54 protein-coding genes and 2 pseudogenes (1 of these 56 running past the window's edge) are annotated in these 57,671 nt (G+C 55.5%); 38 read left to right on the top strand and 18 right to left on the bottom strand.

The window, feature by feature from the left end:
• The 4 genes in view from spoVK to CLV97_RS03770 are tightly spaced (at most 38 nt apart) and all read left to right on the top strand, a layout consistent with a single transcriptional unit that may run on beyond the window.
• A protein-coding gene (gene spoVK / locus CLV97_RS03785; RefSeq protein ID WP_106344202.1) for a stage V sporulation protein K crosses the window boundary here: on the top strand, nucleotides 1-499 show its 3' portion. 491 nt of this gene lie to the left of the window's left edge; the window shows 499 of its 990 coding nt (coding positions 492-990); its start codon lies off the left edge, out of view; the stop codon is at nucleotides 497-499.
• A 38-nt stretch (nucleotides 500-537) separates the two neighbouring features.
• A complete protein-coding gene (hflX, locus tag CLV97_RS03780; RefSeq protein WP_106344201.1) occupies nucleotides 538-1,800 on the top strand; it encodes a GTPase HflX in 1,263 nt (420 codons plus the stop codon).
• Nucleotides 1,801-1,824: 24 nt separating this feature from the next.
• Nucleotides 1,825-3,114, top strand: coding sequence for a methionine gamma-lyase family protein (locus tag CLV97_RS03775; RefSeq protein WP_106344200.1), 1,290 nt, complete (start codon nucleotides 1,825-1,827; stop codon nucleotides 3,112-3,114).
• Nucleotides 3,115-3,117: 3 nt separating this feature from the next.
• A complete protein-coding gene (locus CLV97_RS03770) occupies nucleotides 3,118-3,597 on the top strand; it encodes a DUF456 domain-containing protein (protein WP_106344199.1) in 480 nt (159 codons plus the stop codon).
• Nucleotides 3,598-3,649: 52 nt separating this feature from the next.
• On the opposite strand, the gene CLV97_RS03765 is transcribed toward CLV97_RS03770, so the two are convergent.
• The gene (locus CLV97_RS03765; protein WP_425440543.1) at nucleotides 3,650-4,648 is read right to left on the bottom strand and encodes an inorganic phosphate transporter; all 999 of its coding nucleotides are present in this window, start codon (nucleotides 4,646-4,648) and stop codon (nucleotides 3,650-3,652) included.
• A gap of 70 nt (nucleotides 4,649-4,718) precedes the next feature.
• Entirely contained in the window at nucleotides 4,719-4,871 is a 153-nt protein-coding gene (locus CLV97_RS03760) for a hypothetical protein (RefSeq protein WP_245891354.1), read from the bottom strand.
• 359 nt (nucleotides 4,872-5,230) lie between these two features.
• Here CLV97_RS03760 and CLV97_RS03755 point away from each other — a divergent pair, with 359 nt between their 5' ends.
• From CLV97_RS03755 to abc-f, 15 genes are all read left to right on the top strand, one after another.
• Nucleotides 5,231-5,638, top strand: a complete 408-nt coding sequence (locus CLV97_RS03755) for a MerR family transcriptional regulator (RefSeq protein ID WP_106344301.1) — start codon at nucleotides 5,231-5,233, stop codon at nucleotides 5,636-5,638.
• 42 nt (nucleotides 5,639-5,680) lie between these two features.
• Nucleotides 5,681-7,021, top strand: a complete 1,341-nt coding sequence (gene glnA, locus CLV97_RS03750; RefSeq protein WP_106344197.1) for a type I glutamate--ammonia ligase — start codon at nucleotides 5,681-5,683, stop codon at nucleotides 7,019-7,021.
• A gap of 185 nt (nucleotides 7,022-7,206) precedes the next feature.
• Complete coding sequence (asnS, locus tag CLV97_RS03745) at nucleotides 7,207-8,496, top strand: asparagine--tRNA ligase (RefSeq protein ID WP_106344196.1); 1,290 nt, start codon at nucleotides 7,207-7,209, stop codon at nucleotides 8,494-8,496.
• A 101-nt stretch (nucleotides 8,497-8,597) separates the two neighbouring features.
• Nucleotides 8,598-9,323, top strand: coding sequence for a DnaD domain-containing protein (locus CLV97_RS03740; protein ID WP_245891353.1), 726 nt, complete (start codon nucleotides 8,598-8,600; stop codon nucleotides 9,321-9,323).
• 180 nt (nucleotides 9,324-9,503) lie between these two features.
• Nucleotides 9,504-10,802 carry an ammonium transporter gene (locus CLV97_RS03735; protein WP_106344194.1) on the top strand — a complete coding sequence of 433 codons (1,299 nt, stop codon included), beginning with the start codon at nucleotides 9,504-9,506 and terminating at the stop codon, nucleotides 10,800-10,802.
• Between the two features lie 193 nt (nucleotides 10,803-10,995).
• Complete coding sequence (locus tag CLV97_RS03730; protein ID WP_106344193.1) at nucleotides 10,996-11,982, top strand: ABC transporter ATP-binding protein; 987 nt, start codon at nucleotides 10,996-10,998, stop codon at nucleotides 11,980-11,982.
• Nucleotides 11,979-12,965 carry an ABC transporter ATP-binding protein gene (locus CLV97_RS03725; protein WP_106344192.1) on the top strand — a complete coding sequence of 329 codons (987 nt, stop codon included), beginning with the start codon at nucleotides 11,979-11,981 and terminating at the stop codon, nucleotides 12,963-12,965. The genes CLV97_RS03730 and CLV97_RS03725 overlap by 4 nt, the downstream gene beginning before the upstream one ends.
• Before the next feature lie 96 nt (nucleotides 12,966-13,061).
• Complete coding sequence (locus CLV97_RS03720; protein WP_170070348.1) at nucleotides 13,062-14,747, top strand: peptide-binding protein; 1,686 nt, start codon at nucleotides 13,062-13,064, stop codon at nucleotides 14,745-14,747.
• Nucleotides 14,748-14,825: 78 nt separating this feature from the next.
• Nucleotides 14,826-15,788: an ABC transporter permease gene (locus CLV97_RS03715; protein WP_106344300.1), complete on the top strand. Its 963-nt coding sequence runs from the start codon at nucleotides 14,826-14,828 to the stop codon at nucleotides 15,786-15,788.
• A gap of 13 nt (nucleotides 15,789-15,801) precedes the next feature.
• Nucleotides 15,802-16,734 carry an oligopeptide ABC transporter permease gene (gene opp4C, locus CLV97_RS03710; RefSeq protein ID WP_106344190.1) on the top strand — a complete coding sequence of 311 codons (933 nt, stop codon included), beginning with the start codon at nucleotides 15,802-15,804 and terminating at the stop codon, nucleotides 16,732-16,734.
• 211 nt (nucleotides 16,735-16,945) lie between these two features.
• Nucleotides 16,946-17,791, top strand: coding sequence for a YitT family protein (locus tag CLV97_RS03705; protein WP_106344189.1), 846 nt, complete (start codon nucleotides 16,946-16,948; stop codon nucleotides 17,789-17,791).
• 177 nt (nucleotides 17,792-17,968) lie between these two features.
• A complete protein-coding gene (locus CLV97_RS03700; RefSeq protein ID WP_106344299.1) occupies nucleotides 17,969-18,601 on the top strand; it encodes a LysE family translocator in 633 nt (210 codons plus the stop codon).
• A 52-nt stretch (nucleotides 18,602-18,653) separates the two neighbouring features.
• On the top strand, nucleotides 18,654-19,583 hold the full coding sequence (locus CLV97_RS03695) for a hypothetical protein (RefSeq protein ID WP_106344188.1): 930 nt from the start codon (nucleotides 18,654-18,656) through the stop codon (nucleotides 19,581-19,583).
• A gap of 24 nt (nucleotides 19,584-19,607) precedes the next feature.
• The gene (locus tag CLV97_RS18735; protein WP_281257577.1) at nucleotides 19,608-19,730 is read left to right on the top strand and encodes a hypothetical protein; all 123 of its coding nucleotides are present in this window, start codon (nucleotides 19,608-19,610) and stop codon (nucleotides 19,728-19,730) included.
• Nucleotides 19,731-20,048: 318 nt separating this feature from the next.
• Complete coding sequence (abc-f, locus tag CLV97_RS03690) at nucleotides 20,049-21,896, top strand: ribosomal protection-like ABC-F family protein (RefSeq protein ID WP_106344187.1); 1,848 nt, start codon at nucleotides 20,049-20,051, stop codon at nucleotides 21,894-21,896.
• Between the two features lie 65 nt (nucleotides 21,897-21,961).
• On the opposite strand, the gene CLV97_RS03685 is transcribed toward abc-f, so the two are convergent.
• Entirely contained in the window at nucleotides 21,962-22,438 is a 477-nt protein-coding gene (locus CLV97_RS03685) for a hypothetical protein (RefSeq protein WP_106344186.1), read from the bottom strand.
• A gap of 192 nt (nucleotides 22,439-22,630) precedes the next feature.
• Complete coding sequence (locus CLV97_RS03680) at nucleotides 22,631-23,767, bottom strand: UDP-N-acetylmuramoyl-tripeptide--D-alanyl-D-alanine ligase (RefSeq protein WP_245891365.1); 1,137 nt, start codon at nucleotides 23,765-23,767, stop codon at nucleotides 22,631-22,633.
• A 24-nt stretch (nucleotides 23,768-23,791) separates the two neighbouring features.
• Here CLV97_RS03680 and CLV97_RS18490 point away from each other — a divergent pair, with 24 nt between their 5' ends.
• Complete coding sequence (locus CLV97_RS18490) at nucleotides 23,792-24,121, top strand: hypothetical protein (RefSeq protein ID WP_245891370.1); 330 nt, start codon at nucleotides 23,792-23,794, stop codon at nucleotides 24,119-24,121.
• Nucleotides 24,122-24,496: 375 nt separating this feature from the next.
• Here the strand turns inward: CLV97_RS18490 and CLV97_RS03675 are convergent, their stop codons facing one another.
• Nucleotides 24,497-24,814: a transcriptional regulator gene (locus CLV97_RS03675; protein WP_106344184.1), complete on the bottom strand. Its 318-nt coding sequence runs from the start codon at nucleotides 24,812-24,814 to the stop codon at nucleotides 24,497-24,499.
• Between the two features lie 237 nt (nucleotides 24,815-25,051).
• Between CLV97_RS03675 and CLV97_RS03670 the strand changes: the two genes are divergently transcribed.
• Genes CLV97_RS03670 through CLV97_RS03645 form a run of 6 tightly spaced genes read left to right on the top strand, consistent with a single transcriptional unit; the run spans nucleotide 25,052 to nucleotide 31,125 of the window.
• The gene (locus CLV97_RS03670) at nucleotides 25,052-26,113 is read left to right on the top strand and encodes a M42 family metallopeptidase (protein WP_106344298.1); all 1,062 of its coding nucleotides are present in this window, start codon (nucleotides 25,052-25,054) and stop codon (nucleotides 26,111-26,113) included.
• Nucleotides 26,114-26,139: 26 nt separating this feature from the next.
• A complete protein-coding gene (locus tag CLV97_RS03665) occupies nucleotides 26,140-27,069 on the top strand; it encodes a hypothetical protein (RefSeq protein ID WP_106344183.1) in 930 nt (309 codons plus the stop codon).
• A gap of 17 nt (nucleotides 27,070-27,086) precedes the next feature.
• Complete coding sequence (locus tag CLV97_RS03660; protein ID WP_146130400.1) at nucleotides 27,087-27,704, top strand: DUF4129 domain-containing protein; 618 nt, start codon at nucleotides 27,087-27,089, stop codon at nucleotides 27,702-27,704.
• Nucleotides 27,688-28,869, top strand: a complete 1,182-nt coding sequence (locus CLV97_RS03655; protein WP_106344181.1) for a DUF4350 domain-containing protein — start codon at nucleotides 27,688-27,690, stop codon at nucleotides 28,867-28,869. The genes CLV97_RS03660 and CLV97_RS03655 overlap by 17 nt, the downstream gene beginning before the upstream one ends.
• Entirely contained in the window at nucleotides 28,851-29,810 is a 960-nt protein-coding gene (locus CLV97_RS03650; protein WP_106344180.1) for an AAA family ATPase, read from the top strand. The genes CLV97_RS03655 and CLV97_RS03650 overlap by 19 nt, the downstream gene beginning before the upstream one ends.
• Nucleotides 29,764-31,125, top strand: coding sequence for a DUF58 domain-containing protein (locus tag CLV97_RS03645; protein ID WP_106344179.1), 1,362 nt, complete (start codon nucleotides 29,764-29,766; stop codon nucleotides 31,123-31,125). Before CLV97_RS03650 ends, CLV97_RS03645 begins: the two co-directional genes overlap by 47 nt.
• A 43-nt stretch (nucleotides 31,126-31,168) precedes the next feature.
• On the opposite strand, the gene CLV97_RS03640 is transcribed toward CLV97_RS03645, so the two are convergent.
• Nucleotides 31,169-32,164, bottom strand: a complete 996-nt coding sequence (locus tag CLV97_RS03640) for a stage II sporulation protein M (RefSeq protein ID WP_170070346.1) — start codon at nucleotides 32,162-32,164, stop codon at nucleotides 31,169-31,171.
• 64 nt (nucleotides 32,165-32,228) lie between these two features.
• Here CLV97_RS03640 and CLV97_RS03635 point away from each other — a divergent pair, with 64 nt between their 5' ends.
• A complete protein-coding gene (locus CLV97_RS03635; RefSeq protein ID WP_106344177.1) occupies nucleotides 32,229-32,963 on the top strand; it encodes an RDD family protein in 735 nt (244 codons plus the stop codon).
• 4 nt (nucleotides 32,964-32,967) lie between these two features.
• Here CLV97_RS03635 and CLV97_RS03630 read toward each other — a convergent pair whose 3' ends face one another.
• The 3 genes from CLV97_RS03630 to CLV97_RS03620 are packed head-to-tail and all read right to left on the bottom strand — an operon-like array spanning nucleotide 32,968 to nucleotide 36,712.
• Entirely contained in the window at nucleotides 32,968-34,572 is a 1,605-nt protein-coding gene (locus CLV97_RS03630; RefSeq protein ID WP_106344176.1) for a CgeB family protein, read from the bottom strand.
• 14 nt (nucleotides 34,573-34,586) lie between these two features.
• Nucleotides 34,587-35,735, bottom strand: coding sequence for an NAD-dependent epimerase/dehydratase family protein (locus tag CLV97_RS03625; RefSeq protein WP_106344175.1), 1,149 nt, complete (start codon nucleotides 35,733-35,735; stop codon nucleotides 34,587-34,589).
• Nucleotides 35,732-36,712 carry a Gfo/Idh/MocA family protein gene (locus tag CLV97_RS03620; RefSeq protein WP_106344174.1) on the bottom strand — a complete coding sequence of 327 codons (981 nt, stop codon included), beginning with the start codon at nucleotides 36,710-36,712 and terminating at the stop codon, nucleotides 35,732-35,734. The genes CLV97_RS03625 and CLV97_RS03620 overlap by 4 nt, the downstream gene beginning before the upstream one ends.
• 63 nt (nucleotides 36,713-36,775) lie before the next feature.
• Between CLV97_RS03620 and CLV97_RS03615 the strand changes: the two genes are divergently transcribed.
• Nucleotides 36,776-37,885, top strand: coding sequence for a DegT/DnrJ/EryC1/StrS family aminotransferase (locus CLV97_RS03615; RefSeq protein ID WP_106344173.1), 1,110 nt, complete (start codon nucleotides 36,776-36,778; stop codon nucleotides 37,883-37,885).
• On the top strand, nucleotides 37,882-38,616 hold the full coding sequence (locus CLV97_RS18730) for an acyltransferase (protein WP_106344172.1): 735 nt from the start codon (nucleotides 37,882-37,884) through the stop codon (nucleotides 38,614-38,616). The genes CLV97_RS03615 and CLV97_RS18730 overlap by 4 nt, the downstream gene beginning before the upstream one ends.
• 6 nt (nucleotides 38,617-38,622) lie before the next feature.
• Here the strand turns inward: CLV97_RS18730 and CLV97_RS03605 are convergent, their stop codons facing one another.
• The 4 genes from CLV97_RS03605 to CLV97_RS03590 all read right to left on the bottom strand — a co-directional run bounded on the left by CLV97_RS03605 (nucleotide 38,623) and on the right by CLV97_RS03590 (nucleotide 40,870).
• The gene (locus tag CLV97_RS03605) at nucleotides 38,623-39,534 is read right to left on the bottom strand and encodes an NAD-dependent epimerase/dehydratase family protein (protein ID WP_106344171.1); all 912 of its coding nucleotides are present in this window, start codon (nucleotides 39,532-39,534) and stop codon (nucleotides 38,623-38,625) included.
• Nucleotides 39,535-39,741 carry a hypothetical protein gene (locus tag CLV97_RS03600; protein WP_092038679.1) on the bottom strand — a complete coding sequence of 69 codons (207 nt, stop codon included), beginning with the start codon at nucleotides 39,739-39,741 and terminating at the stop codon, nucleotides 39,535-39,537.
• 1 nt (nucleotide 39,742) lies between these two features.
• Nucleotides 39,743-40,018, bottom strand: a complete 276-nt coding sequence (locus tag CLV97_RS03595; RefSeq protein WP_106344170.1) for a DUF2642 domain-containing protein — start codon at nucleotides 40,016-40,018, stop codon at nucleotides 39,743-39,745.
• 165 nt (nucleotides 40,019-40,183) lie between these two features.
• Complete coding sequence (locus CLV97_RS03590) at nucleotides 40,184-40,870, bottom strand: cadherin-like domain-containing protein (RefSeq protein WP_106344169.1); 687 nt, start codon at nucleotides 40,868-40,870, stop codon at nucleotides 40,184-40,186.
• A gap of 317 nt (nucleotides 40,871-41,187) precedes the next feature.
• Here CLV97_RS03590 and CLV97_RS03585 point away from each other — a divergent pair, with 317 nt between their 5' ends.
• The 3 genes from CLV97_RS03585 (at nucleotide 41,188) to CLV97_RS03575 (ending at nucleotide 46,530) form a co-directional block, all read left to right on the top strand.
• Complete coding sequence (locus CLV97_RS03585) at nucleotides 41,188-45,465, top strand: S8 family peptidase (RefSeq protein ID WP_106344168.1); 4,278 nt, start codon at nucleotides 41,188-41,190, stop codon at nucleotides 45,463-45,465.
• Nucleotides 45,466-45,638: 173 nt separating this feature from the next.
• The gene (locus tag CLV97_RS03580) at nucleotides 45,639-45,980 is read left to right on the top strand and encodes an ArsR/SmtB family transcription factor (protein WP_106344167.1); all 342 of its coding nucleotides are present in this window, start codon (nucleotides 45,639-45,641) and stop codon (nucleotides 45,978-45,980) included.
• A 55-nt stretch (nucleotides 45,981-46,035) separates the two neighbouring features.
• Nucleotides 46,036-46,530, top strand: a complete 495-nt coding sequence (locus CLV97_RS03575) for an SRPBCC domain-containing protein (RefSeq protein ID WP_106344166.1) — start codon at nucleotides 46,036-46,038, stop codon at nucleotides 46,528-46,530.
• 120 nt (nucleotides 46,531-46,650) lie between these two features.
• On the opposite strand, the pseudogene CLV97_RS03570 reads toward CLV97_RS03575, so the two are convergent.
• A pseudogene (locus CLV97_RS03570) lies at nucleotides 46,651-47,049 on the bottom strand (substrate-binding domain-containing protein); the annotation flags it as partial.
• 15 nt (nucleotides 47,050-47,064) lie between these two features.
• A complete protein-coding gene (locus CLV97_RS03565) occupies nucleotides 47,065-47,646 on the bottom strand; it encodes a LacI family DNA-binding transcriptional regulator (RefSeq protein ID WP_106344164.1) in 582 nt (193 codons plus the stop codon).
• A gap of 608 nt (nucleotides 47,647-48,254) precedes the next feature.
• Here CLV97_RS03565 and CLV97_RS03560 point away from each other — a divergent pair.
• The 6 genes and pseudogenes from CLV97_RS03560 to CLV97_RS03535 form a co-directional block, all read left to right on the top strand.
• Nucleotides 48,255-49,196: pseudogene (locus CLV97_RS03560) on the top strand (endo-1,4-beta-xylanase); the annotation flags it as partial.
• Nucleotides 49,197-49,700 carry a hypothetical protein gene (locus CLV97_RS18835; protein WP_342749764.1) on the top strand — a complete coding sequence of 168 codons (504 nt, stop codon included), beginning with the start codon at nucleotides 49,197-49,199 and terminating at the stop codon, nucleotides 49,698-49,700.
• A gap of 402 nt (nucleotides 49,701-50,102) precedes the next feature.
• Nucleotides 50,103-51,926 (top strand): asparagine synthase (glutamine-hydrolyzing), encoded by a 1,824-nt coding sequence (asnB, locus tag CLV97_RS03550; RefSeq protein WP_106344161.1) that lies wholly within the window; start codon nucleotides 50,103-50,105, stop codon nucleotides 51,924-51,926.
• A 244-nt stretch (nucleotides 51,927-52,170) separates the two neighbouring features.
• A complete protein-coding gene (locus CLV97_RS03545; RefSeq protein ID WP_106344160.1) occupies nucleotides 52,171-52,623 on the top strand; it encodes a hypothetical protein in 453 nt (150 codons plus the stop codon).
• A gap of 469 nt (nucleotides 52,624-53,092) precedes the next feature.
• A complete protein-coding gene (locus tag CLV97_RS03540) occupies nucleotides 53,093-54,196 on the top strand; it encodes a tyrosine-type recombinase/integrase (RefSeq protein ID WP_170070344.1) in 1,104 nt (367 codons plus the stop codon).
• 296 nt (nucleotides 54,197-54,492) lie between these two features.
• A complete protein-coding gene (locus CLV97_RS03535; RefSeq protein WP_106344297.1) occupies nucleotides 54,493-55,446 on the top strand; it encodes a GNAT family N-acetyltransferase in 954 nt (317 codons plus the stop codon).
• 56 nt (nucleotides 55,447-55,502) lie between these two features.
• Here the strand turns inward: CLV97_RS03535 and CLV97_RS03530 are convergent, their stop codons facing one another.
• The 3 genes from CLV97_RS03530 to CLV97_RS18320 form a co-directional block, all read right to left on the bottom strand.
• Nucleotides 55,503-55,868 (bottom strand): SCP2 sterol-binding domain-containing protein, encoded by a 366-nt coding sequence (locus tag CLV97_RS03530; protein WP_106344158.1) that lies wholly within the window; start codon nucleotides 55,866-55,868, stop codon nucleotides 55,503-55,505.
• A 93-nt stretch (nucleotides 55,869-55,961) separates the two neighbouring features.
• On the bottom strand, nucleotides 55,962-57,101 hold the full coding sequence (locus tag CLV97_RS03525) for an acyl-CoA dehydrogenase family protein (RefSeq protein ID WP_106344296.1): 1,140 nt from the start codon (nucleotides 57,099-57,101) through the stop codon (nucleotides 55,962-55,964).
• A gap of 294 nt (nucleotides 57,102-57,395) precedes the next feature.
• A partial coding sequence (locus tag CLV97_RS18320; RefSeq protein ID WP_211295671.1) for a hypothetical protein occupies nucleotides 57,396-57,671 on the bottom strand: 276 nt, incomplete at its 5' end.

Genomic DNA, 57,671 nt, shown 5'->3' with positions numbered 1-57,671 from the left:
CTCTCTGGCCAGGGGAGGGGAAAAGGATTTCGGCAAAGAGGCGATCGACACCCTGGTGAAGTCGATGGAGGATCACCGGGAGGAATTCGTCCTGATATTGGCGGGATATTCCCTGGAAATGGAGCGCTTCATGCGCGCCAATCCCGGACTTCCCTCGCGGTTTCCCATCCACCTCACCTTTCCCGATTTCACCATCGAGGAGCTGATGGAAATCGCCGACAGGATGCTCAAGCAACGGCAGTACTGCTTTTCCCGGTCGGCCAGGGAAAAGCTCAAGCGGCAGCTGTTGAAGGAAATGAACCGGTCGGTTCAACCCTTCGGCAACGCCCGATACATTCGCAATGTGATTGAGCGGGGAATTCGACAACACGCCGTGCGCCTCTTGAATGAGCGGTATCCGTCCCGGGAGGATTTGATGACGATCCGCGCGGAAGATCTGCGGTTCGAGGAAACGTCAGGTAACGGGTACCCCATTCGTGGTATAATAAATAGTGAATAGCGACAAGATTTATGGATTCACAAGGAGGATGAACTTCGATCGACCCGATCGGCGAACGTGAGCGAGCGATACTGGTCGGATGCGGACCGAAACGGACCGCATGGGATTTGCGTTCCTCTTTGGCCGAATTGGCCCGATTGGCGGATACCGCCCGGGCTGAAGTGGTATCGACGGAAGTGCAGTTTCGCGATAAAATGGATCCCTCCTGGTTGATCGGACGGGGGAAAGCGGAAGAGATCGCCCGGAAGGCGAAGGAGACGGGAACGGATTTGATCATCTTCGATCAGGAGCTTTCCCCGGCCCAATTGTTTCACCTGGAGAGGATCATGCCTTGCAAGGTGATCGATCGGACCCAGTTGATTTTGGACATTTTCGCCCAGCGCGCCAAAACGCGGGAAGGGCGGTATCAGGTGGAATTGGCTCAGCTTGAGTATCTTCTTCCCCGACTGGTGGGGCGTGGTCGCGATTTGTCCCGCCTGGGGGGAGGGATAGGGACCCGGGGTCCCGGAGAAACCAAGTTGGAGCTCGACCGACGCCATATCCACCGCCGCATCCGCGATCTGAAGCGTGAACTGGAACAGGTGCGGAGACACCGGAAATTGCATCGGGATCGTCGGCGAAAAATGGAGATTGTCCAGGTGGCACTGGTCGGTTACACCAACGCGGGGAAATCGACGCTTCTCAACCGGCTCACCGGTTCCGATGTGCTCTCGGAAGACCGCCTGTTTGCCACGCTGGATCCCACATCGCGCTTTTTGCGCCTCCCGTCCGGCGAGCAGGTGCTTTTGACCGACACCGTCGGATTTATCCGCCGCTTGCCGCACCATCTGATCGCGGCTTTCCGCTCCACCCTGGAGCAGGTGAAGGAGGCGGATTTGCTGCTTCACGTGGTGGATGCCAGCCATCCGGAAGCGGCCGAACAGATTCAGGCCGTGGAGCAGGTGCTTCAGGAACTGGGCGCGGCGGACATCCCGACGCTGACGGTTTTCAACAAGGCGGATCAGGTGGCGGAAAAGATGCCTGAGGAGGAGGGAACTCTCCGGATTTCGGCCTTCTCCGATGAGGATCTCGAGCGGCTGAAGCAGGCGATCGATCAAGCGCTTCACCGGGAACAGGTGCATGGTTCGGCCGAGTTTCCGGTGTCTCGCGGGGAGTGGATCGCCGCACTGTATCGAAATGCGGAAGTGGTTCGGTCGGAGGTGTCCGGAGTGACTGTCAGAATCGATTTCCGGCTTCCGCTCCGCCGCTTCCGCCGGCTTTCCAAGGAAGTGAAGGATCACATCCGGGTCAGCAGCGATTAAGCCAATGTGGAAAAGGGGTTACAGGTGTACGAGGATCTGAGACACGGGCAAAAACTGAAGAAATGGGTCGAACGGGTGGAAGAGCGCATCGCTTCCCGGCTTGCGGAAATCGATCGGCAGGTGGAGCGAAACCAATGGAAGGTGTTGAAAGCGTTCCGGGAAGAAGGGGTGGGGGAACATCACCTGGCTCCCTCCACGGGATACGGATACGACGATCTCGGACGAGCCGTCCTTGAACGGGTGGCGGCCAGGGTTTTCGATGCGGAGTCGGCGTTGGTCCGACCGCACATCGTTTCCGGAACCCATGCCATCGCCGCCTGCCTGTACGGGGTTCTGCGTCCCGGGGACGAGTTGTTGTACATCACCGGGTCTCCCTACGACACCCTGCATCAGGTGATCGGGTCGGCGGCGGACGGGTCCGGATCCCTTTGCGATTACGGGATCACTTACCGGGAAGTCCCCCTTACCCCGGAGGGAAGGGTGGATTTCGACGCGGTTCAAGCGGCGATCAGTCCCAATACGCGGTGCATCGGCATCCAGCGATCCCGGGGATATGCCGACCGGCCTTCCTTTTCGCTTGAATCCATCGAGGAGATGATCCGTTGGCTGCGAAGGCACGTTCCCGATGCGGTTATTTTCGTGGACAACTGCTACGGAGAATTTGTAGAGGACGAGGAGCCGACGGCCAAAGGGGCGGATCTGATGGCGGGCTCCCTCATTAAGAATCCCGGAGGCGGCCTGGCGAAAACGGGAGGATACATCGCGGGAAAAAGAAAATGGGTGGAGCGTGCAGCTTCACGGCTCGTGGCACCCGGCATCGGCATGGAGGGAGGGGCCACCTACGGCCATCTCCGGGATTATTTTCAGGGGCTTTTTTTGGCTCCCCATGTCGTCGGCCAGGCCTTGAAGGGGGCGGTCTTTGCCGCGGCGATGCTGGAGGAGGCGGGATTTTCCACATCACCGACCTGGGACGATCCGCGCACCGACATCATCCAGCAGGTGCGCTTCGGCGATCCCGATCTGCTCATCGCCTTTTGCAGGGGAATCCAGGAGGCGTCTCCCGTTGATGCCCACTTGGCGCCGGAGCCCGCGCCGATGCCCGGCTACGAAGATCCGGTGATCATGGCCGCCGGCACCTTTGTCCAAGGCGCCAGCATCGAGCTGTCGGCGGACGGTCCCCTGAGGCCGCCGTATATCGCTTACATGCAGGGAGGTCTCACATACTCCCATGTGAAGATCGCCGTTTTGCACTCCTTGGATCGCTTGTTGTCCACAGGGAAGATGCCAGCCCTAAACACGGCAAAGGAGACGTGAGGAATGGAAGTTCTTTGGTGGATTTTGGTATTGATCCTGTTCGTGGCGGGCTTTTTGGGGCTTTTGATCCCTGTTTTGCCGGATGCGCCTCTTTTGTTTGTCGGTTTTCTGCTGTATCATTTTCTGATCGATTCCGATGCCTTGAACTGGCCCTTCTGGGTGGCGGCGGTCATCGTCACGGCGGTGACGGTCCTCGTCGATTACGTGGCCGGAGGAGTGGTGGCGAGATCCTACGGAGGGTCCCGGATCTCCGTGCTGGCCGCCGTGGTCGGAGCGATTCTCTTTCCCTTCATTCTCGGCCCTTTGGGCATTCTTGTCGGGCCGCTGGTGGCCGTGGTCCTCGTGGAGCTGATCCAGCGGAAGTCCTGGCAGGAGGCCCTCCGAGTAGGGTGGGGAACCTTGGTCGGGTTTCTCGGCGGCCTTTTCTTCAAGGGACTTTTGATGATCGGTATGCTGATTTGGTTCGGGATTCTGGTCGTGTAACCTTCGCCTGACAAGCATTCGAAAAACCCTGCCCTCGGGCAGGGTTTTATATTTACAGAAAGAGTATTTCGATTGCCTTGAAGGTGATCCAAGCGAGCAGGGCGGATATGGGAATCGTGATAAACCACGTCAACACAATTTTTCCGGCCACTTCCCATTTCACTTCCCTGAACCGCTTGGAGGCTCCGACTCCCAAAATTCCCGAAGTGACCACATGGGTCGTGCTGACCGGAAAACCGGTCACGGTGGCACTGAGGATGACGGAGGCGGAGGTGAGGTCGGCGGAGACTCCGTTTGCGGGCTCGATCTTGAAAATTTTTGAGCCCATCGTTTTGATGATCTTCCAGCCGCCGACGGAGGTGCCGAGCCCCATCGCTGCGGCCGCGGAAACCTTGACCCACAGCGGAACCTCCAGATCCGATTGAAAACCTCCGGCAACCAGTGCAAAGGTGATCACGCCCATCGCTTTTTGGGCATCGTTGGTGCCGTGGGAGAAACTCTGGAACGCCGCTGTCATCACCTGCATGGCCCGGAATCCTTTGTTGATTTTGCGGGGACTGTAATTGGCAAAGATCAGGTAGACGATTTTCATTACGATAAACCCGACGACAAAGGCGATGATCGGAGAAAAGATCAGTCCCATGATAATCCCCGAAAAACCGGACGCGTTGATTCCCTCAAAACCCGCCGAGCTCACGACGGCTCCCGCCAAGGAACCGATCAAAGCGTGGGAGGAGGAGGAAGGGATGCCGTACCACCAGGTGATGAGATTCCAGGCGATCGCGGCGATGAGAGCCGCGGTCACAATCAACAGCCCGTGATCCAATTTCGAGGGGTCAGCGACGTTGCCGCCGATGGATTTGGCGACGCCCGTAAAGGTCAGGGCGCCGACGAAGTTGAGGCTGGCGGCAAGCAGGATCGCGTTGCGCGGACTGAGTGCCCTCGTGGAGACGGAGGTGGCGATGGCATTGGCGGTATCGTGAAATCCGTTGATGAAGTCAAAGGTCAAGGCCAAAAATACGACGGCAGCGATGATGAGGATGGTTTCCATCAATTGTCGCGCGCGCAATGAGACACGCTGCGCTAACCCCCTACCTTGAAAGTTTGTGTATCCTTTTCAATCAGGAATAACGCAGCAACACGCTGTCCAGGATATCGGCCACGTCTTCACAGCAATCGGTCACTCTCTCCAACCGTTCGTAGATCTCCTTCAATTTGAAGTCATGATAAGGATCGCTGGGATTGGTGAAAATCGCTCGAATCCCTTCCCGCATCAAGCGGTTTCCCTCGTTTTCCAGATGATTGATTTCGATGGTGTGTTCTCGGATCTGCTTGGATCAGCAGATCCAACAATTCCGTGCCCTTCTTTTTCAAGTGCAGCAAAGGAGAGCTCCCCTTCCGATAATCAGGATCGTCGTTTGCATGCATACAGGGAATCTCAATCATTCCCCCATATTGACTTAACACAAATCGGGACGATCTGCAACAGAAATCAGTGAAACGGTGTTTTCCTGATTTTTGTTGACGGGAGATCGCCCGTCGCCATCAATTAATGTAAATTTTATTGACATGTATTGACGAACAAACTTGACATTGCATATAATGGTTTCAAACAAGGGAAGGAGGGATGGCGGTGCGCGATTCGATCCGGCGTAACATGCCCCTGTTTCCGATGGGGATCGTGACCAAACTGACCGAATTGACCCCTCGACAGATACGATACTACGAAGAGCAGGGATTGATCAAACCGGCGCGCACCAAGGGCAACCAACGCTTGTTTTCCTTCAACGACGTGGATCGGCTTTTGGAAATCAAGTCGTTGATGGAAAAAGGGGTGAACATCGCCGGTGTCAAGGAAGTGCTGAATCGCCCGAAGATCACGCACCTCCAACCGGTTCAGCCGTCGCTCGAAGCGGAGGCCCGACGGGATTTGACGGAGGAAGATTTGCACCGATTGTTGAAGCGGCAGCTGAATGAACTGCCGGGCCGACCCGGGCAGCAGCATTTGATTCAGGGGGAATTGTCCCGTTTCTTCCATTGATGCGGCGATACATTTATTTTATGGGGAAGGGGAGCTTGATATATGACTGGAAGGTACACCCGGGAAGACATCATGAAGATGGTGGAAGAGGAGAATGTCCGGTATATCCGGCTGCAGTTCACCGATTTGTTGGGGACCATCAAGAACGTGGAAATTCCGCGCAGCCAACTGGAAAAGGCGCTGGACAACAAGTTGATGTTCGACGGATCGTCGATTGAGGGTTTTGTCCGCATCGAGGAGTCGGACATGTATTTGTATCCCGACCTTGATTCCTGGGTGATTTACCCCTGGACATCGGGGACGGAGGGAAAAGTGGCCGGTTTGATCTGCGACGTATACTTGCCGGATGGCAGTCCCTTTCTCGGCGATCCGCGAAGCATCTTGAAAAAGGTGTTGAAGGAAGCGGAGGAGATGGGCTTTTCCGCCTTCAACGTGGGGACGGAACCGGAATTTTTCCTGTTCAAGTCCGATGAAAAAGGGGAGCCCACCATGGATCTGAACGACAAGGGCGGCTATTTTGACCTGGCTCCCCTGGACCTGGGGGAAAATTGCCGGCGAGACATCGTGGTCACCCTGGACCAGCTGGGTTTTGAGGTGGAGGCTTCCCACCACGAAGTGGCTCCGGGGCAGCACGAAATCGATTTTAAGTACGCCAATGCGGTGCGGACGGCGGACAACATCCAGATCTTCAAATTGGTGGTGAAGAATATCGCCCGCCGCTACGGGTTGCACGCCACTTTTATGCCGAAGCCCCTCTACGGCGTGAACGGATCGGGGATGCACTGCCACATGTCGCTGTTCCGGGGAAATGAAAACGCCTTTTACGATGAAAAGGATGAACTCGGCCTGTCCCAAACCGCCCGCCATTTCCTGGCCGGCATCCTGAAGCATGCCCGTTCCTTCGCGGCGATCACCAATCCCCTGGTCAATTCCTACAAGCGGTTGGTGCCCGGTTATGAAGCGCCCTGCTACGTGGCCTGGTCGCCGAAAAACCGCAGCCCGCTGGTCCGGATTCCGGCCTCCCGGGGGCTGAGCACCCGGATCGAGGTTCGCAACCCCGATCCCGCGGCCAATCCGTATCTGGCTCTGGCGGTGATGCTGAAGGCGGGGCTGGACGGCATCAAAAACGAACTGCCCCTTCCGAAACAAGTGGATCGAAACATATACATCATGGACGAATCGGAGCGGCACGATGCGGGCATCGAGAGTTTGCCCGCCACGCTGAAGGAAGCCCTGGAGGAGTTGAAAAGCAATCCGGTCATCTGCGAAGCCCTCGGTGAACACGCTTTAACCCACTTCGTCGAAGCGAAGGAGATCGAGTGGGATATGTTCCGCATGCAAGTGCATCCCTGGGAGCGGGAGCAGTACATGTCGCTGTATTGATGTGCCGCTTGATGGAGTCGAGGCGGAAAATCGCGCCCTCCCAATACTTTTGCTTTGTCGACAGCTTGGCGGCCGGTGTTTTCACCGGCCTTTTTTTGTCTGCGATCGAGGATCCGGCGCGCATTGACTCTCCTTTTCCGGTGGGTTTATAATGAACGAGTCAGTAACTGGATGGGGGAATCAAAGTGTTGATCCGTATTGGCAATATCGCTGAACATGTCGGAGAATCGGTGAAATTGGGAGTATGGTTGTACAACAAACGTTCCAGCGGGAAGATCCAGTTTCTGCAGCTCCGCGACGGAACCGGTTTCATACAGGGAGTTCTGGTGAAGAGCCAAGTGGCTCCGGAGGTGTGGGAACACGCCAACCAGTTGACCCAAGAAAGTTCCCTCTATGTCCAGGGGACGGTCCGCCGGGATGAACGCGCTCCCAGCGGGTACGAACTGGATGTCGAGGATATTGAAATCATCCAGATCGCCGACGAGTACCCCATCGCTCTGAAGAAGCACGGTGTGGATTTTCTGATGGATCATCGCCATTTGTGGATCCGCTCGCCCCGTCAGCGAGCCATCCTGAAGATTCGCGCCGAAATCATCCGGGCCGTTCAGGATTGGCTGGACGGGCAGGGATTCACCCTTGTCGACCCGCCGATATTGACCCCTTCCGCCTGCGAGGGGACGACCACGTTGTTTTCCACCAAGTATTTTGATGAGGACGCCTATCTGACCCAAAGCGGGCAATTGTACATGGAAGCGGCGGCGATGGCGCTGGGGCGTGTTTATTCCTTCGGGCCCACTTTCCGGGCGGAAAAATCCAAGACGCGCCGCCATCTGATCGAGTTTTGGATGATCGAGCCAGAGATGGCCTTCACCGAGCACGAGGAAAGTCTGCGCATCCAGGAGGAACTGGTCAGTCATGTGGTGCAGCACGTGCTCAAGGCGTGTCAAAGCGAGCTCCAAGCCATCGACCGGGACACAGCTCCCCTGGAAAGGGTGAAGCCGCCGTTCCCCCGGATTACCTACGATGAGGCGGTGGAGCTGTTGAACCGGGAAGGCATGTCCTTTGAATGGGGGGAGGATTTCGGGGCTCCCCATGAGACGAAGATCGCCGAAAGCTTCGACAAGCCGGTGTTCATCACCCATTATCCGGCGAAGGTGAAGGCTTTCTACATGAAGCCGGATCCGGATCGGCCGGAGGTAGTGTTGTGTGCGGACCTGATTGCGCCGGAGGGGTACGGCGAGATCATCGGAGGAAGCCAGCGGATCGATGATCCCGAGCTACTCCGGCAGAGGTTCGTCGAGCACCGGCTTCCCCGGGACGCGTATGAGTGGTATCTGGATCTCCGCAGATACGGAACGGTGCCCCATTCCGGTTTCGGGTTGGGACTGGAGCGGACGGTTGCCTGGATTTGCGGGCTGGATCATGTCCGGGAGACGATTCCCTTCCCGCGCATGCTGAACCGTCTCTATCCGTGAGAAAAAACAAAAAGCATCGGAGATGGGACCGATGCTTTTTGTTTTTTCAAGACTGTTCTTTCGTTCTTCCCACTGGTATAGTAGGGATGAGGTGGATGGACATGGAACGAAAAGGGTCTCCACACGCTGCATTGGTGCACCTGTTGCAGGAGGGATCCATCGCACTGCCCGCGGTTTTGTTCTCCGAATATAAGCGATTGGGTCTCAACGAGGGACAAGTGATGCTTCTTCTGCACCTCATGGTGTTTCAGGAAAAGGAAGGGAAGTCTTTTCCGACGGTGAGCGAACTGGAGGAGCGGATGAGCGTTCCTGCGGACCAGATTGTTTCCTGGCTGCAATCCCTCGTGCGCGGCGGCTTTCTCAAAATCGAGGAGGAAACCGACTGGGCGGGACTTCGCTCCGAACGGTACAATCTCTCTCCGCTTTTGCAGCAGTTGGCCGCTTCCTTTCTGGACCGCCGGGTGGCCTCCTCTTCGGAGGACGAGAAGGAGGAAGTGTACCAACAGCTGTTTCGCCGCTTTGAAGAGGAGTTCGGGCGCCCGCTGTCGCCGATGGAGTGTGAGATGCTGACCCAATGGGTGGATCAGGACGGCTACTCCGAGGAACTGATTCTGGCCGCCCTGAGGGAGGCGGTTTTCTCGGGGAAAGCCAGTTTTCGATACATTGATCGGATCCTGTTGGAATGGCACCGGAATCGCGTTACGAACGCCGAGGAAGCGGCGGAGTATTCCCGGAGGTTCCGGCAGAGGGGGATGCTTTATCAAGGGGAGGAGCGGAAGTCCGGTTCTTCCTCCTTTACCTTTTACAATTGGGTGAATCAAGAGTAGTTCGGCTCTTCTCCGGACGGCGGCTGAAAGCCCCGTCTTTTTTATTGCGCGGTTGTGTCAGAAAACAAAACTTTACATGTTATAAAAATTAACATAAACCCCTTGCCTGTGGCGGGGAGGTGTGATAATATACAGTACATCAGAAGATATGTAATATTAGCTAACATGGAGGTGTCGGAGATGAATGCTGTCGCATTGTCGGTCGACATGGTCTGGGTCACCTTGAGCGCGATTCTGGTGATTTTCATGCAGGCGGGATTTGCGCTGCTGGAGGCGGGGTCCACTCGCATGAAAAATGCCGGGCACATCGCCGGCAAGCAGGTATTCAGCTTTGCTCTGGCCGGCATCGCGTTTTGGGCGGTGGGATATGCCGTCGCCTTCGGGGAGGGCACTCCGCTGTTCGGGACCAGCGGATGGTTTCTCCGTTTCCCCGCCGAAGAGGGAGGGATCCCTACGGAAATCCTGTTTTTGTTCCAGTTGGCCTTTGCCGCGGTTTCCCTGGCGATCGCCTGGGGCGGTTTTGCCGAGCGGGCAAAACTGAGCGCCTATTTCCTATTTGGAACGCTGTTTGTCGCGGTGATTTATCCGATTGCCACCCATTGGATTTGGGGAGGGGGCTGGCTGTCGACGCTCGGCAAGCAGGATTTTGCCGGTTCCACGGTAGTTCACCTGCAGGGAGGAATTGCCGCTCTGGTGGCGACGCTCATGCTCGGTCCCCGGATCGGAAAATTCAATCGGGACGGAACAGCCAACAACCTGCCGGGGCATAACCAGGTGTATACGGTGTTGGGTGTGTTGATCATCTGGATCGGATGGTTCGGATTCAATCCGGGAAGCACCTTGTCAGTGCAGGACGGATTCTTCGGTTACGTGGCGCTGACGACCAACCTGGCTGCCGCCACCGGAGCCATCGCGGCCCTGTTTACCGTCCGGATCATCACGGGCAAGGCGGATATATCGATGATGCTGAACGGAGTGTTGGCCGCACTGGTGGCCATCACGGCATCCTGCGCCTTCGTCGAGCCCTGGGCTGCGGTGATCATCGGAGCGGTTGCGGGGATGTTGGCGGTGTATTCCGTTTTCTACCTGGAGCGGAGGGGAGTGGATGATCCCATCTACGCCTTTTCCGTTCACGGGGTTGCCGGAATCTGGGGAACGTTGTCGACGGGGCTTTTCGCTTCGCCGCGCCTGATCGAGATCGTGGGGGTGGGTGGCCCGGGTCTTCTCTACGGAGGCGGATTCAGGCAGTTGGGAATTCAGGCGTTGGGGGTGACGGTGACGGCTCTGTACGTGGCGATCGCAACTTTTCTCGTGTTGTGGGTGATTGACCGGTTGATCGGGTTGCGCGTTTCAAAGGAAGAGGAAATGATGGGGCTTGATTTGAGCGAACACGGCGTATACGGGTACCCGGAACAGCTGATGCCGCCCGGCGGTGCGGCGTCCATGGCCCGGAGTGCGTCCTCGGAAGAAGCGATATGAGAAAAGCGGTGTGCCGAGACAACTTCGGCACACCTTTGCTATTTTCGGAAAAATGTCCAAAATCATTCCGTTAGATGGTTTAGAACAAAAGCAGGGCTTTTAAGGGTGGAGGGAGAATAGAATAATGCAAGAACTGTCTGATTTTCGCTATTGGGCCTTTTTTCTTGATATTCAATTGGTGGGAGGGTAGAACTTGTCTGAGCCGTTGCTTCAAATTCGGAATCTTAAAACGTACTTCTTTCAAGATGACGGCGTGGTCCCGGCGGTGGACGGGATCGATCTGGAGGTGAAGCGAAAAGAGACACTGGCTTTGGTGGGGGAGTCCGGTTGCGGGAAGAGCATCACGTCCTTCTCCATTTTGAAGCTGCTTCCCGAACGGGGGAAGATCGTCGAGGGGGAGATTCTCTTCGACGGCAAGGAAATCCGGATCCTGCCGGAGGAGGAGATGGTCCGCATCCGCGGGAACGAGATATCGATGATCTTTCAGGAGCCGATGACCTCTCTCAACCCCGTGATGACGATCGGGGATCAGATCGCCGAAAGCCTGATCCTCCATCAGAGGTTGGACAAGAAGGCGGCCCGCCTTCGGACGGTGGAGCTTCTGAAGCTGGTCGGTTTTCCGCGGGCCGAGGAGATCGTCGACGAGTATCCGCACCAATTGTCCGGCGGCATGCGCCAGCGGGCGATGATCGCCATGGCTGTGGCGTGCAATCCCAAGTTGTTGATCGCCGATGAACCGACGACGGCCTTGGACGTGACCATCCAGGCGCAAATTCTGGAGCTGATGCGCGAGGTGAAGGAGAAATTCGACACCTCGATCCTGCTGATCACCCACGATTTGGGAGTCGTGGCCGAAATGGCCGACCGGGTCGTGGTGATGTACGCGGGAAGGGTGGTGGAGGAGGCGGATGTGATCCGCCTGTTTGAACAACCCGCGCATCCGTATACGGAGGGGCTTCTGAAATCGGTTCCCAGCCTGGAGGAGGAACAGAAGCGCTTGTATTCGATTCGCGGAAACGTGCCGTCGCCCGATGAATGGCCCAAGGGATGCAAATTTGCTCCCCGCTGCGAAAAGGCCTGGGAAAAATGCCGCTTGGCTGAGCCGGAACTGCTGGAGATCGCCCCGGGTCACCGCGTCCGCTGTTTCCTGCACGAGTCCGGAGAGGAGGACAAGGGATGAGCGAAACCGTTTTGGAAGTGAAAAATCTCTCCAAGTATTTTCCCATCCGGGGCGGGGTGCTGCGCAGGGTGGTCGGCCATGTCAAGGCCGTCGACCAGGTGAGCTTTTCGGTGAAGAAGGGGGAAACCTTCGGCCTCGTCGGGGAGTCGGGCTGCGGAAAATCCACCACCGGCCGCACGATTCTGCGGCTGTTGGAACCGACCTCAGGCCAGGTCCTGTTCGAAGGGCAGGACATCGCCCATCTTTCGCGTCAGTCCATGCGCCGGGTGAGGCGGGATCTGCAGATGGTGTTCCAGGATCCCTTCGCATCCCTCACCCCGACGATGACCGTCGGGGAGCTGATTGAAGAGCCGATGAAGGTTCACGGCTTGTATTCGAAAAGGGAGCGAAAGGAAAAGGTGCGGGAGATGATGGAGACGGTGGGGCTCGATCCCGCTTACATTCAACGCTATCCCCACGAGTTTTCCGGGGGACAGCGCCAGCGGATCGGGATCGCCCGGGCCCTCTCCCTGCGGCCGAAGCTGATCATCGCCGACGAGCCGGTTTCGGCGCTGGACGTGTCGATCCAGTCGCAAATTCTGAATTTGATGGAGGATCTGCAGGATCAGTTCGGACTGACATACATCTTCATCGCCCACGATTTGAGTGTCGTCAAGCACATTTCCGACCGGGTGGGGGTGATGTACCTGGGACGGATGGTGGAGGTCGCTCCCAAGCGGGAACTCTACGGCCATCCGGCGCATCCCTACACCCAGGCGCTGCTGTCCGCCGTGCCGGTGCCCAATCCCCGGCATAAGCGGGAGCGGATCGTGCTGAGCGGGAACGTCCCCAGCCCGGCAAATCCTCCCTCGGGGTGCGCTTTCCACCCGCGCTGTCCCAAGGCCTTCGACCGGTGCGAAGCGGAGCGCCCCGAGATGATCCATCTCGGCGGGGAGCATTACGTGGCCTGTCACTTGTTTGAAGAGAGAGCCCAAACGGGGTGACATCTTGTAAAGGGGGGATGCCCGGGAGGAAAAGGGTGAATGGATGCAGGTCGGTGGTCGAAGAATGCGGAAAGACTGATCAAGGGGGTCAGTGAGATGAAACGGAAATCCTTTCTCATCAGTATGATTTTCGTCCTTTCCCTGTCCGTCTTCCTGGCAGCTTGCTCTCAGCAGGCGGACGACAGCAAGAGCGGGGAGGCGGGAGGCCAGCCGGTTCCCGGAGGCACGGTGACTCTGTCGATGTTCAGCGCGCCGAAGGGGGTATTCAACCCGGCTTTCTACGAGGATCAGTATGATGCTTATGTCCTCCAATACACTTTCGATAGTTTGTGGGCTTACGACGACAAGCTGCAGCTCAACGTGCCGCTTTTGGCGGAAAAATGGGAGCTTTCCGAGGATGGCAAGGAGCTGACGATCAATCTGCGGAAGGACGCCAAGTGGCACGACGGCGAACCGATCACGGCGGACGATCTGATCTTCACCTGGGAGACGATTGCTGATCCGGATTACAGCGGTCCCCGCTACTATATGGTGGAGATGATCAAGGGCGCCAAAGAGAAGCATGATGGGAAGGCCAAAACCATCTCCGGAGTGACCAAGGTGGACGACCACACGGTGAAGGTGGAGTTTACGGTGGCCCGTGCCAACACCTTGGACAATCTGTGGAGTACTCCGATTCCGAAACACGTCTATGAAGGGGTTTCGGTGAAGGATATGCCGAACCACGAGGCCACCAAGAAGAACCCGGTCGGCAGCGGCCCCTTCAAATTTAAGGAGATCAAGCCCAACGAGTATGTGGTGCTGGAGAAGAATCCCCATTTCTATGAAAAGGGCAAGCCGTATCTGGATCAGGTCATCTGGAAGGTGATCTCCCAGGATGTGGCCATCGCGGCGCTGGAGAATGGGGAGATTGACTTCCTGTCGGACATTTCCCCGAACGATTTTGAAACGATCAAGGCGATGGAGCACATCGAGATCAAGGAGACCCAGGATTTCAGCTATCAGTATCTGGGCTTCAAGGTGAACAATCCCAAGTTGAAGGATAAAAAGTTGCGTCAGGCAATTACCTACGGCATCAACCGCAAGGCCCTGGTGGACGGTCTGTTGAAGGGGCACGGCGCGGTGCTGAACCAGCACATGCCGAAGGCGAGCTGGGCTTACAACGAGAAATTGGAAAACGCCTATCCCTATGATCCGGATAAGGCCAAGCAGCTCCTGGAGGAAGCCGGGTACAAGGACAAGAACGGAGACGGCTTTGTGGAGGATCCGAAGGGCAAGCCCTTCAGCCTGAAGCTGGATTACCCGACGGGCAACCCGATCCGCGAAAAGACGGCGCCGATCATTGTCGAGGATCTGAAGAAGGTCGGACTCAATGTCCAGCTGGCCAAACCGCGTGAATTTGCCGCCCACGCCGATGCCGTTGAAAAGGACAAGGTGGAGATGTGGCTGATGGGCTGGAGCCTCACCCCCGATCCGGACCCCTCCGGCATCTGGCTCAGCACCGATCCCTGGAACTATCCCCACTGGGTCAACAAGGAAAGCGACAAGTTGATCAAAGAAGCAGTGGAAAGCCCCGAGGCGATCCAGGATCAGAACAAGCGGAAGGAAATCTACGCCAAGTGGACGGAGCTGGTGAGCGAGGAGGTGCCCTACGTCTTCCTCTACTCGCAAAACAAGATCGAGGCGTGGAACAAGCGGGTGAAAGGGGTCACCTTCGACTGGCGCGGTGCCATCGAGCACTATAAGGTGATGGACTGGTGGATTCCGAAGGATCAGCAGTAATTCAGAAAAAAGGGGCGTGTGGCGCCCACCGGCCGCACGCCCCTTTTTCAAAGGAACCAAGGGAAGGGAGGAAAGCCTTTGACCACGTACATTATCCGGCGTCTGCTCGTGATGATACCGGTGCTGATCATCATTTCGATGATCCTTTTCACGATGATCCAGTTCGCCCCGGGAGACGCCTTCACAGGACAACTGGATCCCAATGTGGATGCCCGTTACTATGAGCAGATGCGCAAACAGTTCGGCTTGGACAAAAGCCCCGTCGAGCAGTATTTGATCTGGGCCGGCAACTTTGTAAAGGGGGAGCTGGGCATTTCCTTTCGCCACAAGACGCCGGTGAACGAGATGATTTCCGAGCGGATCGGCAACACCTTTTTCCTCGCCGTGTGCGCGCTGATTCTCACTTACGCCCTGGCGATTCCCCTGGGAATCTATTCGGCGCAGCATCCTTATGGCAAGGTGGATTACACCCTGACGGGGACGGCTTTTGTCGGCCTGTCGATGCCCAGTTTTTTTGCGGGAATTCTTCTGATCTATCTTTTCGCCTTCAAATTGCGGTGGTTTCCATCCTCGGGGACGGTGACCGCGGGGGCGGGGTTTGAGGGCATCGCCCTGTGGATGGACAAGTTGCATCATGTGGTGTTGCCCGCCTTTACCCTGGCCATCATCAACATCGCTTCTTACATGCGTTATACCCGGGCCAGCGTGCTGGAGGCCAAGCAGCAGGATTACGTGCGGACGGCATTTGCCAAGGGGGTTCCCGCGCCGCTGGTTTTGCGCCGGCATGTTCTCCGGAACGCCCTGCTTCCTCTGGTGACGCTGTTTGGCCTGGATCTCGGCCTGCTCTTTTCCGGCGCGGTGATCACGGAGACAATCTTCAGTTGGCCCGGTTTGGGACAGTTGCTGTTCGAGTCGGTGGTCAACCGGGATTACCCGATCCTGATGGCGACGACGATGCTGATCGCCATTTGCGTGCTCGTCGGCAACCTGGTGGCGGATATCCTTTACGGCGTGGTGGATCCGAGGATCCGTTACGATTAGGAGGTGATGAGGGATGTCTTCTTCTGCCGAAGTGATTCTGAACCAGCCGGAACAAGGTCCCGAACTCAATCCGGACGCCAAGGGGAGGAAGGGGAAATCTCCCTTCCAGCTGGCCCTCCGACGGTTTGTCCGAAACCGGATGGCGGTGGCCGGAATCTTTATCCTGCTCGCGGTCACGCTGTTGTCGATCTGCGCTCCGCTGATCGCGAAAAACAATCCGTACACCTCCGATCTGTACAACACCGATGCCCGCCCGGACGGGAAGCACTGGCTGGGCACCGACGACACCGGAAGGGATACCTTTTCCCGCCTGTTGTACGGGGGACGCATTTCTCTATTGATCGGACTGTTAACGATGATCTTTACGGTTTTGATCGGAGGGACGCTGGGGGCCATCGCCGGATATTACGGCAAATGGGTGGATATGATCATCATGCGCGCCACGGATGTGCTGCTCACACTTCCCACCCTGCTGATGTTTCTCTTTTTGGCGTCCATTCTTGAAAAAACCAGCCTCTGGGTGCTGATTGTCGCTCTGGCTCTCACATCCTGGGCGACCACGGCAAGGATCGTCCGCGGCCAGTTTCTCTCGCTCAGGGAGAGGGAATTTGTGCTGAGTGCCCGGGCGATCGGATGCAGCGATCTTCGGATCATCTTCCGCCACATGATTCCCAACGCCCTCGGACCGATCATCGTCAACGCCACCCTGTTGATGGCGGTGATGATCTCCGTGGAGTCGGCCCTCAGCTTTCTCGGTTTCGGGGTGCCGGAGCCGACGCCCACTTGGGGGAACATGCTGAACGGCGCCCGGAACTTGCGCGTCCTGACCCAGCAGCCATGGCTGTGGATTCCACCCGGATTTATGATTGTCATCACCGTGTTGGCGATCAATTTCATCGGCGACGGACTCAGGGACGCGTTCGATACTCGCTCGACACGGCGATAGGAGTCCCCGGCAGATCGCGACGGGCGGCTCCCGCGTGACAGCCATTTCCCAAAAGCCGGATTAAACGACAAGCCGGGGATTTTCCCGGCTTTTGTGATGGGGGAAAATGAAGATGTCGTGTTGACGGATGGGGATGGTCTGATATCATTTTTATAATGTGAGGATAATATTTGAACTCGTTTCTTTTCACACCTGTAGAAGGGGGAAGATAATGACAAAGGTCAGATTGCTGAAGAGAGCGGTGCTGATCGCCATCGGTGCCATGCTGGCGGCGGTGGGACTGGAATTGTTCCTTGTGCCCAACAATATCATCGATGGAGGAATCGTCGGGATATCGATCATTTTGTCCCATTTGACGGGAATGAAGTTGGGGATCCTGATTTTTTTCCTCAACCTTCCTTTCTTCTATATCGGTTACAAGCAAATCGGTAAAACCTTCGCCTTGTCCACGTTTTTTGCAGTGGGCCTGCTGTCGGTCGGAACGGCACTTCTCCATTCCATCGATGAGGTCACGGATGATCCGCTGTTGGCGACGGTTTTCGGGGGAATCATTCTGGGAATGGGAGTGGGATTTGTCATCCGCTACGGGGGCTCCTTGGACGGAACGGAAATTTTGGCCATCCTGTTCAACAAGCGGCTTCCCTTTTCCGTCGGCCAGATCGTGATGTTTTTCAATATCTTCATCCTGGGAAGTGCCGGGTTCGTTTTCGGTTGGGACCGGGCCATGTACTCGCTGATTGCTTATTTCATTGCCTTCAAAATGATTGATATCGTCATCGAAGGATTTGATGAAACCAAATCGGTGTGGATCATCAGCGACCGCGCCAAGGAAATCGGGGAAGCGCTTCTCTACCGACTGGGTCGGGGGGTCACCTATCTGTCCGGAGAGGGAGCCTATACCGGAGACGAGAAAAAGGTGATTTTCTGCGTGGTAACCCGGTTGGAGGAAGCGAAGCTGAAGATGATTGTGGAAGAGTTGGACCCCCAAGCTTTTTTGGCCGTCGGCAACATTCACGATGTCAACGGAGGCCGGTTCAAAAAGCGGGATATTCACTAAAGAAGGATGAAGAATTGAAACAGGAGGGAAATGTGTTTGAGGCTTCGGCTGTTGCCCGTCTCATTTCCCCCTGCAGGCATTTTTCGAAATACTTCTAACAGAGCAAATCGGACAAAATCTCTTCGTTTCGATCCCGACACAGGATAAACCGGAAGCACGGAGATGGAGGTGAAGGAAATGGATATTGCGGATCTGCTCCTATTTACGGGGATCTCCGTGATGCTGACCTTGATGCCGGGGCCGGACATCTTGTTCGTCATCGCCCAGAGCATCACACACAGCCGCCGGGACGGAATTGCTGTCGCCCTGGGGTTGTGCACGGGATTGGTGGTGCATACGACGGCGGCCGTATTGGGTGTTTCGGCGCTGCTGTACCATTCTTCCGTCGCCTTTCAGGCGTTGAAGTGGGCGGGGGCGCTTTACCTGTTTGTTTTGGCTTGGCAGGCGCTGCGGGAAGCGGAGGATACGGGGGGAGCCGATGAGCCGCCCGTGCGCCGCCGGCCATTTGCCGCACTCTACCGGCGGGGCATCCTCATGAATCTGCTCAATCCGAAGGTTTCCTTGTTTTTTCTGGCGTTTTTTCCCCAGTTCGTTTCACCGGGCGCCGGTTCCGTTTCCTGGCAAATGATGGTTCTCGGGGCGGTGTTTACCGCACAGGCGCTGCTCGTATTTACCGCCGTTTCCGTGATCGCTCACCGGATCGGCCGCAATGTCCTGAAAAACGCGACCTCGTCGAAGTGGGTCAGCCGGACCAAGGCGGGGATATACGCCTTGTTGGGAGCGAGGTTGGTATTTATGGAGAGGGAGTGAAGGGGAAGAAAAAGGGAGGAAACAGGGGCAATAATCAAAGGGGAGAGGATGGATGCGTTCGCCGCTTCAACTCAGTCGGACGGATTTTGAGAAGGGGAAGAGATTTGTTCAGGAGAAGGCCCGCGGAATCGACCGGGCGTTGTTTGAATATGCGTTTGGCGAAGGATCTCCAGAACGGGTTTGGGAGGAGTTGGAGAGGTACCAAAACGAGGACGGGGGATTCGGACACGCCATCGAGCCGGATTTCCGCCTCCAAGCTTCTTCAGCAATGGCCACCACCGTCGGATTCCAATATTTGATCGCCGTCCAAACGCCCGCGGATCACCCCATGGTGAAAAAGGGGATCCGTTATCTTCTCGAGGCCTATGATGAGCGTGCCGGTCGATGGAAAGCCGTTCCTGAATCGGTGAACCGCGTGCCCCATGCCCCCTGGTGGCATTACGACGAGAAGCGGGGGCAAACCTCGGTGGAAGAGGCTTGGGGAAATCCCTTTGCGGAAATCGTCGGTTATTTTCACCGGTATTCCCGGTGGGTGCCGGCGGATTTTCTCGACGATTTGACCCGCCGGTGCATGGAGCATCTCGAACGAACGAAATTGACCATGCACGAATGTCTCTGCTATGTCCGATTGGCGGAGCAGGCCCCCAAATCTGTCCGGGACCGGATTATCGGGGCAATCCGCCTCCAATTGGCCGATTTGGTGGAGACCCGGCCCGACCGTTGGGATCAGTACTGCATGCAGCCCCTCATGTTAGTCGAAACTCCCGTGTCGCCTTTTTACGAGGAGATGGCCGACGATGTGGCCAGAAACCTGGATTATGTGATTGAAAAACAATCGGAGGACGGTTCTTGGGATCCCAACTGGGAGTGGGGGCAGTACCACAGGGATTGGCAGGTTGCCAGGGAAGAGTGGAAAGGATACTTGACGGTTCAAAATCTGATCAAGCTGAAGGCCTTCGGTCGAATCGATTTCCGGAAGTAGGCTCCGTCAAAAGAAGGGGGACTCGTGCGCAAGCTGAGAACGGGGATCGCGGATCACGTGTTGTGGGCCCGTCCAGACGATCTTTGGTCGGCGGGTGCTTCGCCCGGCGGCGAAGATTCCCATCTGCGCGGCTCCTCTTTTGTGTAAGCTTGAGTTTGGTGAATGGGCTGCGGGAGATGGACATTTTTGGCTCGATTTGTTAGAATTCATATAACCAATCAAGGATTGAGGGGGCAATCGGCGCGAAATGCATTCCGACCGCTGAATCCGAGCCCAATCAGATACGGCGTCTGGGCCCGCTACGGTGGAGCGGTCGGGATTTTTATGTCCATTTTTAAGGATACGCGTATAACCGAGGACGGAGGGCACGCTTTTTTTGTGCGATGTCGTCGGGGGTCTGCGTTCGACCCTCCTCACCGTTGCCGGGCAGACGCTTTTCAAAGTGCAACGTGAGGAGGGTTTTTTATGGTGGTTTTGAAGGCGGAGAACCTGAAGAAAGAGTGGAACGGAAAACGGGTGTTTGAGAACGTCCATTTGGAGGTGGAGCAGGGGGAGCGCGTCGCCCTGATCGGACAAAACGGAGCGGGGAAAACGACGCTGCTGGGATGTCTGACGGGGAGGATCCCCCCGGACGGAGGAACGATTTTTCGCCGCTGGCCGGCGGAACGATGGGAGTTGGTGGAGCAGCATCTGACGGTACCGGAGGATTGGAGTGTCAGGGATTTCGTGGAATCCGGAAGCACGGAGTTGCACCGGTTGAAGCGGGAGCGGGTCCGGCTGGAGCAATGGATGGCCGACGGGGGAGGGGAGCGGATGCAGGAGCATGTCGTACGGTACGGATCGGTTTTGGAACGATTCCAGCTCCTCGGCGGCTATGAGTGGGAGTTGGAGGTGGAAGCGCAGCTGACCCGCTTTCGCCTGTCCGGAGAGGCGTTATACAGCCGGCTGAGCGGGGGGCAAAAAACCCGTGCCCAATTGGCCCGAGCGTTGATGGGGGATCCGCCCCTGTTGCTCCTGGATGAGCCCACCAATCACCTGGATGTGGAGACGGCGGACTGGTTGGGGGAATGGATCCGGTCATATCGCGGAACCGTGCTGTTTGTTTCCCACGATCGGGAGTGGATCGACCGGCTGGCTGACAAAACGGTGGAGCTTACGCCGAAGGGAACCCGGACCTACAGGGGAGGATATACGGACTTCAGGCGGGAACGGGAGCGGGAGCGCAAAGAGCAGGAAGCCCTCTACAAAAAGCAGCAGCAACAGAAGCGAAAATTGGAGGAAGCGATCCGCCGCTACCGCGAATGGTACGCAAAGGCCCACACCACCGCCGGCGAGCGAAATCCCTTTCTGAAGAAAAGGGCTGAAAAGAACCGAACCCGTTTTCAGGCCAAGGAAAGGGCGCTGGAACGTCTGGAGCAGGAAAAGGTAGAGCGCCCCAAAGAGGATCCCCGGGTGCAGGTCCGCTTCGAAGAGGGCACCTTTGAAGCGCGCCATCTGATTCGGCTGGAGGGAGCGGATGTCGGTTACGGGGAGGAGACGGTACTCAAGAATATCACCTTCACCCTTTCCCGGGGGGATCGGATGGTTGTGGTCGGCCCGAACGGAAGCGGGAAGACGACGCTGTTGAAGTTGCTCGCCGGAAAACTGGACCCCCGCACGGGGACGGTGATCCGCCATCCGGCTCTGCGGGTGGGCTATTTCGCTCAGGAGCTGGAGAATTTGAAGGAGGATGAGACGATTTTGGAGAGCCTTCTTCGCCTTCCGGGGATGACCCAGGGAGAGGCTCGGAACATTCTCGCCGCGTTTTTGTTCCGGAAGGAGGAAGTTCACCGAAAAATCGGCAGTCTCAGCATGGGTGAACGATGTCGGGTGGCTTTCGTCAATCTCTATTTTTCCGAGGCCAACCTGATGGTACTGGATGAACCGACCAACTATCTGGATATTCCCACCCGGGAGCGAATCGAGGAGGCGCTGCTTCAATACCCGGGAGCGATGGTGCTGGTTTCCCATGACCGCACGCTGTTGAAGAAGGTGTCCAACCGGGTGGCCCATTTGAGGAATGGGCGCGTGGAAATTTATCCAGGGGGATATGGAGAGTATCTGACCCGCCTGAAAGATCGGGCCCGGTCGGCCGATCCCGAAACGGAGAGGCGAATCCGTTCCCTGGAATTGGAATTGAGCCGGCTGATGGCCGAAGAGGAGCCGGAAACGGAAGAGGACAAAGGCATCCTGTACGACCGCATCCGGGAGGTCAAAGTGGAACTAATGCGGTTGAAGGCCTTGAAGGAAGCGGAACACTCCTCCCATGGCTGATGGGTGTGACGACTGAAGTAAAACCGCCGCCGGTTCACCGGCGGCGGTTCCTTTTGAGGGTACCCTTATGGAAGCGACCGGACCATTTGTCGGAGTGAACCCAGGTGATAAGCCGTGTGGGCCAAAGTCCCCAAAAGGATGTTTGTTTTATAGGGATCCCACTCTTTCACCTGGTCCATCCTTTCCATGAAGGTTTCGTATTCCTTTCGAAGCTCCCGCAAGAGGTTCTGCCAGGTTTCCTCATCGACGCGGCGTATCTTCCAGCTTAAGTTCCAGTCCAATTCGGTCTTTTCACCCCGGAGAAAAGAATTGGCACCGGCGATGTAATATCGAATATGATCGACGTGGGCTGCGATCGGTGCCTCGCTGGTCGGCACCGGACGGGAAGCATCTTCGGCGGACAGGTTTTTGAGTGTTCCGAACAGACCGGAATCGGGTTTTGATTCGGTAAACCAACTGCCGCTTCCGGGGGGACCTTCAAAGGCCTCTTTCATGATTTCCTTCAGGGAGTTCCACAACATGGAGCCGTCGGGAGGAGTCAAAGGGAAGACCTCCTTCAACAAGTGGTAGGCCCGCTTCGCGGGAGCAAGCGATGCGTAACGATCAAAAACGAAAACGGTTGTTACAAACCGATTATATCACAGAAGGGCGGAGATGATGGAATGTTTTTTTCGATTATATATAAACAAGTTTGTAATACAAACTAAAAACCCAAGAAATCGCCCCACATGAATCTATGGGGCGCGCAATTGCCTGACCAGCTTTTCGAAATGGAGCTTTCGCGAGGCTTTGAAATAGATGACGGCGTTTCGCGGGAGCTGTTGAAGAAATCGGGCGGCGCCTTCCCGCGAGCTGAAGTGGCGCACCCGCGAAGGGTTCATTCCGTGGGATACGGCCGTTCTCCCGATTTCCCGGGCGTCTTTTCCCACGGTGACGAGCCAATCGGGGGTGATTTTGGCGACGAACCTGCCCACTTGCTGGTGGGCCCATCGGCTCAGACCGCCCAGCTCGAGCATGTCTCCCAGTACGGCGACGGCAGGACGGCCTCCGGCGACATGTTTCAGCACTTTCAGTCCTTCCATCATGGCGGTGGGGTTAGCATTCCAGGCATCGTTGATCAGCGTTCGCCCGCCGCGTCCGGCGACAAATTGGAGGCGCATTTTCGGCGGTTGAAAGCGGGCGAGCCCTTCCTGGATGTCCCGGATCGGAACATGGAGCGCGCGGGCGATGCCGATTGCCACCAGGGCGTTGTACACATTGTGCACGCCGAAAACGGGAATGCGGAAGACATAATCCATTTTATCCAGCCTCACCCGGAATTCCATTCCCCGGGCGGTGTAACGGACCGAATGGGCGCGAACATCAGCCGGGTTGCGAATGCCGAAGGTGCGTACAATTCCCCTGAAGCGATGGGTGCTCAACTTGCGGGATCGGGGGTCGTCGGCGTTGAGGAAGAGGATTCCCCCCGGACGCATTCCGTCGATCAGCTCCTGTTTGGCGCGGACCACGCGGTCGAGGCTGCCCAGGCTTCCGACGTGCGCTTCACCCACATTGGTGACGGCACCGATTTCAGGACGAACCACCCTGCACTGCCGGGCGATGTTGTTCAGGGATTTCATGCCCATCTCCAGCAAAAGAATTCGGTGACCGGGGGAGAGGCGGACCAGATAGGAGGGCAGGAAAGAGTAGGTATTCAGGTTGCCCTGGGTTTTGATCATCGACCATTTCCGCTTCAGGATGGATGCCGTCATCTCGGTTGTCGTGGATTTTCCGGCGCTGCCGGTGATTCCGATGACTCGTGGCGAGCATTGTTTCCAATTCCAGAGGGCCAGGCGCCAGAAGGCGGCAAAGGTGTCTTCGACGGTGACCAATCCGACGGAGGGAGGAATTTGATGGTGAGAGAGCGAGCGCGGAAGGACAAGGGCCTTCGGTCGAACACGACGGATGGCGTCCAGTTGCTGGTTCCAGGATTTTTTCTTGGTGTAAAAATAGATTTGATCGGAGCGAAGATATTTGGGCTTTCCAAAGTTTGCGGTTTTCAGCCAGAGACTCCTGTCTCCGCGTATCAAGTTGCCGCCGATAATCCTGGCCAGATTCCCAAGGGTAACGGCTTTCGTGGCAATCCCCTCCCATCCCGTAATGACGAAGGCAAAGGCTTCCTGACGATTGGGACATTTTATGTTATTATGTTATTCCCGTCGGCGATCCGTGGTTTGGGCAAATGAACAGGAAGGGGAAATTCAAAGGTGGCAATAATAAAAACAGGTTTGTGAAACAAACATCAAAAGCCCAAACAACCTCCAAAGTACATCAACAACGGCGTTTATTTGTCATGTGCAATCGGGGGATGAGACGGCGATGGGTAGTCGAAACAAGCATATGAACAGGATCGAATCGGTACCGCGTTTGTCGTTTGGAATGCCTTGCGGCGGGATGGAAGGATGATCCGCTGAGCCATGTACACGTCGCGCAGCGCGAGATCGTCTTTGGCGGGGGAGAAGTCCGTGTTGTCAGTGACGGCGGATGCGAAGGCGCCGTTGTGTCGGCGGCGAAAAAAAGCGGGGGATGTTCGGAGGGCAAAGGCGGGAAGCGGGCTCTCGTCAATCTTTCAGGTTTTCGATTGACGACCGGATCCGGTCCAGGTTCTTCCAGTAGTTTTGCACGGCAGCCCGCCCCTCCGGCGTGATTCGCACGGTGGTCTGGGGGATTTTTTTGCGGACAAAGTGTTTGTCGATCGAGACGAGATTGGCCTTTTCCAATTTGGAGAGGTGACAGGAGAGATTCCCCTTAGTCAAACCGGTCATCTCCTGGAGAAAAAGAAACTCGGCAACATTGCAGGCGGCCAGAGCATTGAGGATGGCAAGCCGCGCGGGCTCATGGACCAGCTTGTCAATCCGGGCCAATTCTTTGAAGGGCATCGGGATCACCTCGCAAATATTATATCACAAGATTCAAATTAAAGACCAGTTTGTATCACAAATCACAAAGAATACTTGAAAGAGTTCGTTTGTTAATTGACTCCAATTCCGCTATACTTTTGATGAGAGGAATCTCCAATGACGATTTCGCGCTGTGACGAAGGAGAGCATCCTCTTTTCTTTTTTCATATTATCAATCTTTGCCTTGATTTTGCGGGAAGGGATGTGGAGGAATTGATCGATTGGTCCTTGTTTGAGCGGTTGACGCAGGCGCCGGGGGCCCCGGGTTTCGAGGGGGAAGTGCGCGGTATTCTGCGAACTCATCTCGGGAAGCATTCCGATGAGTTGGTTCAGGACCGCTTGGGCGGAGTGTTCGGAATCCTCCGCGGCGAATCCGGCCCCTGGGTGATGGTTGCCGGCCATATGGACGAGGTTTCCTTCATGGTGACCCGGATCACCGAGGGGGGCTTTTTGCGGTTTCAGCCTTTGGGCGGATGGTGGAATCAGGTGATGCTGGCCCAGCGGGTTGAAGTGATCACCCGAACCGGAAAGCGAATCCCCGGAGTTATCGGATCGGTGCCGCCTCATCTGCTTAAGCCGGATGCGCGCACAAAGCCCATGGAGATCGAAGAGATGTTTATCGATGTCGGTGCCCGGGATGAGGAAGAAGTTGACCGGATGGGCATCCGTCCCGGCGACCCGGTCGTCCCGGTTTGCCCCTTCATCGAGATGGCAGGGGGACGACGGTTGATGGCCAAGGCCTGGGATAACCGATTCGGTTGCGGCTTGGCCGTCGAGCTGCTCAAGGAGATGAAGGAGAGCAGGCCGCCCAACACGCTGATTGCCGGCGCCACGGTTCAGGAGGAACTGGGTTTGAGGGGAGCGGAAGCGGCGGCAAATCTCATACAACCCGATATCTTTTTCGCGGTGGATGCCAGTCCCGCCGGTGATATCCCCGGCGTAAGGGAAGGGTTTGGCAAGTTGGGCGGCGGAGTGCTGATCCGCGTCTATGACCGCACCATGGTCACGCTTCCCGGCATGAGGGATTATCTCCTGGACACTGCCGAAAAGGAGAACATTCCCTATCAGTTTTTCGTCAGCCAAGGCGGAACCGACGCGGGAGCGGTTCACCGCTCGGGAACGGGGGTTCCATCCGCGGCCATCGGCGTGTGCGCCCGATACATCCACTCCCACGCGGCCATTGTGGACAAGGATGATATCGAAGCGGCCAAGGCTTTTCTGATCGCGCTGGTGAAGGGACTGGACGATGCCGCCGCCGAACGGATTCGTGAACGCTGACAGTTTGTGATTGGAGGAAAAATCTGATGGAAGAAACGTTTGCGGAAAAACGTCCCCAACATGTCAGGCCGTTGGGATTTGGTGAGATCCTGGATATGACGTTTCGCGTCTACAAGAATCGATTCGTTTCGATTTTCGTGATCACTCTCCTGTTATGCGGCCCTTTCTATTTTCTGAACGAAATTTCGACTTGGCTGATCATGATCCGAAGTATGGAGACGGTCACGGAATGGGACGTCATCGCGGACCTCGCCCTGCTGATCCTCCTTTTCATCGTTATCATGTTGTTCGGGGTGATTTTAATGCCCCTCTGGTTTGCGGCAGTCACGGGGATTTCCGCAGGCGCTTTTTTCAGGGATGAGTCCTTCACCTGGATCGAAGGGCTGAAACTGGCCGGAAAATACGGTAAAAAGAGCATTTTGACCTGCCTTTTGCTGTTCGCTTTGGGGACGGCGTATGTGCTGATCTATTTCGCTTCCCTTTTTATCTTCCTTCTTTTAATGCACACGGCCGGGGCGGCGGATTGGGTGTTGGGAATGCTGATGGTTTTCCCGTCCTTGTTTTTTGTTTTCTTCACGCTCTATCTCTCTATCCGCCTCAGCCTGATTTTCCCGGTAATGACGGAGGAGGGCCTCGCTTACTTTCAATGTCTGAAACGGAGCTGGGCGCTGACAAAATCCTCCTTCTGGAGGATTTTCGGCCTGCTGCTTATCCTGGTTCTTCTGGACAGTTTCATCACAAGCATTCCGTCTTCCGTCAATCAGATGCTTTTGTTGGATCCCTCTTTCTATTCGATGGGGATCGCCATGGTCTTCTCCCTCACGATCACGCTCTTTTTATGTCTGACCGCTCCCTTGAAGATGATCGCGCTGGTCCTTATTTATGCTGACCGCCGGGCGAGAAGGGAAGGACTCGACCTCGAAATGCAGATGGCCCGAATGGAGACCCTGGCCTGATGATGGAGGAGGAGGGCATGGACGCGGAATATCAACAGGCTCGAGAACAGTTGGAGGAGATCTTAAATCGCAAGGAATACACCGGCGGCGACTGGCTGGAACGGGGGATCCGGTTCATCGATGAATTCCTGGAAGGGTTGGATTGGCTTCCGTCCCTGTCCTTTCCCGGGTGGGAGATCCCCCCGTGGCTGTTGCCCGCTGTCCTTTTCCTGTTTTTTGTCTTTTCCCTCGTGTGGGTTAGAGGGCACCTCACCCTGAACAGGCGACTGAAAGGGAACGGGAAAGAAAGCGCCCCCGGAAAGCCCGCCAGTGGTGAAAAATTGCAGGAGCTCGGCGAGGAGGCCGCCCGTCGCGGCGATTTCCGACTGGCCATCCGATATCTTTTTCAATCGGTCTTGACGGCGCTGCGGGATCAGGGGATGCTCAGCGAAGTGTCCCGTCGGACCCACAGGGAACAGATCGCTGAGATCCGGTCGCGGATGCCCGAAAGGTGCTCCCTTTTTGAATCGTTGGTTTTCCGCTTTGAAGAGGCTTGGTACGGTCAGGTTCCGGTCGGGCCCGGGGATTATCACCGGTTCCGTGAGGAAGCGGACATGCTTTTGAAAGGAGACCCAGCCCATGCAGCAGAGGGATAAAACGTGGGTCGGAGTTCTCATCATGGTGTTGCTGTTGGGCGCTTTGGCGGTGCTTTTCCCCCTCCTGATCCCGAAGGGGGCGATGCGCACCTTCTCCTCCGACAACCCGGGCAAATCCGGCGTGAAGGCGATTCGCGATTTGCTCGCGGAGCGGGGGGTGCAGGTTCAAAAATGGGAAAAGGAGTGGGATCATCTTCCGCACACCAAGGGGAACGTGCTTTTCATCGTCGAGCCGGAAATCCGGGGTGTCGACAAAGAGGAGATTTCCAGCCTCCGGGAATGGGCGGAGAGGGGAAACACCGCGGTGATCTGGTCAAGTTCGGGTTTTCTCCTCTTCAATGAGATGGGCTTTTCGCCGACTTCGGGGGGTGACGCTCCCCAAATCGTTTCCGTTGCTGAAAGCTCCGAAGAGTGGTTGCGCCATATCGATCGGTTGATGCTGCCCGAAAACAACCGGGTCCAATCAGGTGAAGACATCGAGGCGGTGTTGACGGACCTTCGGGGGGAAATCCTGGTGGCCCGGAAACGGCTGGGGCAGGGTCAGATTTTTTACATTCCCGAACCGGAGATGATCACCAATCGGTTTATCAACCGGGGAGACAATGTGGCACTTCCTCTGTTTTTTGCTTCTTTTGCGGAGGGAACCCTCTGGTTTGACGAAAGCGGTCCCCGCCTCGCGAAAGAGGGGTCTTCCGGAGAGAATCCCGCCCAAAACTTGAAAAGCTGGTTCGGGGATCAAGGAATTTTTGCGGCGGCGGAGGCGTGTATCGCTTTCCTCCTGTGGCTGTATGTGCGCGGGAAACGCTTTGCCGCTCCCCGGTGGGACACGGTGGATCGATTCCGGAGTCAGGACGAGTTTGTACAGGCCATGGCTTCTCTGTATCAGGTCTCCCGCCTGCGCCGCGATTCCCTCGAGATATTGGAGCGCTCCTTCCTCCGGGATGTTTCCAGGATGGCCGGCTTTCCCTTCGGAACATCCCGGGACCGGCTGGCGGAGCGGATCTCGGCGATTGCGGGCGGGGAGACCGGGGAGAGATTCCGGCTGCTGATGGAGGAAATCGAGCGACGAAAAAATACAAGGATCACGGAAAAGGAACTGATTCGTCTCACCCAGGAGATGGAAGGATGCAGAAGGGAGATTCGGAAATGGAAAATCGGACCTTAGGGGGAAACCGGATTGCCGAGACCACCGAAAGGGTATTGGGGCAACTCGAATCGGCGGTGCTCGGCTCCAACCTCAATCTGCGACTGCTGTGGGCAAATCTGTTGACCGGAGGACATGTCCTTCTGGAGGGAGTCCCCGGCCTGGGAAAGACGCTCATGGTCCGCTCTCTGGCCCGAACCGTGGACGCGTCCTTTTCCCGCATTCAATTCACGCCGGATCTGATGCCGTCGGATGTGACCGGCACCAAGGTGTACGATCCTCAGTCGGGGCGTTTTTCCTTCAAAAAGGGGCCGGTCTTCACCCATCTGCTTTTGGCGGATGAGATTAACCGGACGCCACCCAAGACGCAGGCGGCCCTTCTCGAAGCCATGGAGGAGGGGCAGGTTTCCATCGACGGGGAATCGATGCCGTTGCCGTCCCCTTTTTTTGTCGTCGCCACTCAAAATCCTCTCGAATATGAAGGGACTTATCCCTTGCCGGAGGCGCAGCTGGACCGGTTTTCAGTCAAGTTGATCATCGATTACCCCGCGGAAGAAGAGGAAGCCGCTCTCCTGCGGGAACATCGGCTTTCGGCCGGGCGGGAGTCAAACCTGAAAAAAGTCGTGGGAATCGAGGAGCTGTTGGCGCTGCGGGAGGAGGTGGACCGGATCACCGTGGAGGAATCGGTGCTCCGATATATCACCGCCATCGTCCGCGGCACCCGCCAAGATCCCCGCATCACTTTGGGAGGAAGTCCCCGAGCCGGTCTGAGCCTGCTCGCCTTGAGCCGCGCTCTGGCCGCCATGGACGGACGCCACTTTGTAACGCCCGACGACGTGATAACGGCAGTGAAACCGGTGCTCCGCCACCGAATCATCCTCGCGTCGGAGGCGGAATTGGAAGGGATGAAAACCGATGACGTCATCGAAGAGATCGTCCGTTCGATCCCGGTTCCGCGATAACGCCTGGTTGCCGGGCCCGCTGTTGATCGCGCTGTTCGTCGTCGGAATCGGGGTCATCCTGTTGGGGGCCTGGATGGAGCGGGGATGGATGTTTTTCCTCCTTTATAACGGATCGATTCTCTTGCTCGCGCTGATCGACATGGCCTTTCTGCGCGGCGTATCCCGGGTAAGGGTCAAGAGGGAATGCGGTGCCGTTTGGGAACTGGGGATGGATCATCCCGTCCGGGTGGCGGTTTTCAACCCGCTCTCCTTTACACTTCGTTTAAAGATCCGGGACGATTATCCGGAGGGCTTTCGGGTCGACCGGCGGACGATGGAGGTTACCGTCCCGCCGGGAGAAACCGCGGAGACAGTCTACTCCGCCCGTCCTCACCGACGGGGAAGGCACCGATTTGACCGCATTCACCTCCGGGCCGTGGGTCCGCTCCGGTTGGCAGTCCGGCAAAGGGCTTTCGATGCGACGGAGGAGAGGAAGGTGTTTCCTCCCCTTACAGAGGTGCGGAGGATCCGCAGCGGTGTGTACCGGAAGGCGCTGGCGCTGAACGGGCCACATTCCCGCCGCTCTTGGGAGCGGGGATCCGATTTCTCCCACACACGGGATTATGTTCCCGGCGATGAACCGAGGACGATCAACTGGATGTCATCGGCCCGCAGGGGACGGCTGGTCACCAATGTGTATCAACCCGAGCAGGGACAGTTGATTGCCATCCTGTTGGACTCAGGACGCGTGATGGGGATCCGCGAACAGGGGCAAACCCGCCTCGACCGTTCGCTGGAAGCGGCTTTGGGGCTCTCGGCGATCGCTCTGGATCGGGGGGATCAAGTCAGCTTCCTCTCCTTTTCCAACCGCATCAATCGGTGGGTTCCTCCGGGGAAGGGGATGGGCCACCTGCAACAGCTGATTCAGGCCTCGTTCGACCTGGAGCCCGACTTATCGGAATCCGATTACCGAACCGCTCTGGAAACCCTTGCACTCCGTCAAAAGCGACGCTCGCTGGTGGTTCTGTTTACGGATGCGGACAATCTCATTTTTTCAGATGAATTGATGCAATATCTGGCCGTGTTGAAGCGGAGGCACCTGATTCTTACCGTGTCCATCCGGAATCCTTCCCTGCAAAGGCAGGCGGAGAGCTGGCCTGTTCGGGGAGAAGAGGTTTTCCGGAAGGCGGTGGCACAGGAACTAAAATGGGAACGGGAAGAGCGGCTGAGCCGACTTCGCAGGCAGGGAATTCTCGTGCTGGATTCCCCCTCCGACCGATTGGCTCCGGCGGTGATACATTCCTATCTGGAAGTGAAAAACCGGTCCGCCCTGTGAGGGAGTAGAAAATATCCCGCCCCGACCGGGGCGGGATATCCACTCAGGAGGAGTAAGTGGGATTCTCGGAAGGCGTCGCTTCCTTTCGGATCCATGCGCTGCCGAAATAGAAGAAGAGGAGAATCAGGGTGGAGAGCGCCAGCAGGTACTTGGTCCAAGGGGGCCAGGGCGCCGGCGTCAAAAATCCTTCGATGAGGGCGGCAATCACAAACAGGGGAATGACGCCCATCATCAGTTGGATGGTCACTTTTCCCTCGCGCTTGAAGGATTCGCCACGGGTCAGTTCCCCGGGAACGAAGAAGGAGTAGGCGAGGGAAAGACCCGCTCCTCCGGCGATGAAAATGGCCGTCAACTCGGTCACCCCGTGCGGCCAAATATGGGCCCAAAAGGTGTAGGATTCCCCCACCCGGTGGAAGAGGGCGGCCAGGGCGCCGATAAGCATTCCGTTGTACAGGAGCATCCAGACGGTTCCGACGCCGAGCAGCGCGCCGAAGGCGAAACAGAGAAAGGCCACCTGAATGTTGTTCACCATGATTTGACTGGAGACGATGGAATGATTCCATTCCCCCGCCGGGCCCGCCTTGGGATCGATGTTCTCCGCCATTCCCAGGGGTAGAAACAGAGATGCGAGCCGGGGATCGCCCAAGGTCAGAAAAAAAGCGAGAAGGGCCCCGACCGCAAACAACGAAAAGGCGATGAGAAAAAAAGGAATCCGCTCGTGGAACAGCAGAGGGAAATCGCGGGTGAAGAAGCGGAGCAGTTCGGGAAATCGCCGCTTTTTCACGCTGCCGTAGAGGACATTGTGGGCGTTCAGCGTAAGTTCGTTCAAGCGACGGGTCACGTCGTGCTGGGGAAAGTAGGTTTGTGCGTACGCGAGATGGCCTGCCACCTTGCGGTAGAGAAAGCCGAGCTCGTCCAATTCCCGTTTGGAAAGGGATCCACGGCGAAATTGATGAATGAGTTCTTCGAGGCGCGTCCATCGGGATTGATTTTTATGGACAAACGACCCGAGTCTGCGATTTGATTGCGGGAGCGACATCCCCTTCACCTCCATCGATTTTATTGTAGCACGAAAAAAAGTTGGTCACGAAGAGGAGAGGATCATGGAAAATCGCGTCGCAGTGGTCACCCCCGAATACGTGCAGATCCAATTTGAAACGGCCGGTATCGGAAGCCGGGCCGCCGCCAAGATGATCGATTTTGCCCTGGTGTCGCTGGTGAACGTTTTGTTCTTTCTCTCGCTTCCTTTTGTCGCGCAGGTGTCTTCCGGTGAGCCGGCGTCCGTCATCATCGCCGTCTACTTGGTGCTCTCCGCCGCGTTTCCCCTGGCCTACTTCGTGCTCACGGAGTACTTCACGGGCCAGACGGTCGGAAAGCGGTTGCTGGGCCTGCGCCTGGTTGCGGATACCGGCCAGTCCCCCGGTTTTTGGGCGGTTTTTCTGCGCAATGTCCTGCTCCTGGCGGATCTTACTCTGCTTGTGGGTTTGATTTTCATGTGGCTTCATCAAAAGGAGAAACGGATCGGCGATCTGGCGGCGGGCACGATGGTGATCCGGGAAAGAAAAAAAGGGGAACGTTCCCTTCCGGAACTTCCCCTGTCGGAGGAGGAGGAAAATTGGTTGCGACGATTTGAGCGGCTGGGGGACGATCAATTTTTGCTCATCGAAGAGTTTTTGACGCGGCGAAACCAGATGGATCCCGACCGGCGCAAAGCGCTGGCCCGGAAGCTTTTACAGCGGATCGAAACGGATGAGGAAACAAGGCAGGCAGATGCCGAAGTCCTTCTCGGAAAGATATATACCTATCTGAAGCAGACCCGATATCCGTCCATCCAATGACGCGCTAACGGGCAAACGGCTCCCAGGGGGGATTTACGTCCGTCCCGGGACGCCTCCGATACCTGATTTCCAAACGGGGCGTGAAGCGTTCGTAATATACAAGTTTGGCCAAAGGATGGGTTCTCGGGATCTGCGGTCCCAGAAATTGAACGGTTCCCTCCTTCTCAGGAGGGATGGACAGGTAAATCATCAAGGTTTTTTTCCCTTCCCGGATCAAACGCCGGACCAGGGGAGTGACCGGGATCGTCACCGGCGCTTGATAAGGTTTTTCCTTGTTTATAGCGGTGACGGGGATCGCGCCGCTTTCTCCTTCCAGGACGAGATCGCGGGGGAGGCTTGTGGGCTGTTCCTTGGAACTGAAATATTGGCATTTGATCGCGGTGTTCCGGTCGGGATTGACGGCGAGAAACAATTTCACCCGGGCCAGTTGGACATCGAATCCTTCGTTCAGACAGGATTCGAGGGAGAACAGTAAACAGCTTCGATAATCCCTCAGCAGCCCTTTATTTCTTTTGATCACCAATGTCGGCCGATCCATCGGCTGCCCGCCGGGGGAGGTGCAGGTGAATGCCTGTCGGCTTCGAATCTCCTGAACGGGAGAGGGGGAAGGAAACCGGTAACTTCTCCGTTTCTCCCGCTTGAATTGCAGAAACTCGGAGACCTTTTCCACCATTTCCCGCACGCGGTGGCCGTAGCGGTGGTGTTGATGAACATACTTTTGACCGTTGGCCGCGATGCGGTCGCGCAGCGACCGGTTTTTCAGCAGGTTGCGGACCAGGGCGCGGGTTTCTTCCGGACGGCGACTGGTCAGCAGGTGATGATGGGGCTTGAAATGGCGAAGCACGGCGGGGATGTGATTGGTGATCAACAAGCCGCCCGTCCCGATGCACTCCCATGTTCGGCGCGTTAATACTTCCTGGTGGTTCTGAATCCCGAGAATAATCTTGGCGGAAGCATACACGTAGGGAACGCGATGATAGGGGATGGGGCCGCCGATGACATGATTCGGCACCGAAAACGGAAGAAGGTTTTTCCCCTGCTCCCAACCCTTCCCCCAGATCTTCAACGAGATGTTTTCTCGCAGCAAGGGTTCCAGCAGGATGCGGAGGCTCTGCAGACGCCAGCTTTCCATGGTCGCGTTGGAGAAATTGGCGACCAATGCCACATCCGACTGATACTCCGGTGCCGGAGGCAGGGGGCGGTGGATTTGGGGGTTGCAGGCAAAGGGGAGGTAATAGGCGGGAATTCCCCTTTCTTCGTATATTTTCGTGCAATCGTAGGAATGGGTGAAGACGACATCGGGCCGCCCGGTTTCCAACACATACAATGACCAATAATCGGTGTGAAGGGGATCTTCCGTGGACCAAAACACGTGAAGGCTGTCGGTTTCTTCGCAATAACGCCTGACTACCTGGAAATAGGGTTCCCGATGAAAGGGGGTCCACCCGTTGGTCAGAATGACATCCGGCCGGTATCGGTTCAGCTGATGGACCAGCTCCTGGGGCGTCAGGTCCGGTTTGGGCACAAAGAGGGGGATGTTGTTCTCTTTGAATCCGGAAGGAACGGTTTCAACATAGTTGACGTAGTTTTCAAGGTAGTACCATTTCATAAGCCCACCCACCTTTACAGGAAGCGGTCCTCATATTGTTTGAACACCGAGCGGTAGGGAAACAGATCCCTCACCATCCGGTCGATGCCTTCCTCCAGCGAAACGGGTTCTTCCGGAAGAAAGTGCCTGCGGAATCCCTCGTTTTTCATTTTCATCTGATGGGTCTCATTCTCTTTTCGGGGATTGGGAATATGGGTGACCTCCGCCTGCAATCCCTGCTTCCGCCCGGCGCGTTGGACATGTTCCGCCAGCTGTTTGGGGCTGGCCAGGATGGTCATCTGGTTAAACACCTGAAATTTCTGCTTCGGAGGGGAATAGGCGGCCGCTTTCGCCAGGGATTGGACGGCATCCTCCAGGGCGATCATCGGCTTTTTCTGTTCCCCTTTTCCATAGATGGTGATCGGGTGGCCGGCCAGCATCTGTGCGCAGAATCGGTTGGGAACCACCCCGAAGTAAAAATCGAAGTCGAACCGGGTTGCCAGATCGGGGTGCAGGCGCGTTTCCTTGGTTCCGGTTCCGAACACGATGGCTGTTCTCAAGTCGGTAATGGTCAGCCCCCACAGCCTGGATGCGAGGTACAGACTGTTGACGTCATTGGCTTTGCTCATGTGGTACCACGACGTGGCCATCCCGGGATAGGGGATCGTATCGGAACCGGAATCGGTCTCCACATGGATGAACCCTTCGGGAATGGTGAAATTGGGCGATCCGTAGACTCCCGTCGTCGTGGTTTCAATCAGATGGGTGGTGTGTTCCAAACCGCATTCTTTGATCCCCCAGAGCAGGTTGCGGCACATCCGGTTATTGTTCTCCTGCGTCAAATTGGCAAGGGGAGCGTGAAGGTGGGAAAAGGGGGCGGCCGGTTGAGCGGCCACGTGCAGAATGACGCGGGGCCGGAAGGTTTTCAATATCTGGCAAACCTTTTGATAGTTCGTCAGGTCTGCTTCAATGAAAGAGAGGTTGCACATGCCGAACTCTTTTGCCGTCTTCATCCGCCTGTCCATCGGCGCAATCGGAATCGCGCTGACGCTTCCGATTTCCTCAACCCAGCGGCGTCGTCCGAAATGGTCCACTCCGATGATTCGCTCTTCGGGAAAGGCCCGACTGAGTTTCAACATCAGCGGCCAGCCGATATAGCCGTCGGCTCCGGTGACTAAAATCATTCTGCATCACTCCCCGTTTTCATTTTTGATCGAATCCTTTCGATGAATTTCATGACGTTCAGCCCGTCGTGCTGGGTCACAAGGGGGGGGCGGCCCGTTCTCACGGAGGAGACGAAGTGCTTGATCTCCTCCAGCAGGGGAGACGTTGCCGGTATTTCCACGGTCCGGTGATCGACTTGTTTGGTGTGCCGGTCGAGTCGGGTGAAAAGATGCAGCCGATGATTCAACAGGTCGGCAACCCAAGTCCGATCGGTCTCCGTCAGAATGATCTTTCGCCTGTGCAAGGCACCCGTGCGGACCGCATGAACATTCACAAGAAAGGAAGAGTCGAAGAGGATTTGAACCATCGCATTGTCGATGAGACCCCGGTTCATCTCCTCGGGGTAGACGGTCCGACCGGATGCGGCGAGGCGGACGGGAGAAGTTTTCATTTGATCGGCCAAGCGGAGGATCAGATCCAGGTCGTGAACCATCAAAGTGAGCAACACGTCTGCATCGATGTTTTTTCTCAAGGGAACATACCGGTAAAATTCTCCCATGAGCAGGTTTTCGTATCGAACCGATTTCAGAAGGGTTTGGATCACCGGATTGAACCGCTCCACATGCCCCACTTGAATGTGAACTTTGTATTTGTCGGCGAGCCGGCACAGGGATCGGGCCTCGTCAACGGTATGGGTGAAGGGCTTTTCCAGAAACACATGGCATCCGTTTCGGACGGCTTCCGATGCCGCGTCATAATGGGCGGTGGTCGGCACGCAGATGACGACGGCTTCGGCTTGTTTCAGCAAGTCATGCAGGCTTTGTGCCGGAGGAACCCGATACTTTTCCGCCAGGGCTCTCGCCTTGGAAGGATCGGAATCAAAAACCCCGACGATTGTCACTTCGGATAAGGTGATCAGATTTCGGAGGTGATTTTCTCCCATAAACCCCGCTCCCACCAGCCCGATTGGAATTTTTTTTGCGGACAAGGACTCCATCTCCCTTCAGAAATATTTCACATCCGTCCATCATAGGATGAAAGAGATGGAGGAGGGGGGCGGATGATACCGTTAATCGACATAAAGAGACAACATCAAGCCCTTAAGGGTGAGATGGAACGCGCCGTCGGAGAGGTGCTGGATCAGGGACAATTCATTTTGGGAAAAAACTTGGAAGCCTTCGAAAAGGAGATGGCCGAGTATTGCGGAACCCGCTACGGAATCGGCGTGAACAGCGGAACGGATGCCATCTTTTTGGCCTTGCAGGCGTTGGGGGTGGGGGAAGGAGACGAGGTGATCACCAGCCCTTACACCTTTTTCGCCACCGTCGAAGCGATCGTGCATACGGGCGCCCGGCCGGTCCTGGCGGATATTGAAACCCGCCACTTCAACCTGGATCCCGAGCAGGTGGAGCGGGCGATCACGCCCCGCACAAAAGCGATCCTCCCGGTGCACCTGTTCGGTCGCCCAGCGGATATGAAAGCTTTGGCGTCCCTTGCGCAACGTTACGGGTTGCGCCTGGTGGAGGACGCCTGCCAAGCGATTGGCGCCGAGATCGAGGGCAAACCGGTGGGATCCTGGGGCGATGCCGGCTGTTTTTCCTTTTATCCCACCAAAAACCTGGGCGGGATGGGGGACGGCGGTATGATCACGACGTCCGACCCGCAGCTGCATGAGCGGATCCGCCTGTTGCGCACCCACGGGGCCTACCGGAAGTATCACCATTCCCGTTTCGGGTTCAACAGCAGGTTGGATGAGATTCAGGCGGCGATCCTGCGCATCAAGCTAAAACATCTCCCTAAGTGGAATGGTCGACGGCGGATGTTGGCCCGGCGCTATCGAGAGGCCTTTCATGGGCTGCCTCTTCAACTCCCCGCGGAGGATTCCCAAATCACCCCGGTCTACCACTTGTTCGTTGTTCGCACCCCCCACAGCGCCTCCCTAAAAAAATGGCTCGCGAGCCATGGAATCGGCTGCGAAATCTATTACCCCATGCCGTTGCACCACCAGAAGGCCTGGAAAGACCGCTTTCCCGTTCCTTCGCTGCCCCGGGCGGAGGCGGTTGCGGGAACGACGCTGGCCTTGCCGGTCTATCCGGAACTTTCCGATGGGGAGCAGGAGATCATCATTGAGAAAGTGATCCGTTTTTTCAAGGAGGGGAAGGGCCTTTGAAGTCCTTCATTCATCCGCAGGCGCAGCTGGGAAGAAATGTCCGCATCGGGATGTCTTCCTACATAGGTCCCCAGGTGATCATAGGGGATGAGGTGGAAATCGGTTCCCACGTAATCATTCATGAACAGACGATGATCGGGGACCGAGTGGAAATCGGAGACAACACGATTTTGGGAAAGAAACCGATGAGAAAGAGGGAGGCCAATACGGCCCCTGCGAAGATCCGGAACGATGTGCAAATCGGGAGCAACAGCATTTTGTACCGCGGGTGCGTCATCGGCGAACATTGCTTCATCGCGGATCTCGTGACCGTAAGAGAACATGTGGTGGTTGGAAAGAAGTGTGTCGTCGGAAGAGGGGTGACGCTGGAAAATCACATTCAGGTCGGAGACCGGGTCAAGTTGGAGACCAATGCGTATATTACGGCGTACTCCCGATTGGAGGACGATGTGTTCGTGGCTCCCTGCGTGGTTACGTCGAACGACCCCTTTGCGGCCCGCGCCCCGCATCCGATCACTTTTAAGGGGGTTCATGTAAAAAGAGGAGGAAGAATTGGGGCCGGAGCGGTCTTGCTTCCGGGAGTGACGATTCATGAAGAGGGATTTGTTGCGGCGGGCAGTGTGGTGACCAGGGATGTCCCCGTCAAAACCATTGTCAAAGGGGTTCCGGCCAAACCCTTCCGGGCGGTTCCCGAAGACCAGTGGCTTTCCAATCTTCCTCCAAGATCCTAATTGATCCTAAGCGGGCTCCAGGAAGTATTCCCGTATCCCCTCTTTGAGGCTCTTCATTTTTTTCCCCTTGAAGAGCGTTTTGATTTTTCTGTTGTCCAATGCGGTGAAGTACGTCCTTTCTTCCCTGAAGCCATCTTCCTGCTGGCGGACGATGGGCACGGACCGTCCGAGGCACTCCTGTCCGACTTGGTTGACCAGAAGTGCGAGATCCCAAATGCTACGGGTCTCTTCTCCGCCGAGATTGTATACGCCGCGGATGGAAGGGGACAGGGCCTGGTAGTAGGCCCATACCACATCATCCACGTGGATGAAGTTGCGGGTCTGCCGCCCGGTTCCGCGGACCAGGATTTTTTGATTTGCAAGCAGAGCCCTGCAGAAGCTTTCAACTACGGTTTGCTTCGACACCCAGCTCTTTCCGTAAACATTGGACTGTCGAAAGATCACGGTTTCCAGATTTCCTCTGGCTTGTTCGGCGAGAAGCATCTCTTCCGCCCACTTCTTGAGTTGTCCGTAAAAGTTTCTGGGATTAACCGGCGATTGCTCGGTGATCGTCGTCGAGCGAGGATCATAGACGGCGAAAGAGGAGGGGAAGATGATTTTAGCGACACCTGCGTTGACGGCTTCGCGGATCAAGTATTTGAGGGAGAGCAGATTGATCAGTACCGCATCCCTTGCCTGGATTTCACATTGGGCGATATCGCTGACGGCCCCGAGATGGATGATGGTGTCGACATCCCGGACCATCTTTTTCACATCCTCTTCCGCCGTCAGATCCATCTTCTCGATGGGAACACCGTTGATCTCGGACACGGGCTGTACTCGGAAGTTGTCGATCGCCCGGATCGGCACGCCTTGTTTCGACAGAAATTCAACCACTTTGGTTCCGATATATCCCGCGGCGCCGGTGATTAATATCATTTATGCCAGGATCCTCACATAGCTGATGTTTCGGATGAGGAAGGTCAGAAGGCTGGAAGAGCCGTATCCCGGCGGAGGAGCCGTCTGAATCGTGAAGGCACCGTTGGTCACGCTGACGAGTTGTCCTTCAAACGGGCCGCTGCCCTGGGGAACCACCACTTGGACCGTACGGCCGATGAATTGGCGAAGCCGGTTTTCCAGATCCATCTCACATCACACCTCCCTGGGGAGAGACAAAGATAATGCTGCTGAACGGAATCAAAATGATCTCCCCGCCCGCTTGCAGCTCGAGGAAATCGGATCCGACAAAGGTTACTTGTCCGGTTACGTCGCCTCCGGTCGTTTCAACGGTGACGTTCATCCCCAAGTAGGATTGGAACAAACGTCTGATGGACTGGTCGTCCGGAACGCCCCGGTTGAGAACGATACCCAAGATCTCTTCGACAAAATCAAATACTTCATTCAGCGTGTTATTTAACACCACTCTTCTTCACCTCCGTGATCATAGATTATTTGTCGGAGAATAAAAGAGTAAGGGCAAATATTACAAACCTCTCAGAAAATAGACGCTTGTTTTTTGCCCGTTTTCATCAAAAAGCCCCCTATAACCTGACGGATAGGGGGAGTCATTTTTTTCAATATCTATTTGTCACGGAGTCAACACATCAATGGTGACGGTGGCGACATTGGACAGGGCGCTTCCGTCGCTGGCTTGGTAGGTAAAGCTGTCCGTGCCGGTAAAGCCGGCGTTCGGAGTGTAGGTGAAGGAGCCGTCGGGATTTAATACCAGCGTGCCGTTGGTGGGACCGGTGACCAACTGGGCCGTCAGCGGATCGCCGTTCGGATCGGTGTCGTTGGTCAGCACGCCGGGAGCAGGAACCGTGAGGGGAGTATCCACAGCGGTCGTGTAGGAATCATCGTTAGCAACGGGGGGCTGGTTCGTGGCGTTTACAGTAATGGTGACCGTAGCCACCAGGGATCTGGAAACCCCGTTGCTGGCTTGATATGTGAAGGTATCCGTTCCTGTGAAGCCGGCATTCGGCGTGTAGACAAAGGAGCCATCCGAGTTGAATGTCAGCGTGCCGTTGGGCGGATTGCTGACCAAAATGGCCGTGAGGGGAAGTCCCCTGAAGTCAAAATCGTTGGCCAGCACGCCGGGGGCAGGGACTGAGAGAGGGGTTCCTTCATCGGTGGTATAGAAATCGTCCCGCGCGATGGGTCGGAGCTGAGGCGGCGGAGGAAGCGGCGGTTGCGGCGGAAGAACGCCGGAGCCGAAGATCGTGGAAACAACCCCTTGAACGAAATTGAACACGCTATTGAGGATGTTGACGATCAACCCATTTCACCTCCCAATTTATCAATACGCTTTTATAGAGTAGAGAGAAAAGGCTGATGCGCAGGAAAAGAAAAATTGTGCGATAGACCGTTTGGAGCCCTGGCACGCATTGTCTTCGAAGCGAGGGGGCGGAGAAGGAAAAGCAGGTTTTCCCGTGTGTTTCGCTGTTTCGGATACAAGACAAAATGCATATTAGTTTTGGATGAAAAAATTAGTATAATAGTAATATAATAGAAGCCACCCAAAGAGAGGAGGTTCGATCGTTCGCTTCATCGCCCCCGGCGCTGTCGGAATCTAAATGAAAGAGAGGAACGGAAATGGGAAAATCCCGATTGCCGCGTCGGTTGTTTCTCTTGTTGTTGATTGCCTTACTGGTTTTGCCGGTCAACTCGTTTGCAACCCAAACTAAACAAACCCATACCTCCCTACACAAAAACAGCCCAAAAACAATCGAAGAAAAAATCAACCGCAAATTGAAAGGCCAATTTGCCGAAAACGAGTTTGTCACGTTCTTGGTGAAGTTCAAGGAACAGGCAGACACGAAGAAGGCGGCAGCTGAAGCCGCCGAAATGGCGAAGAAACAAAAAAAGACTCCCTTTGAGACCCGTTTGATGAAGCGTTCCGCCGTGGTCTCGGAACTTCGGGCCACCGCGTTCGGCACGCAGCGAAACGTGCAGGCATTCCTGGAAAAACAAAAAAGGGCGGGAAGAGTAAAAACATTCCGATCCTATTATATTGTCAATTCAATGGCGGTGACCGGGACGAAGGAAGTTATGGAAGAGTTGGCCTCGTTCCCGGAAGTGGACAAGCTGTTGCCCGATGAGATCCGCAAATTGCACCGGGCTGACGCGGGTTCGACAAACGCGAAAACCGCGACGATCGAATGGAACATCGAGAGAGTGGGCGCTCCCGCCGTTTGGAATCTGGGAATTGATGGCTCGGGAACCGTCGTGGCCAACATCGATTCCGGAGTCGAGTGGGATCATCCCGCGTTAAAGGAAAAATACCGCGGTTACAACCCCGACGATCCCGATGCCCCGGATCACGAATTCAACTGGTTTGACGCGGTAAACGGGCGAGAATCTCCCTACGACGACAACGGGCACGGAACCCACACCATGGGCACCATGGTCGGCTCCGGGCCGGATGGATCCGACCGGATCGGCGTGGCTCCCGGCGCCAAGTGGATCGCCGTCAAAGCGTTTAACGCCAGTGGCAATGCCAGCGATTCGGATCTGCTCGCCGCCGGCGAATGGATTTTGGCCCCCAAAGATGCGGAGGGCAATCCCCATCCGGAAAAAGCCCCCGACGTGGTGAACAATTCCTGGGGCGGCGGAGCGGGCATCGACGAATGGTATCGCCCGATGGTGCAAAACTGGCGGGCGGCCGACATTTTCCCCGAGTTTTCCGCCGGGAATGACGGTCCGGGAAGCGAAACCGTCGCCAGCCCGGCCAATTTTCCCGAATCCTTCGCCACCGGCGCAACCGATATCAACAACGGCATTGCCTCCTTTTCGTCGCGCGGACCCTCCCCGTACGGGGAAATCAAGCCGGAGCTGGTCGCTCCGGGCGCCGGAATCCGTTCTGCCGTGCCGGGAGGGGGGTATGCCGGGTACAACGGCACTTCCATGGCCGGCCCCCATGTCTCGGGAGCGATCGCCCTTCTCAGACAGGCGGATGCTTCCCTCAGCGTCGACGACATGGAGCGCATTCTCATTGAAACGGCAATCCCTCTCACCGACAGCCAGTACCCCGATTCGCCCAACAACGGCTACGGACACGGGCTGCTCAATGTATTTGACGCAATTTCGTCCGTGCGGACGGGAATCGGGGAGGTTCGCGGACATGTGGTGCGGGAAGGGGAAGACGACGAACCTCCGCAATACCGGCACGAGGCCCCCGCAGAAACTTACACGGACATGGATCTTCCGCTCAGGGTGGACGCGCAGGACAACATCAGCATTCTCAAGGTGGAATTGCAGTACCGCTCCGATGACGCGGGTGATTGGACTTCCGTGGAAGCAAAGCGCGTGCATGGAGATTATCGGGAAGGAACCTATGAGGCTACCGTTCCAGCCGATGGGATCAAAAAGCCGAAGCTTCAATACAAGTGGCGTATTGTCGATTACGGCGGGAACGATGTGATGTCGGATGTCTATGAGGTAAATGTGAAGTCGGGGATCACCATCGGCTATTTCCAGGATTTCGAATCGACGCCCGTCGGCTGGTATTCCTTTGGTCAAAACGACTCCTGGCAGTGGGGCAAACCCAGCTCGGGTCCCGGGCAAGCCTACTCGGGCGAGAGAGTATACGGTACCAACCTGGACGGCGACTATGCCAGCAACGCCAACATGACGCTGGTGACGCCGCCGATCGAACTGCCGAAAGGAAATGCCTACCTGCAGTTCAAACAATGGTACAACCTGGAGCAAAACTGGGATTACGGCCATGTCTTCGTATCGACGGACCAGGAGAACTGGACGCAGCTATCGAGGTTTACCGATCTCTCGGACGGCTGGATCGACGGAGAGGTGGATCTGTCCGATTATGCAGGGCAGCGCATCTACATCGGTTTTAATGTCACAACGGACTACAGTGTGGTCAGACCCGGATGGTACATCGATGACGTCCGCCTGAGCGACACCCCCCTCGACGATCCGCCCGTGAAACAGCAGGCTCCGCAGACGAACGCCAAAGCGTCCGACAAAAAGGGTGCTCCGATTGATCCGGATGCGATCAAACCGGGCAAGCGCGTCAACATTCAGCATCCCATTGCCGCAAAAGACAAATCCTACACGGTCTCCCCCCAATCCTTGCCCCTTGAGGCAAAGGTGAGCGTGCTCGAAACGGGCCGATCGGTGACGACCCACCCGGCAGACGGAAGCTATGCGATGCGACATGCAGCCGGCTCATACACTCTCCGGGCGGAGACGTACGGATTCCGCTCGGTGGATCAGCGGGTGGAAATCACATCCGGCGAGGCGACCGAAGCCAACTTCACCTTGCAACCGATTCCCCAAGGTGTGGTCCGCGGGACCGTCACCAACCAAGCCACCGGAAAACCGATTGCCGGCGCCACCTTGCTGTTGGTGGAAGATGCGGCGATCATCCCGGTGACGACCGATGAAAACGGCAGCTACTCCATCACCGCCTATGAAGGGACGTACACGCTGAAAACCCTCGCTCCGTACTATTACAGCAATGAGACGAAGATCACGATTTCCGGCGATCAGGTGACGGAGCAGGATATCGCTCTCAAGCCCTTTATCGGGTATCCGAACGAAATCGGATATGACGACGGAACCCCCGAAAACGCCCGCTCCTTCTACGATGCCGGAAACGGCTGGGCGGTGAAAATGTCGCTGGAGGAGGGGCAGGAGCGAGCCATGGTCACTGCCGGTCTGTTCCGATTCTGGGATACGGAATGGCCGGTTCCGGGGGGAACCCGTTTTCAGGTGGCCGTCTACGATGACAGCGGAGAAGACGGAGCGCCGGGGAAAAGGATCGCCGGGCCCTTTGAGGCCGACGCGGCCCGCGACGGCACCTGGACAACGGTCGATTTGAGCGACAAAGGGATCATGGTGGAAGGCGACTTCTACATGGTCTTTTTGCAGACCGATCCTTACCCCAATTCCCCCGGTCTGGCCACCGATGAAAGCAGCCCCAACGCCGGACGCAGCTGGCAGTATATCAGCGGCACCTGGTCACCGACGCCCGCATCGGAAGGAAACTACATGATCCGTGCCCGGGTGGAATACGAAGTTCCCGTGCCGACGATCACGTCACCTGCGGACGGCACCTTTACCAACCAATCCGAAGTGACGATTGAGGGAAGGTCGGCTCCGTCCGTCGATATCCATCTCTATAACGGCGGGGAAGAGGCGGCCGCTGTCCGAACAACGGATACGGGTACGTTCCAGGCGAAGCTCACGCTTAAAAAAGGTGTAAATGTACTTACTGCCGCCGCGGTAACGGATCGAGGAAAGACAGATCTTTCCGAACCGGTGAAGGTGATCCTGGATCAGGAGAAGCCGACTCTCACCATCGACGATCCGGCGGATGGACTGAAAACAAACCGCGAGGCGGTCACCGTGGAAGGCAGAGCGATCGACGAACATCTCGACCGGGTAACGATGAACGGCGTCAAAGCGGTTGTGAAGGAAGACGGATCCTACTCCCATCGACTGGCACTGGACAGCGGCGAAAACCGAATCAAAGTCGTTGCTCAGGACAAGGCGGGAAACATCCGAGAGAAAGAGATTACGGTTTACGCCAAGTTCACGCCCCCGACGATCGAACATGTCAAGCCTGACAAGGATGTTACCCTCAAGGCGGGGCAATCGGTGACGGTGGAACTGAGAAGCCAGCCGGAGCTTTCCGCCGAATTCGTCATCTACCTGCCACAGATCCGGACGGCTCAGTCCGGCGGCATTCCCATGAGAGAAGTCTCTCCCGGCCACTATGTCGGGGTTTGGACAGCCCCCAAAGGGAAAGACAAGATAAAGGTCAATGGCGCAACCATCGAAGTGCGCGTGACGGATGATTACGGCAACACCGCGTCGAAGGCGGCCAAGGGTAAGCTGAATATCAAGTGACCGGACGAATTCAAGCGGTCAGATCTTCATGCAAGATCTGACCGCGATCTTATTGTTGATCGTGTATACGGTATGCCGGAACGCTTTAAGCTCTTTGCCGCCGGTCCCGATTTGTCGAAAGAAATATCATATATTCCTTTTCAGGAATATTCCTTTCGTGGTATAATCAAGTCATGGAAGCGATTTTGAGTGCTCTTGCCGAGTCCAACCGGTTAAAAATCATCGAACTCTTGCGTGACGGCCCCCGTTCAGTGGGGGAAATCGCCACTGAACTCGGGCTCCGGCAGCCTCAAGTTTCCAAACACCTCCGTGTACTCAGTGATGCCGGGCTCGTCGAGGTGCATCCGATCGCCAACCGGCGGATCTACAAGCTGCGACCCCAGCCGCTCAAAGAGCTGGACGATTGGCTGGAATCCTTTCGCCGTGTCTGGGACGAGAGATTCGATCAGTTGGACGATTATCTGCGCGAAGTGCAAGCAAAGGAAAAGAAAGAGGGATGCGGAAAACAGTCCTGACACGGAACATCGCGGTTTTTGATTCGCCGGCACAACATCATAAGGAGGAATTGAATTGTCCAATCCGTACGAATTGGTTATCGCGCGCACCTTCGATGCGCCTCGGGAGCTAGTGTTTAAGGCGTTTACGGATCCGGAGCACCTGAAGCACTGGTGGGGACCGAAAGGTCTCACAATCAGCGTGGCCAAGTTTGATCTCCGTCCGGGCGGTATCTTTCTCTACAGCCAGCAATCCCCCGGAGGCGAAGTGCTGTGGGGCAAATTTGTTTATCGCGAAATCGTGGAACCGGAGAGGCTCGTCTACACCAATTCCTTTTCTGATGAGGAGGGAAACACGGTCCGGGCTCCATTCAGCCCCACCTGGCCGCTGGAAATCCTGAACACGTTGACTTTCGCTGAGCATGGAGGAAAGACGACGCTAACCATGCGCGGGATGCCTGTTTCCGCGACAGAGGAGGAGCTCGAGACATTCAAGGAAGCACACGATATGGTTCGGAAGGGATTTGCCGGAACCTTGGATCAGCTTGCCGATTACCTGTCAAAGGTTTGATCGTACAGGTCTCCGGTTGTCTGGTGACGCAATGAAAAAGGTGAAGCAAAATCATCACCCGACTCGTCCCCGGGAATATAGGGTTCGGGCCGGGTGATGATTTTGCTGCCAGCGCCATTGTCAGGTAGTGGATCGAACCACCAAGCGGTGAGGCATTTCGACAGCGCTTTGGTCGACCGGCAAACCTTCAATCAGACGGAACAGCATTTCAGAGGCGTGTTCTCCCATTTCCCTGATGGGTTGGTATACGGTTGTGATGTCCATCAGTTCGGCGATCGGTTGATCATCAAATCCGACAACGGCGATATCTTCGGGAATCCGGATGCCGTGTCTTCTCGCCTCGAGGATAAAGCCCGCTGCCACCTGATCGCTTCCCGCGAACAGAGCGGTGGGTTTGTCTGACATCTCCCGTATGGTCCGGAAGAGTTCTTTTCCGGCGAGGACATTGCCCGTGCTCACATTTTCAAAGATATAGCGACTGTCTATTTCGATTCCCGCTTCGGAGAGGACATCCTGATAGGCCTGCCAGCGGGGTCACTGCACCGTGCAAAAGGCATTCTTTTGTTTCGCCAGGCAGACGGCGATCGATCGGTGTCCTTTTTTCACCAGGTGGAGAAGGGCCTGCCGGGCGCCGTTGTAGTTGTTGACGTAAACCATGGGGACGGTGGCCTTTTTCTCATAGGAATTCACCAGAACGAGCGGGCCGCTGGAGGCATAAGGGGCCACCTTTTCCCAATCGTTCTGCATGTCTTCGAGAAGGATGCCGTCCACCTGTTTGGTTTGCAACAGATGAAGGAATCTCAGTTCTTCCTGCGCCTGAACCCGGGTTTGGCAAACCATGATCTGATATCCCTTTCTCAAGGCGACCTCGCCGATTCCCTGCATCAAACCGCTCATGAAGGGGTGGTCGATACGCTTGATTATTGCGGCGATGACCCCGGTTTTTCCCCGTTTCAGATGAACCGCCGAGGAATTGGGAGTGTAATTCAGCTGGCGCATGGCTTCTTCAACCGCCAGACGGCTCCGTTCGGACACATACGGATGACCGTTCAGCACCCGGGAGACGGTGGCCGTCGAAACACCGGCCTTTTTGGCGATATCTTTGATGTTTGCCATTCCAGTCACCACCAGACCAGTACTTTATCATTAATTATAAATACTGCCTTAATTACAAATCATCCTTTTTATCCGGATCCTCCGACATCCGGCGGGAGACGGAGGATCCCGCTTTCCACATACTGCCCACCGAAAGCAAGAAGAGAACAATGATTATCAGTTTCTCCACGCGCATCCCTCCGTAAGGATACTCTTCAGCATAAAGGTAAGTTGTGTAATGCATTACAGGTCAAGGTTTTTTTCAAACGGGGAGGGATATGGCCCAAAGACGGCGCAGGGGAAGAGGAAGCAACATCTGCATTAATTATTTTGTATTAATCAAAAAAATTCGATATTTGTGTTGATTTTGCTGGAAGGAGTTGTTATAATTAGTTTAGACAATGCACTAACTAATATATCAATTCACAATTGTCCGTGAAAGCATACAACTTGCCGAAAAATCATTGTTCTCAGCTCAGAAAAAGATGGAAAGGGGGGAGGAAGCGGGAGCACAGCGGCATATCTTTGTTTTGTCTTTGATTGAAGTTTATGGAGACGACCGGGGAAAAAGAGCGACAGCGGATTTGTGCTTCAAGCGAATACCTTAAGGTTTACCGGGAGGTTTTCGTATGTTGAGGTCCAAACCGTTCATTGTTTCCGCCGCGCTCGTCTTGCTTCTCTCCTTGGCTTTACCGGTTGCCGGCCAGAATTCAGCCTATGCGGGAATCGCGGACGACAAGTTTTTGGGGAATGTGATCGCGGATTACATCCCGTCCGACTTCGCCACTTATTGGGATCAGGTCACCCCGGAAAATTCGACGAAATGGGGATCCGTTGAGTCTTCGAGGGGTAACATGAATTGGAGTCAGGCGGATATGGCCTACAATTACGCCAAGAACAACGGGTTTCCCTTCAAATTCCACACGCTGGTATGGGGAAGCCAGGAGCCCGGCTGGGTGAGCAGTCTTCCCGCATCGGAACAGCGGGCGGAGGTGATCGAATGGATCCAGGCGGCCGGACAGCGGTACCGAGGAGCCGAATTCGTCGATGTGGTCAATGAACCCCTGCACGCGCCGCCTTCCTATAAGGATGCCATCGGAGGGAACGGATCGACGGGCTGGGACTGGGTGATTTGGTCCTTTGAACAGGCCCGGCAGGCCTTTCCCGATTCCAAATTGCTTATCAACGAGTACGGGATCATCAGCGACCCCAATGCCGCCGCCCAATATGTGGAGATCATCCAGCTGCTCAAAAGCCGGGGGTTGATCGACGGAATCGGCATTCAATGCCATCATTTCAACATGGATGACGTAAGCGTCAGCACCATGAGAAATGTTTTGAATATGCTGGCTTCAACCGGATTGCCCATTTATGTTTCCGAACTCGACATGACCGGGGATGATCAGACGCAATTGGCGCGATATCAAGAGAAATTCCCGGTTCTGTGGGAGCACCCGGCGGTGCAAGGGGTCACCATTTGGGGCTATATTGAAGGAGAAACCTGGAGGGACGGAACCCATCTGATCACCCGCTCCGGTCAGGAACGCCCCGCCTTGACCTGGCTCAGGGAAGTGTACTTCGGAAACGGCGGCGATGGAGGAGACGGAGGAGGCGGAGGCGACGAAGCCTACGCCGACTTCGAGTACGGAACGGAGGGATGGAGCGGACGCAACTTGGTGGGAGGCCCCTGGTCCACCGATGCCTGGAGCGCAAAGGGATCCCGCTCGCTGCAAGGGGATATCCTGCTTTCCAACGGAAGCCAACACTATCTGTACAAGAGCGGAAACTTTAATTTCTCCGGACATTCGCTGCTGAGAGCCACCGTCAAGGGAGCGACCTGGGGAAATTACGGAAACGGACTGGGCGTGAAATTGTACGTCAAATACGGAAGCAACTACACCTGGAAGGACAGCGGCTGGCAGACCATCCGCCCCGGTGAACAAAGAGAATTGACGTTGAATCTCTCCGGCGTAAACACTTCGGACATCAGAGAGTACGGCGTACAGTTTATCGGAACCGAAGGTTCATCGGGCCAGACTTCCGTCTACGTCGACAATGTGTATCTGTGGGATTGAAAAAAAGCCCCTTATTTGGGGCTTTTTTGTTCGGGTCGAAACGGATTTGAGCCGCCTCTGTTCAGGATTTTCATTCAAAGTAACAAAAGAAACATTTTGTAACTTTTTTAAGCCCCGAAAAAGCGGTATAGGAGTTGCTTCAGGGAGAAAATCTCCCATCGGTCGATGCAAATCCAAGCATATTTTGAATACTTTTCCTCTGCCCGCTGAGGAACATGCTTGTGTCCGGGATATGTGGATTCGCTTGTTTTGATATTATTTGTGTGCCTCAATATCTTATAAATCACTTCTCCGGGATCGGCTATTACATGTCCAATAATAAAAACCATTTTCACATCCTCTGCTGTTGATTTATAATAAAAATATATCGATAATTTCGTTTGTTTTAGGAGATGATTTGACATGAGCGGAATTGCAGGATGGGTTGATTGGAAAAGAGATCTGTCCAAAGAACAGGATGTTTTGCGCGGGATGACCGATGCGATTCGGCACCGCGGTCCGGATGATGAAGGGAATTGGTTTTCCCAACGCGCGGCGATCGGTCACCGTCGTCTCTTCGTCATCGATCCTGCCGGCGGAAAACAACCGATGGTTTATCGCTCCGGGGATCATTCCATTGTACTTTCCTATGACGGGTTTATTTATAACTATCGAGATCTGAGATCCGAACTTGAAAACCTCGGTCATCGTTTCGGGACGGAATCGGATGCGGAAGTTTTGTTGCACAGCTATCTGGAATGGGGAGAAGATTTTCTCCGGCGCATAAACGGGGTTTTTGCCTTTGCCATTTGGGATGAACGGCGCAGCGCGTTGATGTTGGCACGCGATCGCCTCGGAGTCAAGCCCCTCTTTTTTAAGGTACATAATTCCGGCCTATTATTCGGCTCCGAACTAAAGGCCATTCTGGCGCATCCGGAAGTCAAACCGGAAGTGGACGTCGAAGGATTCAGCGAAATCTTCGCGATGGGTCCCGTCCGCACCCCCGGTTTTGGTGTGTTTCGCGGAATTCAGGAAGTCCGGCCGGGTCATTACATCATTTTCACAAAAGAAAAAGCGCATCATCACCAATATTGGAAATTGGAAAGCAAGCCGCATGAAGACGATGTGGATACGACGGTTGAAAAAATCCGGGAAATCTTGAAAGACACCGTCAAACGTCAATTGATCGCCGATAAACCCGTCGTGTCCATGTTGTCGGGCGGCCTGGATTCCAGCGGACTCGCTTCCATGGCTTCCCGGTATATGGCGGAAGAAGGCAAAAGACTCCGCACCTATTCCCTTGACTTTGCGGGAAGCGATCAACATTTCAAAACCAGCCTGTTGCATGCCAGCCGGGATGAGCCGTTTGTGAAAATCGTTTCAGAGTATGCCAATACCGATCACCATACGGTAATCATTGACCGCGACGAGTTGACGGAAAACTTGTTCCTCCCCTTGAAAGCCCGTGATTTGCCGGCACTGGGTGAAATGGAAGCATCGCTTCATCTTTTGTTCCGTGAAATGAAAAAAGATGCGACGGTTACACTGTCCGGAGAATCCGCCGACGAGGTTTTCAGCGGATATCCCTGGTTTCATCGGGATGAATTTTTGTTTTCCGGAACGTTCCCGTGGAGCGCACAAATTCGCTACTTCCGAGATATATTGAATGAAGAGACGCTGAAGAAACTCCGGCCGGAAGAACACAGAAAACGCAGATATCAAGAAGCGGTGAATGAGGTTCCAAAATTGGAAGGAGAGTCGGGAATCGAAGAAAAACAGCGGGAAATGTCTTATCTTTTCATCACCCGCTTCCTGTCGTTTTTGTTGGAGCGGAAAGACCGCATGAGCATGCATAACAGTTTAGAAGCACGTGTTCCATTCAGCGATTACCGGTTGGTTCAATACTTGTTCAATGTTCCCTATTCGATGAAAACCATCGATAAAGTCGAAAAAAGCCTGCTCCGCCGCGCCTTCCAAGGTTATTTGCCGGAAGAAGTGCTCACCCGCAAGAAAAGCGCTTATCCGTCAAACACGGATCCGAGTTACTACCAAAACATCCGCATGATGTTGAACGAAATGATCGAAGATCCGCAAGCGCCTCTGATTCCGTTTTTGGACAAACAAAAACTCAACTACATTTCCGGACATCTCTTTGAAAAAGCTCCGTTTGAAGTCGGAAAAATGATGGAGTTTATCCTTCACGTCAATCAATGGTTGCAAGACTACAAGATCTCGTTGAAACTGTAGTCCCATGAAAAAGGCTGGGTGTTCATAAGCACTCAGCCTTTTTTGTTGCCTCGAGAAGATTGATATTTCCCAATCGGTTTCCTCTCCCCCTCTTTTCCTGATGATCCGAAAAAACGTCAGAACAATCTCGGCGTCATTGCCTTTCAGACAAGCGATGATCGCGGGACATTAGTGGACACGCGGGTATTTTGCAAGAGGAAACGAGGGACAATATTCCTCGGATAAGAAAAAGGAGCGTGATGAAATGAAACGAACCCTTACTGTTGATAAAGGTCTACTCTGCCTTTTACTTGTCCTGGCAGTCACCGGAGCGACCGGCTTTTCTTTTCTTCCCGCTTCTACGGAAAGGATACCGAGGGCATCCGAGCGATGCCCGAAGGCGGATGATCTGATCAAACCGGATGACGAAGCCGAAAAGGAAATTCGCGATGTGCTCCCTCAACTGATCCGGGAGACCTATGGGGAAGATTCTCGTTACCAAAATTATGAGGTAAGGAGAATCATCGCCCTTGATCACCCCGAGGCTTTCCCCTACTCCGGAATCGCCGAGCAACGATGCGGTAAAGCGGTTGCCGGGAAATCTATGCTCGTGGAATTGTTCTTCCCGGAATTTTGGCCGAGTGCCAGTTTGTCACAAGGTCAGATGTTCGCAGCTAAAACCAGTGAAGGATGGAAAGTTTGGTATCGCTATCATTGAACAAAAGCGCCCTTAACTAGGAGGGCGCTTTTGTTTTTTCTCCGAACAGGAAATAAAATAGGTTACAAAATATTGCTCCGCCGAGTTTGTTGTTTGTGTCGCCTGCTCCACCTGTTCCCTTTGCCCTTCACTTCCCGGATTGATTCCTCTGTCATTATTATTTTGCTAGGGTTTTCTCTGTCCGATACCCGGTGCGAGGCTCAGGTCAATTTTTCACTCTGATCAACATACATATCCCTCAAATGGTAGACTGTAAAAAAACCCGCCCCCGTCGTCTTTGAATCGTACGGCCGCAAGGAACCCTGCGCTTTTTCGCAAAATGCGCATGCAAAATTCCCAAATCTACAGTAATCTGGTATTGAGTGATTTAACCCGGTGTTTTAATTGAGGACAAGGTCCTAGGGGGAAAAGCGTTCGACTGAATTCATTCGGATTTGCATGCGACAAAATTACAAAAGGAGCGATGAACATGACTGCCCCCTCCGACTTTCCCGTCATCTCCCGCCGCCTTCCGGAAAACATCAACCGGATCATCGCCCGTTTTCCAGAAGCGGTTCAGGAGTTTTTTCTGGAAATGATCAGCGCCGACCGCTCCCATCAAACTATCGCCAACTACGCCTACGACTTCGCTCTCTTCTTCGATTTTCTCGCTTCCCGCAACATCGACTTTGAATCGGTCACTTCGCGCACCATTCAGAGATTTTTCAGGCATATCGAAAACGGGTATGAACGAACCGTCTGGGTGAAAATGCGCTCGAAGGACCCGGAGACCGGCGCAATTCGGGAACAGTGGGTGGAACGGAGGCATTTCCGGGAAAATTCCCGCAGCGGAAAGGAAAGGAAAAGGGCTTCCCTCCGCTCTCTATTCCGTTTTTTGGTCAAGTCCGGGTATTTGGATCGCGATCCCATGCAGGAATACGAGGACGCCTCCCTCCGCTCCCGCTCCCGGCGCCGCGTACCCGTCTTCCTCACCCGGGAGGAGGCCCTCCGCCTCATCAAAGCGGTCGGCAGCTATCACGAGCGCAACCGCGGGGATCACCGCACATTCCCCTGGTTTGAAGCCCGCGACAGGGCCATCCTCCTCCTCCTTCTGGGCACCGGAATGCGTGTATCCGAGCTGGTCGGCCTCAATTTGAACAGCATTCAGCCGGACGGTGAAACGGCGCGGGTGATCGTTCTCGGCAAAGGCGGCCGGGAAAGGATGCTGAAATTGAACAACACCGCCTACCGGGCCCTCCGGGAATACCTGGCGCAACGGCCCTCGGACGGCATCCCCCCGGAGCATCGGGAGGCCCTCTTCCTCAACCGCAATCGGACCCGTCTCAGCCGGAAGGGGGTTTACGAAGCGATCAAAAAATATGTCCGGGAGGCCAATCTCCCTCCCAAGGCGGCCAATATCTCGCCCCACAAGTTGCGCCACACCCTGGCCACCCTGCTCCTCTCCAACGGGGAAAATCTGCGCGTGGTCCAGGAGATCCTCGGCCACTCCAGCATCCAGACGACCCAAATCTACACCCACGTCATCAATTCGGAGAAGGATGAGGCGCTCAAGCGGCTGGACAATTTGATGTGACATCCTCCCCTATCCGACGAAGGCCGGAAGCCATCGGCAGGCATTTCCCGGATCATCACCTTGGTCTTGAGCGCTCTCCCCTTTTCCCAGGGGCATGGGGAACATCGACGACGAAGCACACGATGTTCCCCATGCCCCTATCCTTGTCGTTCACTCCCTCGGCAGGTGCTGTGCCACCCATTGACTTCTTGCCTCCGTTTGATTATTCTTTGTTTAACGAATATTGGAAGGGGGGTGAACCGTGATGCTGTATGTCGTCCCGAAAGGTCAAACACACATCGGAAAGAAGGGAAAACATGATGCAAATCTCGGTTCGCCCCGTCCGGCCGGATGAATTGAGGGATTTCATCGTCACATGGACCGATCCCAACCATGTCGACGACGTGAAACGGTATGTGGACCAGATGATGAAAAAGGGGTCGATCCGCCGGGAGTGGTGCTTTGTTGCCTGGCAAGAAAATCGGCTGGTGGGCCGTGTGGCCTATTGGTCCCTTCCCAAGATCGGAAAGCCGGAAGCATTGGTGCTGTTGGACCTGCCTTGGGAACATGAGCAGTATCTATCCATCGGCGCGCATCTGTTGCAGGAAACGTTGACTCTGATGAGGGAGACGGGCGTTGATCAAATCGGGTATGTAGTGGACACGCCGCCGATGCCTCCTCAGTGGCAACGATTTCCGGAACAACGAATGAGGCTCCTCGAACACCTCGGATTCGTCGTGGAACGGATGACCCATCGATTTGAGTGGAGGGCGAAAGGAAGCCCGTTGCCCGTTTCTGAAAAAGGGTTGATATTTCGCACCTTGCCTGAGGTGGGAGAAGCCGCTTTTATCGAGGCGGTGATGCGGGTTTCCGAGCAAACACTGGATCGCCGGATCCGCCAAGAACGCGAACAGGAAGGGGCCCTGAAGCAAGCACAGCTGATGTTCAAGGACTTGCAGTTTTTTACGTATGATCCGTCCTGGTGGCAACTCGCCTTCTCCTCAAACGGGGATCTGATCGGATTGGTGATGCCCGCTGTCAACCCGACATACGCGACGATTGGTTACATCGGAGTTGTACCGGAACAGAGGGGCCGTGGTTATATCGACGCTCTTCTCAATCGGGGAACGGCGATTCTTGCTCAAGCCGGAGTCGATGTCATTCGGGCGGATACCGATGTGGAGAACTTGCCCATGGCCAACGCGTTCAAACGGGCAGGTTACGTTCCCTTCGCAAAAAGGTACGAGTACATTATCGATTTGCGCGCATAAAAACAATCAGCCACTTCGTCATGCGAAGTGGCTGATTTCTTTGTTTTCTTACAGGATCAAATATACTGCTTCACATCGTACTGGCGCAACACGTTTTCCATTTTCATCGCCAGTCCGAGATTTCCTTTTACCTTCAGCTTGCCGGCCATGAAGGCGGCGGTTCCGTTCAGGTTGCCCAGAAGGAGATCCCGGAAATCGTCCAGGGACATCTGCAAGGTGCAATCGGCATTGGCCGCTTCCCCTTTCTCCACCTTCGCCTTGCCGTTGGACAGGTGGAGTTGATAGGTTCCTCCTCCATCGCCGGTGATTTCATATTGATAGACCGCTTCAATTCCCTGGGTCGGGCCCGGCTCCTTGTTCAAAACCTCTTCCACCTTTTGAAACACTTCTTCCAGGGTATAATCCTTCAAATCTTTACCCATGTTCTTTCCCCTTTCATGCTTTTGTCATATTATTGTTCGATATAACAGTACAACAACCCCAAGTGTTTGACAAGTTCGAAGATGAGTCAATCGTCACAATCCGGCAGAAATGACCTTTTTCTGGATCTGCGTCGTGCCTTCGTAGATGGACAAAATCTTGGCGTCCCGCATCCACTTCTCCACCGGATAGTCCCGCATGTAACCGTAACCGCCGAGAATCTGAACGGCATTGGTCGTCACTTCCATCGCGACCTCCGCAGCGAAGGCCTTGGCCATGCTGCCCTCCACGGCGCAGGATTCGCCCCGGTCGGCCAACTCCGCCGCGCGCCAGGTCAGCAATCGGGCGGCGTCGATTTTTGTCTTCATGTCGGCCAACATGAAGGAAATCGCTTGGTTCTTGAAGATGGGACGGCCGAATTGCACCCGCTGCTTTGCGTACTCCAATGCATATTCATATGCCGCGCGGGCCACTCCGACTGCACCCGCCGCCACCGCCGGCCGGGAGTACTCCAACATCTTCATCGCACCGAAAAAGGCCATATTTTCTTCACCGAGCAAGTTCTCATGGGGCACCCGCACATCCTCGAAGATTACATCTCCGGTGTGGGAGGCGCGAATTCCCATCTTCCGCTCCTTTTTGCCCCCGGACAATCCCGGCGTGTCTCCGGGGACGATAAAGGCGGAAACGCCGTAGTATCCGGCATCCGGATCGGTCTTGGCAAACACCACGTACAGATCGGCGATGCCCCCGTTGGTGATAAAACACTTCCGCCCGTTGATCACCCATTCGTCTCCGTCGCGGACCGCACGGGTCTGAATCGCCTTGACGTCGGATCCTGCACCCGGTTCCGTCAATGCCATCGCGCCGAGTCGAGGGTTTTCCGGATCGCACAGATAGGGGATCCACTTTTTCTTCTGCTCTTCATTTCCCATGTAATAGATGGGAAGCCCCGCCAAACCGGCGGCCGAAAGGGAGGTGGCGATGCCGGCGCAACCCCAGTAAAGCTCTTCGAGGATCAGGCAGGCGGCCATGACGCTCGTAAGACCGCCCCCGCCGTATTCTTCAGGGGCCATGTAGTTGGTCAAGCCGACCTTTGCCGCCTTCTTGAGCACCTCATACGGAAACTCTTCCTTCTCATCGTACTCCGCCGCAACGGGCCGGATTTCCTTCTCGGCAAATCCCCGGGCCCATTTTCGCAACTCTTCCTGTTCTTCTGACAGCTGAAAGCTCAAGCCACTCATGGTCTTCGTCTTCAACGCCGTTCACCCCCGAAAAGATACTGATACGTACTGGTACCGATCCCGTCAAAAGAAAAACACCTTTCCCCCACCCCGCAAGCGGTTCCTGGGGACTCTGCCCGGTCAGTACCGGAGAGTACTCGATAATATTGTAGAACGATGTCGGGCGTTCCGTCAAGTGCAAGAAGTAAGATCATTTGCACAACGGGAACCGACAAGGGGAGGATTAAGTTGGCCGATTCCCCTCCTGCGCTCCTCCCGGTCAACATGCCAAGCTGCGACCAAATCCTAGTCAAACGGCGCCAAAGAGACCGGACCGAATGTCCGCGATGATTTCCCCCGATTCGGCATGTATGCCTTCTTTCCCAAGTCCCGCCCCGGCAAGTGCCCCCATTTCCGCCGCGAGATGGCGGTCATCGCAGTACAAAGAAACGGTACAGAAAAAACCACCGCCGATAAGGCGGTGGTTGAGGCTGTTGACAAAGAAGGGTCAACAGCCTTTTTTGTTGAATTCGGAATAAAACAATTCCGAAGGAAGGTTTTTATATGTTCAGGACGAACCCA

This window comes from Planifilum fimeticola, assembly GCF_003001905.1.
GTDB lineage: Bacteria > Bacillota > Bacilli > Thermoactinomycetales > DSM-44946 > Planifilum > Planifilum fimeticola.
This window is presented reverse-complemented; position numbering and strand designations above follow the sequence as displayed.

Excerpts from the sequence above, each read along its gene's own strand:
- CLV97_RS03770 (WP_106344199.1), top strand. The coding sequence starts at position 3,118 with ATGGAAGTTCTTTGGTGGATTTTGGTATTGATCCTGTTCGTGGCGGGC.
- CLV97_RS03765 (WP_425440543.1), bottom strand. The coding sequence starts at position 4,648 with ATGGAAACCATCCTCATCATCGCTGCCGTCGTATTTTTGGCCTTGACC.
- CLV97_RS03760 (WP_245891354.1), bottom strand. The coding sequence starts at position 4,871 with ATGCGGGAAGGGATTCGAGCGATTTTCACCAATCCCAGCGATCCTTAT.
- glnA (WP_106344197.1), top strand. The coding sequence starts at position 5,681 with ATGACTGGAAGGTACACCCGGGAAGACATCATGAAGATGGTGGAAGAG.
- CLV97_RS03740 (WP_245891353.1), top strand. The coding sequence starts at position 8,598 with ATGGAACGAAAAGGGTCTCCACACGCTGCATTGGTGCACCTGTTGCAG.
- CLV97_RS03735 (WP_106344194.1), top strand. The coding sequence starts at position 9,504 with ATGAATGCTGTCGCATTGTCGGTCGACATGGTCTGGGTCACCTTGAGC.
- CLV97_RS03725 (WP_106344192.1), top strand. The coding sequence starts at position 11,979 with ATGAGCGAAACCGTTTTGGAAGTGAAAAATCTCTCCAAGTATTTTCCC.
- CLV97_RS03720 (WP_170070348.1), top strand. The coding sequence starts at position 13,062 with ATGAAACGGAAATCCTTTCTCATCAGTATGATTTTCGTCCTTTCCCTG.
- opp4C (WP_106344190.1), top strand. The coding sequence starts at position 15,802 with ATGTCTTCTTCTGCCGAAGTGATTCTGAACCAGCCGGAACAAGGTCCC.
- CLV97_RS03705 (WP_106344189.1), top strand. The coding sequence starts at position 16,946 with ATGACAAAGGTCAGATTGCTGAAGAGAGCGGTGCTGATCGCCATCGGT.
- CLV97_RS03700 (WP_106344299.1), top strand. The coding sequence starts at position 17,969 with ATGGATATTGCGGATCTGCTCCTATTTACGGGGATCTCCGTGATGCTG.
- CLV97_RS03695 (WP_106344188.1), top strand. The coding sequence starts at position 18,654 with ATGCGTTCGCCGCTTCAACTCAGTCGGACGGATTTTGAGAAGGGGAAG.
- abc-f (WP_106344187.1), top strand. The coding sequence starts at position 20,049 with ATGGTGGTTTTGAAGGCGGAGAACCTGAAGAAAGAGTGGAACGGAAAA.
- CLV97_RS03675 (WP_106344184.1), bottom strand. The coding sequence starts at position 24,814 with ATGCCCTTCAAAGAATTGGCCCGGATTGACAAGCTGGTCCATGAGCCC.
- CLV97_RS03665 (WP_106344183.1), top strand. The coding sequence starts at position 26,140 with ATGGAAGAAACGTTTGCGGAAAAACGTCCCCAACATGTCAGGCCGTTG.
- CLV97_RS03660 (WP_146130400.1), top strand. The coding sequence starts at position 27,087 with ATGGACGCGGAATATCAACAGGCTCGAGAACAGTTGGAGGAGATCTTA.
- CLV97_RS03655 (WP_106344181.1), top strand. The coding sequence starts at position 27,688 with ATGCAGCAGAGGGATAAAACGTGGGTCGGAGTTCTCATCATGGTGTTG.
- CLV97_RS03650 (WP_106344180.1), top strand. The coding sequence starts at position 28,851 with ATGGAAAATCGGACCTTAGGGGGAAACCGGATTGCCGAGACCACCGAA.
- CLV97_RS03645 (WP_106344179.1), top strand. The coding sequence starts at position 29,764 with ATGACGTCATCGAAGAGATCGTCCGTTCGATCCCGGTTCCGCGATAAC.
- CLV97_RS03640 (WP_170070346.1), bottom strand. The coding sequence starts at position 32,164 with ATGTCGCTCCCGCAATCAAATCGCAGACTCGGGTCGTTTGTCCATAAA.
- CLV97_RS03635 (WP_106344177.1), top strand. The coding sequence starts at position 32,229 with ATGGAAAATCGCGTCGCAGTGGTCACCCCCGAATACGTGCAGATCCAA.
- CLV97_RS03630 (WP_106344176.1), bottom strand. The coding sequence starts at position 34,572 with ATGAAATGGTACTACCTTGAAAACTACGTCAACTATGTTGAAACCGTT.
- CLV97_RS03625 (WP_106344175.1), bottom strand. The coding sequence starts at position 35,735 with ATGATTTTAGTCACCGGAGCCGACGGCTATATCGGCTGGCCGCTGATG.
- CLV97_RS03620 (WP_106344174.1), bottom strand. The coding sequence starts at position 36,712 with ATGGAGTCCTTGTCCGCAAAAAAAATTCCAATCGGGCTGGTGGGAGCG.
- CLV97_RS03615 (WP_106344173.1), top strand. The coding sequence starts at position 36,776 with ATGATACCGTTAATCGACATAAAGAGACAACATCAAGCCCTTAAGGGT.
- CLV97_RS03605 (WP_106344171.1), bottom strand. The coding sequence starts at position 39,534 with ATGATATTAATCACCGGCGCCGCGGGATATATCGGAACCAAAGTGGTT.
- CLV97_RS03600 (WP_092038679.1), bottom strand. The coding sequence starts at position 39,741 with ATGGATCTGGAAAACCGGCTTCGCCAATTCATCGGCCGTACGGTCCAA.
- CLV97_RS03585 (WP_106344168.1), top strand. The coding sequence starts at position 41,188 with ATGGGAAAATCCCGATTGCCGCGTCGGTTGTTTCTCTTGTTGTTGATT.
- CLV97_RS03580 (WP_106344167.1), top strand. The coding sequence starts at position 45,639 with ATGGAAGCGATTTTGAGTGCTCTTGCCGAGTCCAACCGGTTAAAAATC.
- CLV97_RS03565 (WP_106344164.1), bottom strand. The coding sequence starts at position 47,646 with ATGGCAAACATCAAAGATATCGCCAAAAAGGCCGGTGTTTCGACGGCC.
- asnB (WP_106344161.1), top strand. The coding sequence starts at position 50,103 with ATGAGCGGAATTGCAGGATGGGTTGATTGGAAAAGAGATCTGTCCAAA.
- CLV97_RS03545 (WP_106344160.1), top strand. The coding sequence starts at position 52,171 with ATGAAACGAACCCTTACTGTTGATAAAGGTCTACTCTGCCTTTTACTT.
- CLV97_RS03540 (WP_170070344.1), top strand. The coding sequence starts at position 53,093 with ATGACTGCCCCCTCCGACTTTCCCGTCATCTCCCGCCGCCTTCCGGAA.
- CLV97_RS03535 (WP_106344297.1), top strand. The coding sequence starts at position 54,493 with ATGATGCAAATCTCGGTTCGCCCCGTCCGGCCGGATGAATTGAGGGAT.
- CLV97_RS03530 (WP_106344158.1), bottom strand. The coding sequence starts at position 55,868 with ATGGGTAAAGATTTGAAGGATTATACCCTGGAAGAAGTGTTTCAAAAG.